The 56,674-nt window shown below is 71.3% G+C and carries 47 protein-coding genes and 2 pseudogenes (1 of these 49 cut by a window edge); 22 read left to right on the top strand and 27 right to left on the bottom strand.

All coding sequences use genetic code 11. From position 1 onward, the window contains the following. On the bottom strand, positions 1–441 hold the 5' portion of the coding sequence (locus AC5P1B_RS30740; RefSeq protein ID WP_493891259.1) for a TetR/AcrR family transcriptional regulator. The gene continues 228 nt to the left of window position 1, outside the view; 441 of the gene's 669 nt are visible here — the first part of the coding sequence; its start codon is at positions 439–441; its stop codon lies beyond the left edge, outside the window. 57 nt (positions 442–498) lie between these two features. On the opposite strand from AC5P1B_RS30740, the gene AC5P1B_RS30735 reads away from it, so the two are divergent. Then, the gene (locus AC5P1B_RS30735; RefSeq protein WP_493891258.1) at positions 499–1,191 is read left to right on the top strand and encodes an SGNH/GDSL hydrolase family protein; all 693 of its coding nucleotides are present in this window, start codon (positions 499–501) and stop codon (positions 1,189–1,191) included. A gap of 108 nt (positions 1,192–1,299) precedes the next feature. Here AC5P1B_RS30735 and AC5P1B_RS30730 read toward each other — a convergent pair whose 3' ends face one another. From AC5P1B_RS30730 to AC5P1B_RS30720, 3 genes are all read right to left on the bottom strand, one after another. Beyond that, entirely contained in the window at positions 1,300–1,731 is a 432-nt protein-coding gene (locus AC5P1B_RS30730; protein ID WP_493891257.1) for a DNA-binding response regulator, read from the bottom strand. 198 nt (positions 1,732–1,929) lie between these two features. Continuing rightward, positions 1,930–3,546 (bottom strand): methionine--tRNA ligase, encoded by a 1,617-nt coding sequence (gene metG / locus AC5P1B_RS30725; RefSeq protein WP_493891256.1) that lies wholly within the window; start codon positions 3,544–3,546, stop codon positions 1,930–1,932. Between the two features lie 147 nt (positions 3,547–3,693). Further along, positions 3,694–4,968 carry a vWA domain-containing protein gene (locus AC5P1B_RS30720; protein ID WP_493891255.1) on the bottom strand — a complete coding sequence of 425 codons (1,275 nt, stop codon included), beginning with the start codon at positions 4,966–4,968 and terminating at the stop codon, positions 3,694–3,696. Between the two features lie 324 nt (positions 4,969–5,292). On the opposite strand from AC5P1B_RS30720, the gene AC5P1B_RS30715 reads away from it, so the two are divergent. Beyond that, positions 5,293–7,383 carry a PhoX family protein gene (locus AC5P1B_RS30715; RefSeq protein WP_493891254.1) on the top strand — a complete coding sequence of 697 codons (2,091 nt, stop codon included), beginning with the start codon at positions 5,293–5,295 and terminating at the stop codon, positions 7,381–7,383. 75 nt (positions 7,384–7,458) lie between these two features. On the opposite strand, the gene AC5P1B_RS30710 is transcribed toward AC5P1B_RS30715, so the two are convergent. Continuing rightward, positions 7,459–7,965, bottom strand: coding sequence for an MmpS family transport accessory protein (locus tag AC5P1B_RS30710; RefSeq protein WP_493891253.1), 507 nt, complete (start codon positions 7,963–7,965; stop codon positions 7,459–7,461). 354 nt (positions 7,966–8,319) lie between these two features. Here AC5P1B_RS30710 and AC5P1B_RS30705 point away from each other — a divergent pair, with 354 nt between their 5' ends. After that, positions 8,320–9,357, top strand: coding sequence for a LysR family transcriptional regulator (locus AC5P1B_RS30705; RefSeq protein ID WP_493891280.1), 1,038 nt, complete (start codon positions 8,320–8,322; stop codon positions 9,355–9,357). 76 nt (positions 9,358–9,433) lie between these two features. Here AC5P1B_RS30705 and ligD read toward each other — a convergent pair whose 3' ends face one another. Continuing rightward, positions 9,434–10,378: a non-homologous end-joining DNA ligase gene (gene ligD, locus AC5P1B_RS30700; protein ID WP_493891279.1), complete on the bottom strand. Its 945-nt coding sequence runs from the start codon at positions 10,376–10,378 to the stop codon at positions 9,434–9,436. A 375-nt stretch (positions 10,379–10,753) separates the two neighbouring features. Between ligD and AC5P1B_RS30695 the strand changes: the two genes are divergently transcribed. After that, a complete protein-coding gene (locus tag AC5P1B_RS30695; protein ID WP_493891252.1) occupies positions 10,754–11,638 on the top strand; it encodes a MerR family transcriptional regulator in 885 nt (294 codons plus the stop codon). A gap of 48 nt (positions 11,639–11,686) precedes the next feature. Here the strand turns inward: AC5P1B_RS30695 and AC5P1B_RS30690 are convergent, their stop codons facing one another. Then, a complete protein-coding gene (locus AC5P1B_RS30690; RefSeq protein ID WP_493891278.1) occupies positions 11,687–12,673 on the bottom strand; it encodes an endonuclease/exonuclease/phosphatase family protein in 987 nt (328 codons plus the stop codon). 372 nt (positions 12,674–13,045) lie between these two features. Then, on the bottom strand, positions 13,046–13,930 hold the full coding sequence (locus AC5P1B_RS30685; RefSeq protein WP_493891251.1) for a CAP domain-containing protein: 885 nt from the start codon (positions 13,928–13,930) through the stop codon (positions 13,046–13,048). Between the two features lie 532 nt (positions 13,931–14,462). Here AC5P1B_RS30685 and AC5P1B_RS30680 point away from each other — a divergent pair. Next, entirely contained in the window at positions 14,463–15,251 is a 789-nt protein-coding gene (locus AC5P1B_RS30680; protein WP_493891250.1) for a VOC family protein, read from the top strand. Between the two features lie 38 nt (positions 15,252–15,289). Here the strand turns inward: AC5P1B_RS30680 and AC5P1B_RS30675 are convergent, their stop codons facing one another. Next, on the bottom strand, positions 15,290–15,955 hold the full coding sequence (locus AC5P1B_RS30675; protein WP_493891249.1) for a class I SAM-dependent methyltransferase: 666 nt from the start codon (positions 15,953–15,955) through the stop codon (positions 15,290–15,292). Positions 15,956–16,272: 317 nt separating this feature from the next. Next, complete coding sequence (locus tag AC5P1B_RS30670) at positions 16,273–18,534, bottom strand: heavy metal translocating P-type ATPase (RefSeq protein ID WP_493891248.1); 2,262 nt, start codon at positions 18,532–18,534, stop codon at positions 16,273–16,275. Positions 18,535–18,777: 243 nt separating this feature from the next. On the opposite strand from AC5P1B_RS30670, the gene AC5P1B_RS30665 reads away from it, so the two are divergent. Further along, positions 18,778–19,326: a DUF8832 domain-containing protein gene (locus tag AC5P1B_RS30665; RefSeq protein ID WP_493891247.1), complete on the top strand. Its 549-nt coding sequence runs from the start codon at positions 18,778–18,780 to the stop codon at positions 19,324–19,326. A 182-nt stretch (positions 19,327–19,508) separates the two neighbouring features. Here the strand turns inward: AC5P1B_RS30665 and AC5P1B_RS30660 are convergent, their stop codons facing one another. Further along, on the bottom strand, positions 19,509–20,342 hold the full coding sequence (locus tag AC5P1B_RS30660) for a helix-turn-helix domain-containing protein (protein WP_493891246.1): 834 nt from the start codon (positions 20,340–20,342) through the stop codon (positions 19,509–19,511). Between the two features lie 185 nt (positions 20,343–20,527). Here AC5P1B_RS30660 and AC5P1B_RS30655 point away from each other — a divergent pair, with 185 nt between their 5' ends. Beyond that, positions 20,528–21,775: an MFS transporter gene (locus AC5P1B_RS30655; protein ID WP_493891245.1), complete on the top strand. Its 1,248-nt coding sequence runs from the start codon at positions 20,528–20,530 to the stop codon at positions 21,773–21,775. A 189-nt stretch (positions 21,776–21,964) separates the two neighbouring features. Here the strand turns inward: AC5P1B_RS30655 and AC5P1B_RS30650 are convergent. Next, positions 21,965–22,774, bottom strand: a pseudogene (locus tag AC5P1B_RS30650) (class I SAM-dependent methyltransferase); the annotation flags it as partial. A 706-nt stretch (positions 22,775–23,480) separates the two neighbouring features. Here AC5P1B_RS30650 and AC5P1B_RS30645 point away from each other — a divergent pair. The 4 genes from AC5P1B_RS30645 (at position 23,481) to AC5P1B_RS30630 (ending at position 26,871) form a co-directional block, all read left to right on the top strand. After that, complete coding sequence (locus AC5P1B_RS30645) at positions 23,481–23,828, top strand: helix-turn-helix domain-containing protein (RefSeq protein WP_493891244.1); 348 nt, start codon at positions 23,481–23,483, stop codon at positions 23,826–23,828. 360 nt (positions 23,829–24,188) lie between these two features. Then, positions 24,189–24,392, top strand: a complete 204-nt coding sequence (locus AC5P1B_RS30640) for a cold-shock protein (RefSeq protein ID WP_069572018.1) — start codon at positions 24,189–24,191, stop codon at positions 24,390–24,392. Between the two features lie 346 nt (positions 24,393–24,738). Further along, positions 24,739–26,232 (top strand): DEAD/DEAH box helicase, encoded by a 1,494-nt coding sequence (locus AC5P1B_RS30635; RefSeq protein WP_493891243.1) that lies wholly within the window; start codon positions 24,739–24,741, stop codon positions 26,230–26,232. A 321-nt stretch (positions 26,233–26,553) separates the two neighbouring features. Next, positions 26,554–26,871, top strand: a complete 318-nt coding sequence (locus AC5P1B_RS30630) for an SCO5918 family protein (protein WP_493891242.1) — start codon at positions 26,554–26,556, stop codon at positions 26,869–26,871. A gap of 247 nt (positions 26,872–27,118) precedes the next feature. Here AC5P1B_RS30630 and AC5P1B_RS30625 read toward each other — a convergent pair whose 3' ends face one another. The 11 genes from AC5P1B_RS30625 to AC5P1B_RS30575 form a co-directional block, all read right to left on the bottom strand. Beyond that, positions 27,119–27,691: a hypothetical protein gene (locus tag AC5P1B_RS30625; RefSeq protein WP_493891241.1), complete on the bottom strand. Its 573-nt coding sequence runs from the start codon at positions 27,689–27,691 to the stop codon at positions 27,119–27,121. Between the two features lie 216 nt (positions 27,692–27,907). Further along, positions 27,908–29,314 carry a condensation domain-containing protein gene (locus AC5P1B_RS30620; RefSeq protein ID WP_493891240.1) on the bottom strand — a complete coding sequence of 469 codons (1,407 nt, stop codon included), beginning with the start codon at positions 29,312–29,314 and terminating at the stop codon, positions 27,908–27,910. Between the two features lie 3 nt (positions 29,315–29,317). Beyond that, complete coding sequence (locus AC5P1B_RS30615; protein ID WP_493891277.1) at positions 29,318–30,769, bottom strand: condensation domain-containing protein; 1,452 nt, start codon at positions 30,767–30,769, stop codon at positions 29,318–29,320. Then, positions 30,769–32,301: a condensation domain-containing protein gene (locus AC5P1B_RS30610; RefSeq protein WP_493891239.1), complete on the bottom strand. Its 1,533-nt coding sequence runs from the start codon at positions 32,299–32,301 to the stop codon at positions 30,769–30,771. Before AC5P1B_RS30610 ends, AC5P1B_RS30615 begins: the two co-directional genes overlap by 1 nt. A gap of 948 nt (positions 32,302–33,249) precedes the next feature. Continuing rightward, the gene (locus AC5P1B_RS30605) at positions 33,250–35,124 is read right to left on the bottom strand and encodes an ABC transporter ATP-binding protein (RefSeq protein ID WP_493891276.1); all 1,875 of its coding nucleotides are present in this window, start codon (positions 35,122–35,124) and stop codon (positions 33,250–33,252) included. Positions 35,125–35,264: 140 nt separating this feature from the next. Beyond that, positions 35,265–35,699, bottom strand: a complete 435-nt coding sequence (locus AC5P1B_RS30600) for a lasso peptide biosynthesis B2 protein (RefSeq protein ID WP_493891238.1) — start codon at positions 35,697–35,699, stop codon at positions 35,265–35,267. Next, positions 35,696–35,950, bottom strand: coding sequence for a lasso peptide biosynthesis PqqD family chaperone (locus tag AC5P1B_RS30595; protein WP_493891237.1), 255 nt, complete (start codon positions 35,948–35,950; stop codon positions 35,696–35,698). The genes AC5P1B_RS30600 and AC5P1B_RS30595 overlap by 4 nt, the downstream gene beginning before the upstream one ends. Positions 35,951–36,085: 135 nt before the next feature. Continuing rightward, positions 36,086–37,942: a lasso peptide isopeptide bond-forming cyclase gene (locus AC5P1B_RS30590; protein WP_493891236.1), complete on the bottom strand. Its 1,857-nt coding sequence runs from the start codon at positions 37,940–37,942 to the stop codon at positions 36,086–36,088. A gap of 24 nt (positions 37,943–37,966) precedes the next feature. After that, complete coding sequence (locus tag AC5P1B_RS30585) at positions 37,967–38,077, bottom strand: keywimysin-related RiPP (RefSeq protein ID WP_493891235.1); 111 nt, start codon at positions 38,075–38,077, stop codon at positions 37,967–37,969. Between the two features lie 523 nt (positions 38,078–38,600). Continuing rightward, entirely contained in the window at positions 38,601–39,347 is a 747-nt protein-coding gene (locus AC5P1B_RS30580; RefSeq protein WP_493891234.1) for a S1 family peptidase, read from the bottom strand. Between the two features lie 427 nt (positions 39,348–39,774). Continuing rightward, on the bottom strand, positions 39,775–40,656 hold the full coding sequence (locus tag AC5P1B_RS30575) for an alpha/beta fold hydrolase (RefSeq protein ID WP_493891233.1): 882 nt from the start codon (positions 40,654–40,656) through the stop codon (positions 39,775–39,777). Positions 40,657–40,962: 306 nt separating this feature from the next. Between AC5P1B_RS30575 and AC5P1B_RS30570 the strand changes: the two genes are divergently transcribed. From AC5P1B_RS30570 to AC5P1B_RS30550, 5 genes are all read left to right on the top strand, one after another. Beyond that, the gene (locus AC5P1B_RS30570) at positions 40,963–42,966 is read left to right on the top strand and encodes an AfsR/SARP family transcriptional regulator (RefSeq protein ID WP_493891232.1); all 2,004 of its coding nucleotides are present in this window, start codon (positions 40,963–40,965) and stop codon (positions 42,964–42,966) included. Positions 42,967–43,081: 115 nt separating this feature from the next. After that, positions 43,082–43,573 carry a cupin domain-containing protein gene (locus AC5P1B_RS30565; protein WP_493891231.1) on the top strand — a complete coding sequence of 164 codons (492 nt, stop codon included), beginning with the start codon at positions 43,082–43,084 and terminating at the stop codon, positions 43,571–43,573. A gap of 429 nt (positions 43,574–44,002) precedes the next feature. Then, a complete protein-coding gene (locus tag AC5P1B_RS30560) occupies positions 44,003–44,305 on the top strand; it encodes a hypothetical protein (protein ID WP_493891230.1) in 303 nt (100 codons plus the stop codon). Positions 44,306–44,408: 103 nt separating this feature from the next. Further along, positions 44,409–44,705, top strand: coding sequence for a hypothetical protein (locus AC5P1B_RS30555; protein ID WP_493891229.1), 297 nt, complete (start codon positions 44,409–44,411; stop codon positions 44,703–44,705). 44 nt (positions 44,706–44,749) lie between these two features. Then, positions 44,750–45,010: a hypothetical protein gene (locus tag AC5P1B_RS30550; protein WP_493891228.1), complete on the top strand. Its 261-nt coding sequence runs from the start codon at positions 44,750–44,752 to the stop codon at positions 45,008–45,010. Positions 45,011–45,176: 166 nt separating this feature from the next. Here AC5P1B_RS30550 and AC5P1B_RS30545 read toward each other — a convergent pair whose 3' ends face one another. The 4 genes from AC5P1B_RS30545 to AC5P1B_RS30530 are packed head-to-tail and all read right to left on the bottom strand — an operon-like array spanning position 45,177 to position 48,830. Further along, positions 45,177–46,409: an ABC transporter permease gene (locus AC5P1B_RS30545; protein ID WP_493891227.1), complete on the bottom strand. Its 1,233-nt coding sequence runs from the start codon at positions 46,407–46,409 to the stop codon at positions 45,177–45,179. Continuing rightward, positions 46,409–47,119 carry an ABC transporter ATP-binding protein gene (locus AC5P1B_RS30540; protein WP_493891226.1) on the bottom strand — a complete coding sequence of 237 codons (711 nt, stop codon included), beginning with the start codon at positions 47,117–47,119 and terminating at the stop codon, positions 46,409–46,411. The genes AC5P1B_RS30545 and AC5P1B_RS30540 overlap by 1 nt, the downstream gene beginning before the upstream one ends. Continuing rightward, positions 47,116–48,312 (bottom strand): peptidoglycan-binding protein, encoded by a 1,197-nt coding sequence (locus AC5P1B_RS30535; protein WP_493891225.1) that lies wholly within the window; start codon positions 48,310–48,312, stop codon positions 47,116–47,118. The genes AC5P1B_RS30540 and AC5P1B_RS30535 overlap by 4 nt, the downstream gene beginning before the upstream one ends. Beyond that, a complete protein-coding gene (locus tag AC5P1B_RS30530) occupies positions 48,309–48,830 on the bottom strand; it encodes a hypothetical protein (RefSeq protein WP_493891224.1) in 522 nt (173 codons plus the stop codon). Before AC5P1B_RS30530 ends, AC5P1B_RS30535 begins: the two co-directional genes overlap by 4 nt. A gap of 185 nt (positions 48,831–49,015) precedes the next feature. Between AC5P1B_RS30530 and AC5P1B_RS30525 the strand changes: the two genes are divergently transcribed. The 6 genes and pseudogenes from AC5P1B_RS30525 to AC5P1B_RS30500 form a co-directional block, all read left to right on the top strand. Next, a complete protein-coding gene (locus AC5P1B_RS30525) occupies positions 49,016–49,672 on the top strand; it encodes a response regulator transcription factor (protein ID WP_493891223.1) in 657 nt (218 codons plus the stop codon). Then, positions 49,669–50,943: a sensor histidine kinase gene (locus AC5P1B_RS30520; protein WP_493891222.1), complete on the top strand. Its 1,275-nt coding sequence runs from the start codon at positions 49,669–49,671 to the stop codon at positions 50,941–50,943. Before AC5P1B_RS30525 ends, AC5P1B_RS30520 begins: the two co-directional genes overlap by 4 nt. Before the next feature lie 332 nt (positions 50,944–51,275). Then, entirely contained in the window at positions 51,276–53,279 is a 2,004-nt protein-coding gene (locus AC5P1B_RS30515) for a TerD family protein (RefSeq protein ID WP_493891275.1), read from the top strand. Positions 53,280–54,344: 1,065 nt separating this feature from the next. Continuing rightward, positions 54,345–55,352 (top strand): methyltransferase, encoded by a 1,008-nt coding sequence (locus AC5P1B_RS30510; protein WP_493891221.1) that lies wholly within the window; start codon positions 54,345–54,347, stop codon positions 55,350–55,352. Next, complete coding sequence (locus AC5P1B_RS30505) at positions 55,349–56,194, top strand: menaquinone biosynthetic enzyme MqnA/MqnD family protein (protein ID WP_493891220.1); 846 nt, start codon at positions 55,349–55,351, stop codon at positions 56,192–56,194. Before AC5P1B_RS30510 ends, AC5P1B_RS30505 begins: the two co-directional genes overlap by 4 nt. Before the next feature lie 139 nt (positions 56,195–56,333). Further along, a pseudogene (locus AC5P1B_RS30500) lies at positions 56,334–56,674 on the top strand (aminofutalosine synthase MqnE); the annotation flags it as partial.

Below are 56,674 nucleotides of genomic sequence, written 5' to 3'. Positions count from 1 at the left end.
CGTGCCGGGGCGGCTGTCGAAGGCGGCGAGGTTCGCCACCCAGAAGCAGCCGCCGGGGAACAACGGTGCCTCGGCGTAGGCGATCCAGCCCTCGACCAGGGCGCGGAGCCGGGCGGTGCCGCGAGGGGCGGACGACGCGGGGGCGACGACCGCGTCGAGGAACGCCTCGCGCGCGGCGTTGGCGGCGGCGACCTGCAGGGTCTCCTTCGTCCCGAACAGCGTCTGGACACCGCCCTTGCTGAGCCCGAGGTCGGTGGCGAGGCGGCCGATGCTGAGCCCGCCCAGCCCCTCCAGCGAGGCCACGTCGGCGGCGTGGCGGGCGATCGTCTGCCTGGCCCGCGCGCCGCGCAGGAGGCGCCGGTCGGTGATCCCCGCGCCCGCGCCCGCGCCGGTGCCCAGCCGCCCCGCCCGCCCGCTCTCGTTTCCCTCCAGCTCGCTCACGTGGCCATCTTGCCACGCCCTTGCATTAAACGTACGACCGGTCGTATGTTTTGTCTCATGACAACTGCGGCACCCTCGCTCACCGAAGAGTCCGACCCCTTCTGCCTGTCAGCGGCGGCTGCCGCGAAGCTCCTTGCCGGCGCGCCCTGGCGCCGGTTCATGGTGATGGGCGACAGCCTCTCGGCGGGGACGGGAGACCCGAGCCCCGGCTACGGCCCGCTGGGCTGGGCCGATCGTGTCGCCGACGCGCTGTGCCGGGTGCGCCCCGAGCTGGCCTACCTGAACACCGGGGAGACCGGGGCGACGACCGCCAGGACACTGGCGACGCAGACGGACCGGATGCTCGCGTACGGCCCCGACCTGGTCCATGTGCCGTGCGGCGCGAACGACATGTTCCACCCGGAGCCCGACTTCGCGGCGATCGAACGGACGCTACGGCGCGTGTTCGCACTCGCGGCGGGTACCGGCGCCCAGCTGACGACCTTCACACTGGGCAGGGCCTTCGTGGTGCCGAAGTTCCCGGACTGGCCGGACAGGGTGCGCAGGCTCAACGCCATCACCCGCGCACTCGCCGCGGAACACCGTGCCGTGCTTGTCGACATGTGGGACCACCCGGTCAATTCCCGGCCGCACCTGCTGAGCGCCGACCGCGTCCACTTCTCCACCCAGGGCCAGGCCGTGATGGCCGCCGAGGTCGTGAAGGCACTCGCCGCCGTACTCCGAGGGACCGGCAGCGCACCGTCGGCGTGAACGGATTCGTGCGCGGATTCACGCGCGGAGTCGTGCGCTGTTCCTGCTCGGAGCGTGATCGGCGAGACGGAACGGTCGGGGAGGCGGCGTGGCCGGAGAGAGCAGGAACTAGTCCCGCCGGGGCCGTTCGCCGTGGGCGAGCAGCGTCCTGATCCGGTCGGGCGGCAGCACGCCGTCTCCGCGTGCCGTGCGGCGTATGGCACGCAGCAGCCGCTTCCGGGTGGCCTGGTGCCGCCAGAGCACGGCTCGTACACCGTACTCAAGGATCGTCATCAGGTCGTTCTCCGGCAGCTCGTCCGCTATCACGACGACCCGCCGCTGCCCGCCGCGCACCAGTCGGCGCAACTCCGCCCCGGCCAGGTCGTCGAACTGCCCGGCGAGCAGCACCGCCACCGCGACGCTGCCCGGCGGCCCCGCGGTCGCCGGGCGTGGGCGGTCGAGCAGTTCGACGCTGGGATGGTCCTTCAGGTGACGCACCACCCCGGCCCGTGAGAGGGGGTCGGTGCCATGCACCGTCACGGTCACTTGTTGGTCAGGCACTGCTTCCTCGTTTTCCCCGTGTTCCTACCTCTCACAGGGTGGGCGCATGGCCTAAACGATCGGTTGGCGAAAGGTCAACGCCGCCCGCCCGAGGGTGCCCCGCGCGGGGCGACGCGAAAGGCCCCGGTGGGGCGCCGCTGCTCGCGGCGCCCCACCGGGGCCTCGTACGCTTCGGCTCCTGAGAGCCTCCCAAGGGGATCAGCCCTGCTTGGGCTCCTCAAGGCGCGGGAAGAGGATGTCGCCCTTGGTGACGGTGACGCCCGCGGGCAGCGTGCCCCACGTCCCGGTGTCCTGGACGCGCTGGTCGGCGAGCGCCCCCAGGCGCGGCTCAGCGCCGAGCGACGCCCACAGCTTCTCGCAGGTGGCGGGCATCACCGAGTGGAGCAGCACCGCGGTCGCGCGCAGCGACTCCGCGGCGGTGTAGAGGATCGTCGCGAGCCGGGCCTGGCCCTCCGGGGAGGTGTCCTTGGCGACCTTCCAGGGCTCCTGCTCGGTCAGGTAGCCGTTGACCTGCTTGACGAACTCGAAGATGGCCGCGATGCCGCCGGAGAAGTCGAGCTCCTCGCCGATCTTCCGGTCGGCCTCGGCGACCGCCCTGGCGAGACCGTCGGCGACCGCTTGCTCGGCGGCACTGTGCGCGGTCGCCTCGGGCAGCGTGCCGCCGAAGTACTTGCCGACCATGGCGGCCACGCGCGAGGCGAGGTTGCCGAAGTCGTTGGCCAGCTCGCTGGTGTAGCGGGCGCTGAAGTCCTCCCACGAGAACGAGCCGTCCTGGCCGAAGGCGATGGCCCGCAGGAAGTACCAGCGGTAGGCGTCCACGCCGAAGTGCTTGGTGAGCTGCTGCGGGGAGATGCCCGTCAGGTTGGACTTGCTCATCTTCTCGCCGCCGACCATCAGCCAGCCGTTGGCCGCGATCTTGCCGGGCAGCGGCAGGCCGTTCGCCATCAGCATCGCGGGCCAGATCACCGCGTGGAAACGCAGGATGTCCTTGCCGACGAGGTGCACGCTCGCGGGCCAGGTCTCCTCGAACTTCGCCTGGTCGGAGCCGTAGCCCACGGCCGTCGCGTAGTTCAGGAGCGCGTCCACCCACACGTAGATGACGTGCTTCTTGTCCCACGGCACCGGCACGCCCCAGTCGAACGTCGACCGGGAGATGGACAGGTCCTGCAGGCCCTGCTTGACGAAGTTCACGACCTCGTTGCGGGCCGACTCGGGCTGGATGAAGTCCGGGTTCTGCTCGTAGTGCGCGAGAAGCCTGGGGCCGTATTCGGAGAGCTTGAAGAAGTAGTTCTCCTCCTTCAGCATCTCCACGGGCTTCTTGTGGACCGGGCAGAGCTTCTGTCCGGCGAAGTCACCCTCGCCGTCCAGCAGGTCACCGGGGGTCTTGTACTCCTCGCAGCCCACGCAGTACGGACCCTCGTACCCGCCCTGGTAGATCTCGCCCTTGTCGTACAGGTCCTGCACGAACTCCTGGACGCGGTCGGTGTGCCGCTTCTGCGTGGTGCGGATGAAGTCGTCGTTGGCGATCTCCAGGTGCTCCCAGAGAGGCTTCCACGCCTCCTCCACGAGCTTGTCGCACCACTCCTGCGGAGTGACCCCGTTCGCCTCGGCAGTGCGCATGATCTTCTGACCGTGCTCGTCCGTGCCGGTGAGGTACCACACCTTCTCGCCGCGCTGACGGTGCCAGCGGGTGAGCACGTCGCCTGCGACGGTCGTATAGGCGTGGCCCAGGTGCGGAGCGTCGTTGACGTAGTAGATGGGGGTCGAGACGTAGTACGCCTTCGCCCCGCGCTGCTCGTTTCCAGTGGCCGCCATGGTCGAAATCCTAACGGCCCGGGCGAGCCGCTCCCGACCCTTTTACCCACGGTGAGGGTCGGTGACGGGCGGCTCACGGCCGGGCCGGGAGGGTGGCGCGCCGTTCGGACAGCGTTCTCGTGACGGTCCGGACGGCGCGCCCGGACATCAGTCCAGCAGGCCCGCCTGACGCGCCTCGATCAGCCACTCGGGGAACTCGACCATCAGCTGCTCGTACAGCTCGGAGTCGGAGAGCAGCCGGGGCTCAAGACCGGCATGGAAGAAGCCCGCGTTGTCGACCTCGCGCTTCTCCGGGACGGCCAGGTCGTCCAGCTTGCGGAGGAAGTCGAATCCCTTGGACTCCGGGTCCCCGAAGCCCACGAACTGCCAGAAGATCGGCAGTCGCGCGGCCTCGCACAGCGCCCGCTCGGCGGCGGGCTTGCTCGTGGGCGCCCCGTCCGTCTGGAAGATCACGAACGCCGGGTCGGTGGAGCCGGAGCTCTTGTAGTGCTTGACGACCGCCTCGATGGCCCAGTGGTAGTTCGTACGCCCCATATGGCCGAGCGAGGCGTGCGCCTCCTCGATGCGGCCCGCGTATCCGGCGAGGTCGATCTCGGCGGTGCCGTCCACGTCGGTGGAGAAGAAGATGACGGGCACGACACCGTCGTCATCGAGGTTCGCCGACAGCCCGAGCGCCTGCTCGGCGAGGTGCTGGACGGTGCCGTCCTTGTAGTAGCGGCGCATCGACCCCGACCGGTCGAGTACGAGGTAGACGGCGGCACGCCGACCGCTCAGCCCCTGCTTCTCGACGGCGGCGGAAGCGGCCTTGTAGAGGCTGACCAGACCCGGGGCCTGGCTCTCCACCTTGTCGAGCGAGATGGCCGCGCCGGAGGCGACCGGCTTTGGCTCCGCCGCGACGGCGGGCGCGGTGTCGGCCACCGGCTCCGGCTCGGAAGCCGGTCCCGGAATGGTCACCGGCTCTGTCCCGGGCGCGGCCGTGGTCTCGGCGGCCGGTTCGGCGGCCCGTTCGACGTCCGGTTCGGCGACCGCGACCGCGACCGCGACCGCGGTTGCGGGCTCGGCGGCGGCCACCGGCTGCGGTTCGCGCGTCGGTTCGGCGGCGGCGGTCCGTACCGGCTCGGCCACGGGCTCAGCCGCGAACTCGGCGACCGGCTCACTGACCGGTTCCGGCGCGGTCTGCACGACCGGCTTGGAAGCAGGCTCGGTCACCGGCTCACGCACCGGCGCGTGCTCCGACTCCCATACGCCCTCCGCTGCTTCGGACGCCACTCCGGACCGCTCGGTGGCGGGCCCGGCGACGTGCTCGGCCGTGCGCTCGGCCGTGTGCTCGGGAGTGGTCGCGGGCGGCTGAGCCGTTGTGCTCTCCTCGGACGTCGTCCGTGAACGCCCGAAAACGTTGCGCAGCAGGTCCCGTATGCCCATGGAAGAAACCCCTCACCTTTCACGTGCGATGCATGTCCGTGGTACCGAAATCGCCGGAGTGTGCCGGAACGCGCATGCCGGGCCGGACACGTAAGGCTAGCGGGCCCTTCGCGCGCGCTGAACGGGGCGCGCGGAGGGTCGCACGAAGGGCGGAGTGCGGTCGGGCCATGACTTCACCGTAAGTAACGACGGACGTGCGTCGTTCACCGCCGATTCACCCGTACGTCGCCGCCGCGCGGCTCGGCGCCCATAGCTTCACGGCGGATGGATTCCGACATCGTGTCGGCGCGGGCCGCGCCGGTAGACCCAAGTGAAGGGGAAGACGTGCGCAAGCTCCTGCCACTGATCAGCTCGCACCCAGGCGGTCGTTCCGCGCTGACCTGCCGGTACCGCTGCGGTGACGCCTGCTTCCACGCGGTGCCCAACACCAGCGGCAACGCGTACGTCGGCGATGTGATCGCCGGCGCCCTCTCGCGCCGCAACGTGCTGCGCGCCGGCGCCGTCGTCTCCGTGGCCGCCGCTACGGGCGCGGTGGCCGGACTCGGCCAGGCGCCGCAGGCAGCCGCCGCGCCGGCCGTCGCCGCGCACGGTGGCAAGGGGCACAGCAAGGCGCACGGGACGGGCAAGGCGGCGCGCGGACTCCGGTTCGAGCCCGTCGCGCCCAACACCAAGGACACCGTCGTCATCCCCGACGGGTACGAGCAGAACATCGTGATCCGGTGGGGCGAGCCGATCCTCCGCGGCGCGCCCGACTTCGACGCGACCGGCCAGAACGCGAAGGCCCAGGCCAAGCAGTTCGGCTACAACTGCGACTACATGGCCGTACTCGACGTACCGCACGAGCGGCACCGGCAGCTGCTCGTGGTGAACCACGAGTACACCGACGAGGTGCTGATGTTCGCCGGGTACGACGCGGACAACCCGACCCGCGAGCAGGTCGAGATCGGCATCGCCGCGCACGGCCTCTCCGTCGTCGTGGCCGCCGAGGACCGCGGGTCCGGCAAGCTGACCGCGCTCCGGAGGCACCACCTCAACCGCCGTATCACCGGCTCGACGCCGTTCGACGTGACCGGCCCCGCCGCGGGCAGCGCCTTCCTGCGCACGTCCGCCGACCCCAGGGGCAAGCGCGTCCTCGGCACGCTCAACAACTGCGGCGGCGGCATCACCCCGTGGGGCACCGTGCTCTCCGGGGAGGAGAACTTCGACCAGTACTTCGCGAACGGCGACAAGGTCACCGACGCGAAGACCAAGGAGCGCTACGCCCGGTACGGCATCGACGGCGAGGCGTCCGAGCGCAAGTGGGAGCGTTTCGACAAGCGCTTCGACACGCTGGAGGAGCCCAACGAGCCCAACCGCTTCGGCTGGGTCGTCGAGATCGACCCGTACGACCCGGACTCCACCCCGCGCAAGCTGACCGCGCTCGGCCGGTTCAAGCACGAGGCGGCCGAGCCCCGGCTGACCGACGACGGCCGCCCGGTGCTGTACATGGGCGACGACGAACGGTTCGACTACTTCTACAAGTTCGTCTCCTCGAAGGCGATGAAGAAGGGCAGCAGCCGCGCCGCCCGCGAGCACAACCGGACGCTGCTGGACGAGGGCACCCTCTACGTCGCGAAGTTCACCGGGGACAGCCCGGCGAAGGAGATCGACGGCTCGGGGAAGCTGCCGGAGGACGGCGAGTTCGACGGCGGCGGCGAGTGGATTCCGCTGGCCACGGGGAAGACCTCGCACGTCGACGGCATGACCGCCGAGGAGGTGTACGTCTTCACGCGCATCGCCGCCGACAAGGTGGGCGCCACGAAGATGGACCGCCCCGAGGACGTCGAGCCGAGCCCGCGCACCGGGCGCGTCTACATCGCGCTCACCAACAACAAGGACCGGGGCGCCAAGGGCAAGGCGGCCGCCGACGAGGCGAACCCGCGCAACAACAACAAGCACGGCCAGATCCTTGAGCTGGCGGAGCACTGGGACGACCCGGCCGCCGACCGCTTCACCTGGCGGCTGTTCCTGGTGTGCGGCGACCCGGAGGACCCGAACACCTACTTCGGCGGCTTCCCCAAGGACCAGGTCAGCCCGATCTCCTGCCCGGACAACATCACGTTCGACCAGCACGGCAACCTGTGGATCTCCACCGACGGCAACGCCCTCGGCAACCACGACGGCCTGTTCGGCGTCGCGACGGCGGGCAAGCGGCGCGGCGAGGTCAAGCAGTTCCTGACCGTCCCGAACGGCGCGGAGACCTGCGGCCCGATCGTCCAGGAGCAGCGCGTGCTGGTCGCTGTGCAGCACCCGGGCGAGCTGGACGGCGCTTCGGTCGAAAAGCCCAAGTCGACCTGGCCGGACGGCCCCGGCAAGCTGGTGCGTCCCTCGGTCATCAGCGTGTGGCGCCGTGACGGCGGCGACATCGGCGCGTAGCGCACCCGCGGGGCGGGCGCTGGCCCCGCTCAGGCACCGCCTCCCCGGGCAGCGGCCCGGGGAGGCGGTGCCGTGTCACCTGACGAAGCCGGCGCACTGGGTGACGGCGGGCCCGCCCTTCTTGAGCTTGTGTTCCTCAACGACCTTGCCGTCGACGAGCATCCGGCAGCCCACGGCGTCGGTCGGCCCGATGGCGCCCACGATGACGTACAGGTAGGTGCCCGCGCTGCCGGTGAACCGCGTGGACCAGCCGGAGGAGACGCCCTTGAGGTCCCTCTTCTCGATGGCGCCGGGCTTGCCACCCGACGTCCCGCCGTTCTTCCCATCGGGTCTGCCACCGAGTTTTCCATCGGAGTTCGCGTCGGGTGTCGCGGAGGGGTCGCCCGCGTCCAGGGTGTAGCTGACGTCGATCTTCGCCTTCCCCGGCCCCGTACCGACCCCGGTCGCCTCGAACACCACCGTGTGCCGCGGCCGCTTCCCGCTGTCCGCGTCGCTGCCGCCCGCGTCGTCACCGGCACATCCCCCAAGGAGGGCCAGCGCCGATGCCACGGCGATCCGCGTGCCGGTGGTGAGTGCGCGCATGGAGTCTCCGTGTTCCTTCCGTTCGCCGCTCGCCCGGAACGGAGTTCGTGTGGCCGCACCTGGAGGGGACCGTACCGGCGAAACTACGGGCAGGGCAACGCACGCTGAAACCGCGTATTCCGGCCGTCCCCAAGCGCGTGCCGCAGCCGCCGATGACCATAAAAGGCGCCGTTTTCCCGACAATTGACCTTGTGATTCGCATGAGTGGGTCCGGCGTAAACTCATGGGTCCGCTAAAAAGGGCACAGTTGGAAGGCGAGAGGCATCCATGTCCGTACCCAGCCCGCTGGGACCGACGTCGCTGAACGGTCGAGGCAGACCGCTGCACAGCCCCTTACCGCTGCTGGACACCACGATGGACCAGCTGCGCACCCTGATCACGGTCAGGGAGACCGGCACGGCCCTCGGCGCCGCCCGGATGCTGGGCCGTGAGCAGTCGAGCGTGCAGAAGCAGCTGGACACGATGAACCGCAATTTCCGCGAACTGTGCGGTGAACCGCTCGTGCTCAAGCAGGGGCGCGGAAAAGATGTGCTGTTCACCCGCACGGGAGAGGCGCTGGTCGAATTGGCGCGCGCCACGCTGGATGAGTGGCTGGACGGAATCCACGATTCCAGGCGGCGGCTCGGTAAGTCACTGGAGGTGGGTACGACCCGTTTTACTCTTGGTTATCTGGCGGGTGCCGGGGAGCGGGTCGCCGAGGAGTTCCAGAGCCGGGGCATCGAGCTGAAGGTCGGCCACGTCAGGACCAGGGACGTGCTGCCCAAGTTGCGGGCCAAAGAGGTGGACCTGGTATGCGGCAGCGTCGTGACGAGGCCGGGCACCGATGACGCCCTCGCGGCCTTCGACGTCATGGAGTGGCGGCGCAGCGGGCTCTCCGTGCTCACCAATCTGCCGGCCAGCCGGCTGCCAGGCCCGACCGTCGTCGCCAGCGAACTGCGGCGGCTGCCCCTCGTGGTGTCCACCAGCGGGCTGATGTCCGGGGTGCTGCATGGGTGGTTCGGCGCCGACTACCGCAACCGCGTGAACGTCGCCGCTGAGATCGACACCGTCAACTACGGCTACGAGCTGCTGCGTTCGGGGCTGCTGGACGGCTGCATGCTGGTCACCACGGGCGTGGGCCAGGCCGCCCACGACCCCAGGACGGCGTACGCACGCGGCCTGCGGGTCGTGGAGCTCGTCAACGACGCCGGGCCACCGGTCGAGGTGCTGCTGGGAGCGTTCACGCGGCGGGGCGAGCGGGACTCGTACGACCACGGGCATCCGCTCAACATCCTCTGGGACGCGCTGACGGCGGAGAGCGACCGCTGGCGCCGCGAGCAGAGCTGGCCGACCACCGGCATGGAGCCCGACCCCTTCGCGCGGCTCAGCGCCTACCACCCCAGCGAAAGCTGAGCCGGGGTGTGTCGCGCATGCCGGGCGCGGCGCGGGCCGGTCGGGCAGGACGGCGGGCGGCGGGGGTCAGGGGGGTTCAGGAGCCGCCGGTCAGCTTGGCCAGACGGCGGGTCGCCGTCCGCAGTGACCGGCCGCGCATCACCGAGCCCGGCCAGGGATTGGGCCCGGAGAGCCGGTCACCGATGGTGGTGAGGGTCCAGCGGTCCGCGCGCAGCTCCGGATCGTCCAGTTCACCGGCCGTGATGGGCGTGGCCACGGGAGCGCCGGGCTTGGCGCGCACCGCGTACGGGGCGACGGCCGTCTGCGCGTACCCGTTCCGCAGCGTGTCCAGATAGACCCGCCCCCGGCGGTCGGCCTTGCGCTGCTCGGTGGTCAGCCGGTCGGGGTGGCGGTCGGCCAGGAGGTCGGAGGCCGAGCGGGCGAAGGCCCGTACGCTGTCGAAGCCGGCCTGCCGGTCGAGCGGGACGATGACGTGCAGGCCGCGCGATCCCGTGGTCATCAGCTGTGCGGGCAGCCCGAGTTCGTCCAGCAGCTCGCAGAGCCGGTGCGCCGTCCACCGTACGTCCTCGAAATCCGCGCCCGCGCGCTCCTCGCCGCCCGTGCCACCGTCATCGGGTGCGCCTTCGGCCGGGTCGAGATCGAAGATGAGCCGGTCGGGATGGTCGGGCTTGTCGGCGCGGGACAGCCAGCGGTGCGGAGTGACGCACGCCTGATCGGCGAGATAGACGAGCGTGGCGGCGTCGTCGCACACCACGTGCGTCACCTCGCCGCCCTCCTTGGCCATCACGGCCCGGGGTATCCAGTCGGGGAAGTAGTCCGGCGCGTTCTTCTGCATGAGCGGGCGGCCGCCGATGCCGTCCGGGTGCCGTTCCATCATCACGGGCCGCCCACGCAGCTCCGGCAGCGCCCGCCGGGCCACCGCGCGGTAGTGCTCCACCAGGTCGGACTTGGTCAGTCCGGCGTCGGGGAACAGCACCTTCTCGGGGCGGCTGATGTCGAGGGAGCGCTTCCCTACGCGGATGACACGCCCCTGGTCACGGCGCGTACGCCCACCACCGCGCGCCCGGCGCGTGGAGTCCCGGCCACTGCTGCGCGCACTGTCCCGGTCACGGCCCTGGTCGCTGCCCTGGTCACCGCGGCCCCGCCGGGCCTGGGCTTGTGCCGCCTGGCGCGTATCCGACCGCTTGGTCTGTCGCGTGGTCTGTCGCGTGTCGCTCACGCCGATGACGGGTAACCGACCCGGCCGCCCGCAAACCCCCGTGGCGACCGGCCGCCCCGGCTCCCGGCGGCCCGGTGCGGCGCCCCGGGGCGCCGCCACGCCCCGCGCGGGCACGGGCTCACTCCGGGGGCACGTCTTGACCATGACACCGTGTGAGGCACCGCACTGGGAGACGTCATGCTGAACATCGGAGACTTCGCCAAATACGGCCGCGTGTCGGTCCGGATGCTGCGCCACTACGACGCCATCGGACTGCTGCGGCCTGCCTACGTCGACCCGGCCAGCGGCTACCGGTCGTACGAGGCGGGCCAGCTCGCCCGGCTCAACCGCGTCATCGCCCTGAAGGATCTCGGCTTCACACTCCAGCAGGTGCGGGCCGTACTGGACGAGGAGGTGAGCACCGGGGAACTGCGCGGCATGCTGCGGCTGCGCCGCGCGGAACTGGAAGAGGCGATGGCGGCCGACGCCGCCCGGCTCGCCGGGGTCGAGGTGAGGCTCCAGACGATCGAGAGTGAGGGCCGGATGCCCACGGAAGAAGTGGTGCTCAAGAGCGTGCCGACGGTCCGGCTGGCCGAGCTGACGGGGACCGCCGCGAGCTTCGGGCCCGAACACATCGGCCCGGTGATCCAGCCGCTGTACGAGGAGCTGTTCCGGCGGCTGCGCGAGGCGGGCGTGACCCCGGCCGGGCCCGGTGTCGCGTACTACGAGGACGCCCCGGCCGACGGGGTCGGCGCGGTCACCGAGGGTTCGGTCGCCGAGGGTGCCGCCGTCACTGAGGGTGCGGTCATCGTGCACGCCGGGGTGACGGTGTCGGTGGAACCCGGCGACGGCCAGCGGTTCGCGATCGTGGACCTGCCCGGCATCGAGACCGCCGCGACCATCGTGCACCGGGGCTCCATGGACAAGATCATGCCGACGGTGCAGGCACTGGCCCGCTGGATCGAGGCAGGTGGCTACCGCTCGACCGGCTACTCACGTGAGCTGTACCTGGACTGCTGCGGTCCCGTGGATCAGTGGGTGACAGAGCTCCAGGAGCCGGTCGCGGCCGTGGCCGTCCGGTAGCGGTAGGGGTAGTAGGGGTAGCGGTGGCACGAGCACCGGGCGGGCCCGCTAGCGGGCGGCTGGGCGTGTCGCGTACAGATCGAGTTCGACGAGCAGGGCCCGGTGGTCGGTGTCCGCGAGATCGAGGAAGCGCGCCGCGCGGGGCCACAGGGCGTCGCTGATCAGCACATGGTCGATCTGGGTGCCGAGCATCGGCGTGGTCATCGACGGCCACGACGGTGTACGGGAGACCCCGGCCAGCCGGGCGCTGTCCCGCATGCCCGTGTCGAGGAGGTTCCGGAACGCCGCGTGGTCCTGGGAGGCGTTGAAGTCCCCGGCGATCAGGGTGGGCTCGTCGCCCCGGCTTGCGGCGTACGCGCGGAGCCGTCCGAGTTCCGTGCGCCACACGTCCAGCTCGCCGGGCAACGGCGGCATAGGGTGCGCGACTTGGACGCGTACCCACTGCCCGGCGATCCGCGCCCGCGAGCCGGGCATCGAGAGGGAGCCGGGCACTCCCTTCTCGTCGCGCAGCGGGAACACGCTCAAGATGGCCGAGCCCTCCGCCGGGCTTCCGGTGACGATGTTCCGGTACGGGTAAGCGGCGCGTACCGCCTTGGAGTTGAGGGCCTTCGCGCAGCGGTCGTCGCACTCCTGGACGGAGACCAGGTCGGGCCGCTCGCTGCGCAGCGCGGCGAGCAGCCCGTCGGTCGCCCCGCCGAACTCCAGGTTGGCGGAGAGGACCCGCAGTCGCGCCACCGCCGGGCCGCGCGGCTCGCCGGTCGCCCCGGCCCCGTCGTACGGCTGGAGGTACCACCCGGTCACGGCCAGGACGACCAGGGCCCACACACAGCCCGCCGCCCAGCGGGCCATGACCATGAGCAGCAGCCCGAAGGCCGCAGGCAGCAGCAGCCAGGGCAGGAAGGCGAGCAGCTGCGGGACCGGGGTGAACCCGTCGGAGTCGGCGGCCCGGCAGCCGGTCACCACGGTCACGAGCACGAGCGGCAGCGCCGCGCAGCACGCGGCCAAGCGGCGCGCGCGGCCCTGCGGGAACCGCAGCGAGGACCGGACGAGTCGGGTGGCGGCGCCGCGAGCCTCAGCGAGCCGTACGCCCCGGGCGGGCGGTTCGCTTCCGCCCGCCCGCTCCTCTCGCTCAGCGGGCTGCTGCCTCGCGACGTCGTCCACGCTCTCCACGTTGCGGCCTTTCGGTGACGGGTGCGCTGGCGCACCGTCCGCGCCGCCCTTGGTCCTTGATCCTCCTACATCCCGCACACCAGGGGATACGGCCGGTGGTCGCGGAAGGTTTCCGTGCCGCTGAGCCGGCGACTGCGCGGGCCGTCAGCGACTGTCCGAGCTGGCGGTGGCGGCACGCGCGCGGGCGGGGTGTGGCGGCACGCGCGGGCGGGGGTGGCGCGGGGGCCCGCGGGTGGTTCAGCGGCCGGTCGCGAAGACCTGGGTCCACCAGGGGCCGCCGGACCCGTTGTTGACGCCGAGGCCCATCTCGCGGAAGTCGCAGTTGAGTATGTTCGCCCGGTGGCCGGGGCTGTTCATCCAGGAGCTCATGACCGCTTGGGGGCTCGCCTGCCCCCGGGCTATGTTCTCGCCCACCGTGGACCAGGTGTATCCGGCGCGGGTGACCCGGTCGCCGACGGAGGAGCCGTCGGGGCCGGTGTGGGAGAGCTCCCGCTGGTCGGCCATGACACCGGAGTAGGTGGAGGCGACCTGGTTGAGCGTGCTGCTCGCCTTGAGTGCCTGGCACCCGGCGGACGCACGTTCCTTGTTGACCAGCCGCAGGACGTCCCCGGCCGGTCCTTCGGCGGTGGGCTGCGGCTTCTGCGGCCTGTCGTTGCCGCCGCTGTCACCGTTCCCGCTGCCGTTGCTGCCGTTCCCCTGGCCGGACCCCGGAGCGGTACCCGTCTTCGCGGGTTCCCTGGTGCTGGAGCGGGACGGTCCTGAGATCTTGTCGGCGCGCTTGGTCGGCTTGTCCTTGGCCGAACTCCGGGCCGGACGCGGCTTCTTCGACTTGCTGGGGGACGCCTTCGGGCTCTTGGACGCGTCGGGCTTCGGGCTGCTCGACGGGTCTTGCGTGGCTATGTCCTCGGCGGCCTTCGCGCGGCTGGCCTGCGCGGCGGTGTTCTCTCCCGTACGGGAGTCGCCCGCGAAACCGTCGGTGCCGACGAAGGCGGTGACGCCGCCGACGGCGACCACAGCGGCGATCGTCACCGGCACCCAGAGGGGTTTCTTCTTCGCCCGGGCCCGTCGGCCCTGCCCTGCTCTGCGGCCGCTGGGCGGGGTCGCGCTGTCGTGTCGGCTCATCTTCCGGTCCTCCGTGGGGGGTCGCGAGCCGCAGGCCCGGGCCGCTTCTCCACAGCGGTGGCAGACGCCTCCGCACCGGAGGCGCGGGGCCGGGGCGGCGATTCGTGTCGGCCTGGCCTCGGCGAGCAAAGATGTCATAAGTCGCGCCAACAGTCACCCGTACGAGTGATGAGTCCGGCCCTCACGCGTCCCTCACGTATCGCACGCAGCCGTACACACCCGTCTCCCCTCACACACCTCCCTGCGTTCTTTCCGCACGTCCGGGGCCGTGCGCCGGTCGCGCGCCGACCGCACTGCGGCTGGGTACGGCGACACGGAGGCTCTGGGAGAGGTGCCAGCACGCCAGTACGGCACGTGGGCATCGTCACGAGGCCCGTACGGCGTACCGGTGGGCCTGGGCGCGGCTTCCGGCCGCGCCGCACGGCCAGTGTCAGAGGTCACTGCCATGCTGAGAAAACCAGAGAGTGCGGCTCACCCACGCTCCCCCTGGGTGTGGGCCTCGCTACCAGCAGACGTTGGAGGGACCAAGGTCATGCTCACGACTCACTACGTTCCAGGCTCCCCGATCTGGCTCGATCTCGGGGTGCGCGACACCGGAGCGGCCGTGAAGTTCTACGGGGCGGTGTTCGGCTGGGAGTTCCAGTCGGCGGGCCCGGACGCCCAGGGCTACGGGATGCTCCAGCTGGACGGTAAGACGGTGGCCGCCGTGGGTCCGCTCGCCGGCGATGACGCCAAGCCCTCCTGGACGCTGTACTTCAAGTCCGACGACGCTGACGCCACGGTGCGGGAGGCCGAGCGCGCGGGCGGCACGGTCCGCGTCGCCCCTGCCGACGTCTTCACGGCGGGCCGCATGGCGCAGCTGACGGACCCGACGGGCGCCGAATTCGCGATCTGGCAGCCCCGCGACATGAAGGGGCTCGACGCTGTGAACATCCCCAACACGCTCTGCTGGGCCGAACTGCACACGACGGACGCGCGGGCGGCGACCGAGTTCTACCGCTCCGTCTTCGCCTGGGAGACCGAGAAGGCGCCCCTGGAGAACATCGACTACACGGTCGTGTCCCCCGCGGGAGTCAGCGGTCACGACGCGTCACACGGCGGCATCATGCGGTTCATGCTGGAGGAGCAGGAGGCGGCGCCCGAGCCGAACTGGCACCCGTACTTCGAGGCTGAGGACTGCGACGCCACTGTCGCCACGGCTGTCGAGCACGGTGCCACCGCGCTGATGCAGCCCGAGGACGCGCCGGGCATCGGCCGGATGTCGATGCTTCTCGACCCGTTCGGAGCGCAGTTCGCGATGATCACCAGCTCGGACAGCTGACCCCGGCGGTCCACGGGGGACCTGGGCTTATCCGACGCTCATTCGACGGTCGCCGCGAAGAGGGCGGTGCAGCCGCGGACGTGGAGCCGGTAGTCGGAGAAGCGGCGGCCCAGTTCCTCGCGCAGGTCGTCCAGGCTGTCCTCGGCGTTGTTGAACTCCTTGCGGGCGTTGAGCCGGTCCATGGCGGCCTGGGCCGGGCGGCTGACCGGCACCCCCTTGGAGAGCACCGTGCTGCCGAACAGCTTGCCGCCGGGGCGGACGCAGGCCGCGGCATGGTCGAAGGCGACCGCCTTGTAGGGGATGTCGCCGGGAACGCAGTGGAGCATGAGGTTGAGAGCGGCGGAGCCGTAGGACTTCTCCGGCAGCGGGAAGGGCTCCAGCACGTTGCCCTGGGCCGTGGCCACGTCGTAGCGGGACAGTCGGCGGGCGACATGAGCCAGGCAGTTCGGGTTCATGTCGAGCAGGGTGATGTGCTGGGTGGGGCCTGGTTTGACGCAGCGGTCGAGGAGATATCCCGTGCCGACGCCGATGTCCAGGTGCCTCTCGGAGATATTGCCGCTGTACATCCGCACCAGTTGGCGCGGCGGGCACTTCCACAGCAGCGGACAGTTCACGCCATACACGGCGAGGTCGTAGAACCTCAGATTGAGGGGCTTGTAAGCGGCGTGTCCCGCCTCGACATCAGCGGCAGTGGGAGCGGTCATGCCGTCCTCCAGGAGAATTCTCTTTACGGTGATGAGCGACAGGGAAAACAGCGGACCGTCGGCCCCTGGCCAGCAGGGGCGCAGGCAAAAGCGTAAAACAGTAAGCTCATATGTCTATTGCGGAGCTGGTGGAAAGCGGGCGCGTCCGCAGATATCCGTGGCCTCATTCGAGTGTGGCCGGTCGGGATTCGGTTTGGCAAGCACGCTGAGCGTTTTGAACAAGCCACGGAGCAGCGAAATAAGCCATGCCATGCATGGCATACGGAAGGGGGTGGACCGGGAATCCCGGTCCACCCCCTTCCGGCTCATGGGCGGAATCAGTTCGCGGCGCGGAAGCTCCGCAGCCGGAGGCTGTTGCCCACGACGAAGACGGAGGAGAAGGCCATCGCCGCCCCCGCGATCATCGGGTTGAGCAGTCCGGCGGCGGCCAGCGGCAGGGCCGCCACGTTGTAGGCGAAGGCCCAGAAGAGGTTGGACTTGATGGTGCGCAGGGTGCGCCGGGAGAGCCGGATGGCGTCGGCGGCGGACCGCAGGTCCCCTCGTACGAGTGTCAGGTCGCCCGCCTCGATCGCGGCGTCGGTGCCGGTGCCCATGGCCAGCCCCAGGTCGGCCTGGGCGAGCGCGGCCGCGTCGTTGACGCCGTCGCCGACCATGGCCACCGAACGGCCCTCGGACTGAAGCCGCTTGACGACATCGACCTTGTCCTTCGGCATGACCTCGGCGAACACCTCGTCGATGCCGACCTCGCGGGCCACGGCCTCGGCGACAGCGGTGTTGTCGCCGGTCAGCAGGATCGGGGTGAGGCCCAGTGCGCGCAGCTGCCGGATCGCTTCGGCACTGGTCTCCTTCACCGCGTCGGCGACTTCGAGGACCGCCCGCGCCTCGCCGTCCCAGGCCACCGCGATGGCCGTCCGGCCCGCCGCCTCGGCTTCCGCCTTGGCCCGCGCCAGATCGGCGGGCAGTTCCATGGCCCACTCCCGCAGGAGGGCGTCCCGTCCGACGAGGACGGCGTGGCCGTTCACGATGCCCTGGACACCGAGGCCGGGGATGTTGGCGAAGTCCTCGGGGACCGGCAGCTCGCCGACGCGCTCGACGGCCCCGGCGGCGACGGCCTGCGCGATGGGGTGCTCGGAGGCGTGCTCAAGGGCACCGGCCAGCCGCAGGACGTCGGTCTCGTCCGTGCCCTCGGCGCTGTGCACGGCGAGCAGGGTCATCTTGCCGGTGGTGACGGTGCCGGTCTTGTCCAGGACGATGGTGTCGACCGCACGCGTGGTCTCCAGCACCTCCGGGCCCTTGATCAGGATGCCGAGCTGGGCGCCGCGCCCGGTGCCGACCATGAGCGCGGTCGGAGTGGCCAGGCCCAGGGCGCAGGGGCAGGCGATGATCAGTACGGCGACGGCCGCGGTGAAGGCGGCGGTCAGCCCCGCCCCGTTGCCGAGCCAGAAGCCGAGCGTGCCGAGGGCGAGCGCGATGACGACGGGGACGAACACCGCGGAGATCTTGTCGGCGAGGCGCTGGGCGGCGGCCTTGCCGTTCTGGGCGTCCTCCACCAGCTTGGCCATCCGGGCCAGCTGGGTGTCGGCGCCGATCCGGGTGGCTTCCACGACGAGCCGCCCACCCGCGTTGAGCGTGGCACCGGTCACCGCGTCGCCGGTGGCCACCTCCACCGGCACTGACTCGCCGGTGAGCATCGAGGCGTCCACGGCCGAGCTGCCCTCGACGATCACGCCGTCGGTCGCGATCTTCTCGCCGGGGCGCACCACGAACCGGTCGCCGACCGCGAGGTCCTCGGTGCGTATCCGCTCCTCGCGGCCCTCCCGCAGCACGGTGACCTCCTTGGCGCCCAGTTCGAGCAGCGCCTTCAGGGCGGCTCCCGCCTTGCGCTTGGAGCGCGCCTCGAAGTAGCGCCCGGCGAGGAGGAAGGCGGTGACTCCGGCGGCGGCCTCCAGGTAGATGTTGCCCGCGCCGTCGGTGCGGGCGATGGTCAGCTCGAAGCCGTGGGTCATACCGGGGGTGCCCGCGGTGCCGAAGAAGAGCGCCCACAGCGACCAGATGAAGGCGGCGCTGGTTCCGACCGAGATCAGGGTGTCCATGGTGGCCGCGCCGTGCCGGGCGTTCGTGAAGGCCGCGCGGTGGAAGGGCCAGGCCGCGTACGTCACGACGGGCGCGGCGAGGGTCAGGGACAGCCACTGCCAGTACTCGAACTGCCAGGCCGGCACCATGGCCATCGCGATCACCGGGACGGCGAGGACGACGGCGGTGATCAGCCGCTGGCGCAGCGGCAGCAGCTCGTCCGGCCCTGGGGGCGGGGCCCCCGTGCCGTCCTCGCCGGTCGTGCCGGTCCGGGCCGGGGCGGGCACGGCCGCGGTGTAGCCGGTGGCCTCCACCGTGCCGATCAGATCGCTCACGCTGACATCGGCCGCGTAGCTGACCTTGGCCTTCTCGGTGGAGTAGTTGACGGTGGCTTCCACGCCGTCCATCCGGTTGAGCTTCTTCTCGATACGGGCGGCGCACGAGGCGCAGGTCATGCCGCCGATGGCGAGTTCGACCTCAGCCGTCTCGGTAACCGTGGTGGTCATCGCTGCTCCTCGCGTGGATGGGGCGGTGGTGGGTTCCGGGGCCCTGCGGGGACGACCCCGAACCCCTCAGGCCCCCGAAGGGACCTTTCATACCCCTAGGGGGTATTGCTTACGAGTCCATGTATACCCCCGGGCTGTATCCGGCGCAACCTCTGGCCACCGCTTGACTTTATACCCCCGGGGGGTAAGTTCGGAGGGGTCGGCCACCCGCCCACCGGGCGGCCACCACGAAGGGGACTCCTCATGAACACAGGACTGAAGACAGCCGCGTTCACCGCCGCCCTCGCCGCGGCCTTCGGGGGCGCGTACGGCGTGGGCGCGGCAGTGGAACCCCTCTCCGACCCCGAACCGGCCGCCCACGCCGGTGACCACGAGCGGACGCCCGGTAAGCCCGATCCCTCATCCGGCGGCGGCGCGCACGCGGGCCACGGGCTCCGGATAGCGGACGGCGGGTACGCCCTCGATGTGCGGACCCCACGTGTCACGGCCGGGGACCGCGCCGCACTCCGCTTCACCCTCCGCGACCGCACCGGCCACCAGGTCACCGTGCGCGAGAAGGAGCGCGGCGCGGAACTGCGGCTTGTGGTGGCGGGGCGCGACTCCGACACCTACCGGCGCCTGCATCCCACCCGTGCCGCAGACGGCACCTGGCACGCCCCCGTGATGCTTCCCAAGCCAGGCGAGTACCGCGTTTTTCTCGACTTCACGCATGACGGCAAGGCGCGCGCCGCGGCCTTCACGGTGCACGCCGACGCGGCGGCGACGGGAAGCGGCGGCGCCGCTCACGGCTAGGGGGGTCCGGCGGCGGGCCGCGTAGGGGTGTGCCCCGGTCAGGGGCGCGGGGAACCGCGTGACCAGCCACGACGCACCCGCGGCCCACGACGCACGGACAAGGGCTCACCCTTCCCGGCACGCCCCGCGAACACCGCGTAGGACAGCGGTAGCGACCAAGGCGAGGAGCCGAGTACCGGTGCTCAGGCCGCCGTGAGCCTGCGCACGGCGGCCTCCGCCGCGGGCCCGTCGGGCAGATACGCGAAGAACCGGTGGCCCGGCTCGTCCACGGCGGCCAGCTTCACGTACCGCAAGCGCAGGTCGCCGACCTGTGGGTGGTGGAAGCGGCGTACGGAAGGCTGGAAGCCCGCGATCTCGTGCTCGTCGTTCCATCGGGCCGCGTCCCCGTCGGCGGTGATCGCTTCGGTGATCTCCGCGTACCGCCGGTCGTCGGGGTGGCGTGCCGCGTACGCCCGGAACTGGCCGAGGAGGCGACGGGCGTCGGTTTCCCACTCCACCAGCAACGAGCGGGCCGGTGGCCAGCAGAAGACCAGCCACAGCAGATTGCGGTGCTTCGACGGGAGCCGCGCCGGGTCGGTGAGCAGCGCCGCGTAGCCGTCGTTCCAGGCCAGCAGGTCCCAGTGCGGGTCGAGGACCACGGCCGGGTTCGGCGTCAGCGCCTCGACCAGGGACAGCAGATTCCTGGAGACCCAGCCAGGCGACTGCTGGGGCCCGCGTGGCGCGTCGTCGGCGAGGGACAGCACATGCGCGGTCTCCACGTCGTCCAGTCGCAGTGCTCCCGCCACCGCCCGGAGTACCTGCTCCGACGTGCGGACTCGCCCCTGTTCCAGCCACGCGTACCAAGAGGTGCTGATGCCCGCCAGCTCGGCCACCTCCTCCCGGCGCAGCCCTGGCGTACGCCTGCGCGGTGACTGCGGCAGCCCCGCCTGGCCGGGGGTGAGGCGTTCGCGGCGGGAGCGCAGGAAGGCGCCGAGCTCGCCGCGCGGCGAGCGATGCGCGCGGGGCGGCTCGGCCACGCCCATCTCGCCCCTCCCGCTCCCCCCGGGCCCTGTCCCACGCTGTGGCCCGCGCCCCTGGGCCCCAGTACGGTCCCCAGGCTGTGAGCGATGGTAATCGGCTGAGGGGCGGCGGCCGGCTGTGGAGCTGATGGGCTGGTTGAGGCGCGGGGAAACCTCCCGGGCCTGTGAGGAGAACAGCCTTCATGACCACGCCTCGAATGCCCTCCAGGACTTCTTCGACCCCGGATCTGCCGTCCCCTGAGCCGACACCTCTTGAGCCGCAGGCTTCCGGTCTGTCGTCCCGCTCGCTGCGGCTGCTGCGCGCTGCGGGCTTCGTCAGCAACTTCGACCGCTTCTGCATCGCCCCGATGCTGGTCCTCATCGGGACACAGCTCCACGTTCCGCTGTCGACAGCTGTCCTCGCCGCCAGTGCCTACTACCTCTGCTACGGGCTGTCGCAGCCCGTGTGGGGGCTGGCCAGTGACCGGTTCGGGCGCGTCGTTGTGATGCGGGTGTCCCTCGCCGGGGCCGCCGTCGCCGCGCTGTGCTCGGCGCTCGCGCCGAACGCCACGGTGCTGATCGCGGCCCGCGCCGTGGCGGGCGGGTTCTTCGCCGCCTCCATCGCCGCCTCCTTGACGTACCTCGGCGACACGGTCCCCGCCGAGCGGCGGCAGGGTCCGCTGAGTGATCTGATGTCGGCCTTCGCGGTGGGCACAGCGCTGGCGAGCGTGGTGGCGGGGGTGCTCGCGCACTACGCGAGCTGGCGGCTGGTGTTCGCCCTGCCCGGCATGCTCGCCGCCTACCTCGCGGTAGCGCTGCGGCGGCTGCCCGAGCCGCCCCGGCAGCCCCCGGCCTCGCTCTTCGCGCCGCTGCGGACGGTGATCCGGTCACGGTGGCAGTGGTACGTGATGGCCGTCGCCCTGCTGGAGGGCGCGGTGCTCCTCGGGTTCCTGACGTATCTGACGCCCGCGCTGGAGGACCGCGGCGTACCGGCGGCGCTCGCCGGAGGGGTCGCCGCGCTGTACGGGATCGGGTCCATGACGGCGGCGCGACTGGTCAAACGCCTGGTCGGCCGGTGGGCACCGGCGGTCATCATCGCGGCGGGCGGCGGACAGACCGCCCTCGCCTACGGGATCGCCGCCGTCAGCCAGTCGCTGCCCGCCCTCATCGTCACCGCGCTTCTCCTCGGCGGCGGCTGGTCGTTCACGCACTCCACCCTCCAGTCCTGGGCGACGGGACTGGCGCCGACCGCGCGGGCCACCGGCGTCGCGCTGTTCGGTGTCGCCCTGTACGTGGGAAGCGCGCTGGCCGGCAGCCTCGCGGCGGGCGCGGCGGAACGCCACGCGTACCGCCCGCTCTTCCTGGTCGCCGCCGTCCTCGCGGTGCCGCTGACGCTGGCGGCGAGCTTCGGCCGTGCCCGCTACGCGAGGTTGATGACGGCCGACGCGTGACCCGGCCGCTCACCGCGGCCCCCGCTGTCCTGGGGCTCCCGTCGCGGCGCTGCGGTTCCCGTCGCGGTGCGCGGGGGGAGTCCCTGCCTGTGCGTCGCGGAGTGCGGGTGTGCTGTGGCTGGTCGCGCGGTTCCTCGCGCCCCTGGTGGCGGCGCACTCCTGCGCCGGATACCCGTGGTCGGCGCCCGGGGCCACCGCGCGGATCGCGAACATCAGCGGGATCTTCGGCTCGTGCGCGGGCAGCCGCCACCAGCCCCGGTGCGCCGCGGGCTCCATCGCGTCGAACCGCCGCCACGGCAGCAGGTCCGTCTCACGGAGCACATCGACGGTCAGGCCCGCGCCGATCACGGCACTGACGATCTCCCCGATCCCGTGCCGCCACTCGTAACAGGTCGTGGCCGCGGTCAGCGGCGGACCGTCGGTGTACGTGTGCGGGGTGTGCCTGCGCAGCGGGCCACGTCCGCCCAAGTAGTCCTGGTGCAGCAGCAGGTGCTGCTCATCGGGGGCCGGGACGTCCCCCAGCGCGTTGAGCAGCGGGTGGAACTCCATCACGTACAGCGTGCCGCCCGGCCGGAGCAGTGCGCTGACCACCCGCGCCCACCGCGTCAGATCCGGCAGGTAGCACAGCGCCCCCTTGCCGGTGTAGACGACATCGAACCGTCGTCCGCCCAGCGCCGCGACAGCGTCGTGAACGTCGGCCTCGACGTACTCGATGTCCTGCCCGGCGGCCGCCGCCAGCCGTCGGGCCTGCGCCAGCGCGGCCGGGGAGAAGTCGAGGCCGACGGTGCGGGCCGCACCGCGTTCGGCGAAGGCGGCTGTCTCCGTGCCGAGATGGCACTGGAGGTGGAGGACGTCCTGGCCGTGGAGATCCCCCAGGTCCTCCCATTCGAAGGGGACGAACCAGTCGGCGCTGGTCCGCGAGCCGTCCAGCCCGTAGAAGTCGCTGCTGACATGCACGGGCGTACGGGCTTCCCAGTTCTCCTGGTTCGCCCGCAGCATCTCGTCGGTCGTGAGCTCATGAGCCTCAGGAGTGGTCACGCACCCGTTCTACGCCCTGCCTTCCGGCCGCCACCAGACCTCCTCTCCCGGTGGCCCGGCCGTCCGCCGGGGCGGCCCCAGCCGGGGAGACGGAGGTCACGCCGGCTCCCCGGACACCGGTGGGGCCGGTCGCGGACGCCCGGCGGCAGTTCGTTCGCACGTCAATAACTTCTCTCATTGACACGGCAAAACCTGTCATGGCGGCGGTAGACATCGGGCGGCGGTGCGGTTAGGGTTTTTCTTGTAGCCAACGAAGTCGTGAACGGCGTGGCAGAGACGAACTGCCACGAGCGGTAGCGCGGCACGGCAGTGGAGACGTGGGGCCGGGAAGTGCGAGAAGGTCCCTCGGCTGACTGCCGGGCCGGGCGGCCCCCAGGGCCGCCGGACCGCACCGCGACACAAGAGCAGTACCCGTCCCTTCGCAGTGAGAGAGAGGAGCAGACGCCATCAGGATCGCCCGGGCGAGGACGAGATCCGCTCGGGTACCGCAGACCCTGGATTGGAAGGTGGTCCTCGGTTACGCATTCACGATCCCCGCACCCCTGCCCTCCCAGGCGGCCGTGCGGAAACAGAACGGCGCACAGCGCCGGTAGATGGTGTTGAACCCCTCGGGGCCCCGGTGCCGTACAGCACCGGGGCCCCTCGATGCGTACCAGAAGAGGTGCAAATGACCGCAGAGAACAAACAGCAGGCCGCCGACAGGTTCGACGATGACGACTACCCGGCGTACACGATGGGCCGCGCCGCCGAGATGATCGGCACGACTCCCGCCTTCCTCCGAGCCGTCGGCGAGGCACGGCTCATCACCCCGTTGCGGTCCGAGGGCGGCCACCGCCGCTACTCCCGCTACCAGCTGCGCGTCGCCGCCCGCGCCCGTGAGCTGGTGGACGCCGGAACGCCGATCGACGCGGCCTGCCGGATCGTGATCCTCGAAGACCAGCTGGAAGAAGCGCTCCAGCTGAACGAACAACTGCGTCGGCCGGCCACAGGCCACGGCGCGAGCAACAGCTCCTGAGGTCCAGACCAGGGCGGCCCCGGCGAGCGGGCGGCGAGCCCCCCACGCGGGCGGCCCTGTACCCGGCGGACATAAATATCTATTGCCGCAGTGGGAGAAATTACCGCAATGTGCGAGGAGGCTTTATGTCTCGGCGGGCGGAGTAGGCAAACTTTCCGTGCCGCTCGGCTTGCTCCGTGCTACTGTCGATCTCAGTTGCAGTTGTGGTTCCCAAAGACTTCAAGTGCTCTTGCCAGTTGTTACGACTGGTAGGCGCACTTTTGTATTTCCGGGATTTATTTCCCGGACGGGGCAATCATCGCGGCGACGCGGAGTCCGCACAGTGCGGGCTTCGGGCTCTGCCCCGAAGGAGAAATTGATATGGCTACTGGCACCGTGAAGTGGTTCAACGCGGAAAAGGGTTTCGGCTTCATCGAGCAGGACGGCGGCGGCGCTGACGTCTTCGCCCACTACTCGAACATCGCCGCCCAGGGCTTCCGTGAGCTTCAGGAAGGCCAGAAGGTGAACTTCGACGTCACGCAGGGCCAGAAGGGCCCGCAGGCCGAGAACATCACTCCCGCCTGACGCTAAAGCGTACGACGCAGCTGGGGCCCGCACTTGGGTGCGGGCCCCGGCTCGTTGCCTTTTATCGCGCTCCGCGCACCGTGAAGGTGCCCGTGAGCAGGCGAGCAGCAGCACTGGCTGCTGTCGAACCACCCAGGCTCCGGCTGGACCACGGTCCGCCCAGCCCCATGATCTGGCATATCGGCCGCCATTGCATGAGCCGATGCCGACGCCCTTTCGACGCAGTGGGCCGCCGTATGGCGCCCGGCTTCGTTTGCGTCTTTTTCCGGCCCGTTCTTGCGATTCTTCATGCGGCTTCTGCTGCCGAGAATTCCTCGATACGCGCCGCATCGAGGAAAGGTTCCGCATGAACCGCTCACCCCGCTCGAATGACCGCTACTCCCGCACCCGCTCGGGCGGCTCCTCCGGCTCCGGCCGGGGTGGCAGCCGCTTCGGCTCCCAGGGCTCGGGCCGCTCCGGCGGCTCCGGCCGTTCGGGTGGTTATGGGCGCCGTCCCGCCCAGGTGCAGGGAGAGTTCGCTCTCCCCGTCACCATCACCCCGGCGCTCGACCCCGTCGAGTCCTTCGCCGGTATGGACATGCCCGCCCCGCTGCTGAGCACGCTCACCAGCCTCGGCATGGTCGAGCCGTTCCCGATCCAGGCGGCCACGCTCCCGAACGCGCTGGTCGGCCGGGACGTCCTGGGCCGCGGGCGCACCGGATCGGGCAAGACCCTCGCCTTCGGCCTGGCGATGCTCGCCCGCACCGCCGGGCAGCGCGCCGAGCCCCGGCAGCCGCTGGCTCTCGTCCTGGTTCCCACCAGGGAGCTCGCCCAGCAGGTCACCGATGCCCTCACCCCGTACGCCCGGTCGCTGCAGCTGCGGATGGCCACCGTCGTCGGCGGAATGTCCCTCGGTCGGCAGGCCGGTGCGCTGCGCGCCGGAGCCGAGGTCGTCGTGGCGACTCCCGGTCGCCTCAAGGACCTCATCGACCGCGGCGACTGCCGTCTGAACCAGGTCGGCATCACCGTGCTGGACGAGGCCGACCAGATGGCCGACATGGGCTTCATGCCCCAGGTGACCCACCTGCTCGACCAGGTGCGCCCCGAGGGCCAGCGGATGCTGTTCTCCGCCACCCTCGACCGCAACGTGGACCTGCTGGTCCGTCGCTACCTGAACGACCCGGTGGTCCACTCGGTCGATCCCTCAGCGGGCGCGGTCACCACGATGGAGCACCACATCCTCCACGTGCACGGCGCCGACAAGCACGCCACCACGACCGAGATCGCCGCCCGCGACGGCCGGGTGATCATGTTCCTGGACACCAAGCACGCGGTGGACAAGCTCACGAAGCACCTGCTGAACAGCGGAGTCCGCGCCTCGGCCCTGCACGGCGGCAAGTCCCAGCCGCAGCGCACCCGTACGCTGGCCCAGTTCAAGACGGGGCACGTCACGGTGCTGGTGGCCACCAACGTCGCCGCTCGCGGCATCCACGTCGACAACCTCGACCTGGTCGTCAACGTCGATCCGCCCAGCGACCACAAGGACTACCTGCACCGTGGCGGACGCACCGCCCGCGCGGGCGAGTCCGGCAGTGTCGTCACGCTGGTGCTGCCCGAGCAGCGCCGTGACATGACCCGCCTGATGGCCAACGCGGGCATCGTCCCGCAGGTCACCCCGGTGCGCTCCGGCGAAGCCGAGCTGAGCCGCATCACCGGTGCCCAGGCACCGGCCGGTGTCCCCGTCACCATCACCGCACCGGCGGCGGAGCGCGCCCAGCGCGGCGCGTCGTCCTCGTCCCGCAGCCGGGGCAGCCGCTCCGGTCAGGGCCGTCGCCGCTCCACCTACCGCAGCGCCGCATAACCGCAGGTCAGATGGTCACCCGGTGGGCTCCGTACTTCACTGGAGTGAAGTGGGAGCCCCAGGTGACCATCCAACATGGCGGCTCTTGGTATTGCGAGCAGACCCGACTGTGGGGCATCGTTCAGGGTAAGAGGCCTTTTCCCTCCTCCGCGACCTCTCCGAGTGACGCGGACAGCGCCCTGCGAGTACGGGCGCTGCCAGGCCCTCCACGATCGACGAGTACGGGTTTAACCCTCTCGGGGCGTCCCCGCCCTCGCACGACGACCCACACCGGGTCAGGCAATGCTTTTCCGGCTTTCTCCTCGACCCTGCTGAGGCACTATGCGCTGCGTCATCGCCCGCTTCCCCTTCGACCTTCTCAAGAGCGAGGTGCAGGAGTCGATGAAGCGCATCAAGCCCGAGCCGATCACCGACGCGTCTGTGATCATCGGTCGCCGGTCCTTCCCCGTGAAGCAGGTGGGTGAAGTGATCACCCGGCAGGACCGCCGCGACTTCACCACCAGTGAGGTCGTCAGGGCGCTGACCCGGCTCGGCTTCACGTGCCGCACCCCCGCCGACGACGCCCCCGCGCCCGCCCCCGTCCTCACCCCGATGGAGACGGCGTCGGCGCTGCTCGGCTCCCACCAGACGGACGCGTGACCAGCACCGCGTACAGCGGCGCCGCCTCACCCTGCTCGTACGAGCCGTAGAAGGCCGCCGTACGGGCCCCGCGCCGCATCAGCCGGCGCGACCACCCGCACCACTCGCTGAACCACCGCTGAGCCATCGCGCTCGGCCGGCCGCGGCCGACTGCCTTCCACGGCAGTCGGCCGCGGTGCGTTTCCACCCCCGCCAGGCGGCCGGGCGGTGGCGCGGCGCATCGTCAGACGAACACGAAGGCGCGTCGTCAGACGAACAGGAACACACCCGTGGTCGCCGCGCCGAGCGCCGCCCCGGCCACGGTCTGCGCCACGGAGTGGTAGCGCAGCGCGACCCGGGACCAGCACACCGCGAGGGTCAGCGGGTAGCCGAGCAGCCACCACGGGGAGTGCACCACGGCGAGCAGCGCCACGACGGCCGAGGCGACCGCCGAGTCCACCGAGATCTTCCAGGTGGTGTTGATGACCAGGAGCAGCACGGTCATGGCCCACAGGCCGAGCATCGTGGCGAGGATGCCGACGGGGGCGTTGCCCAGGACCATCACGGCGGAGCCGACGCCGAGGGAGCCGAGGATGACGAAGAAGATCGGCGCCCGCTTGGTGCGGTCGATGACATGCCGGTCGCCCCACGTCCCGCGCTTGCGCTCCCATTCGATGTAACCGGCGGGGATGAGCCCGGCGCACACGGCGCCGAGCAGGCCCCACGGCAGGCCGGACCAGTCTCCGGCGGCGGCCAGGCCGATGCCGAGCATGCCCACCAGCAGGACGTTGCGGGGCTGAAGGGCATCGGTGACGGCGCGTGCCGTCGAGGTGGTGCGCACGCTGTGTACTCCAGGGGCCCGGGGGTGCGCCGGGCCCGGTCGTGGTGGATCGGGGGCGGTGGGGCGACGGCCGGACGCTGCTTGGCGACGGCCGGTGCCGCATGGCGGTGGCCGCCGCTCCGTCGCGACGGCCACCGGCCAGTGACCACCGGCCAGTGACCACCGGCCAGTGACCACCGGCCAGTGACCATCGTGCCCTGTCCCGGCGGCGGGGCGTCAGCCGGTCAGGAAGGGTGCGCGATCACCCGCCCGCGCCTCTGCCAGCACGTCCGCCAGTTCTCCCGCGAAGCCGAGCACCACGCCCTGCGCCCGGTCGGTGGCGGGGAAGCGGGAGCGCAGGAAGAGACCTTCGTGGGTGCGGGACAGCCAGAACTGCGCGTCGTCGGCCGTCGTCACGCTGCTGACGTGGACGGCGTTGTGCGCCGCGTGCCGCTCGGCGCCCGGGAGCCGTCGGTAGTCGATGTACGACACCATGAACACGTCGTCGCGGCAGCGCCGGAAGTCGTCGCCGAGTGCGGGAAGCACCTGGGCGACCGGGAGTTCGGCCAGGTCCCGCGCCTCGGCGAAGGCGGTACGCGTACGGGCGGAGCCCTCCACCGCGTCGGCCAGTCCTCGTACGTCGACGGTGAGCGGGGCGACGGTGGTGAACCAGCCGATGGCCCGCGCCCACCGGTCGTCGTGCCTGGTGTGCAGCGGCGTGCACAGCCGCAGCACCTCGCTCGCCCCGAGCCGGTGTGCGGCCAGCGCGAAGGCGGTGAGCGCGCCGGTGAACGCCGAGCCGCCCGCCGCCTTGCACCGGTGCTCGAAGGCGTCGGCGGCGTCCCCGTCGAGCAGCCGCCGCACGTCCGTGGCCTGCGGTGCCCGCTCGCCCGGTGCGAGGCCGAGATCGAGCGGGAACGACGGGGTGGTGCCCGAGCACGCGGTGAAGAAGTCGTTCCAGCGCCGCAGCAGCGGGTCACCACGGCCGGGCGGCGGGCCCGCGAGAGCGGCCTGTTCGCGGTCGCAGTAGTCCACGAAGCTGCCCACGTCAGGCAGCCCCCGCGGGGCGGCGCCCGCGGCGTACGCCTCGTAGATCAACGGCAGTTCGTATACGGCGATGGCCAGCGAGTAGCCATCCATGTTGCCGTGGTCGAAACCGCAGAAAACGGTGCCCGAGCCGGGGCGCACCACGGCCGCGAGGAGATACGGCGGGCGGCCGAGCGGGTGGCAGCGGTCGGCGAGCCGTTCCTCCAGCCGCCCGCGCAGGGCCCGGGAGGAACCGAACTCCCCCCGGTCCACCGCCACGATCTCGTACTTCTCCGCCGGTACGAGCAGCCGCCAGATCTCCTCCGGGCCCGCCGTGAAGCTGCTGCGCAGCGCCTCGTGGCGGCGGACCCAGTACTCGAACGCCGAGGTCAGCGCCTCCACATCGACGGTTCCCGCGATGTCGAAGGAACAGCCGAGCCAGTGCCGCGGGCCGCCGGGGTCGCGGTCGGCCGTGGCGAGGTGGAAGCGCTGGTTGAACGACGGCGGCACGCGCGAGCGGTCCTCGCTCGCCGGTCGCGCCATCGTGGCCGCTGAGGGCGCGAACTCCACGAGCCTGCCCGGCTGGGGGAGGTAGCGCTCCATGGTGGTGACCCGCACGGCTTACCCCTGGACTGCCGGGGCCGGTGACCTGCGGGCGGAGAGCGCGGCCTCGTACGGGTACTCGCCGGTGCGCGCGATCTTCTTCATCACCTCGCGCAGCCGCCCCAGGAACAGCGGGACGTTGGCGCGGGCGGCCGGGGTGTCCGGGTAGCGGGTCTTGAGATACGTGCGGTCCCACAGGCGGTTCACCCAGATCGGGACCTCGTTGCTGCGGCCGGGGCCGACCAGAGCGTTGCAGTTCGCCGACGCCCAGTCGCGCGACCCGGGAGCGTGCCGCAAATCCAGATACGAGGTCATGGGCACGACGGAGGCGACGTCCGGTTGCAGGCTGGCGCCGGGGACCAGCTCGGCGATGCGCAGCGGGGAGACCGCCGCCAGCGTTCTCGCCTCGTCGAAGGCGCGCTGCGCGCCGGTGACGACCTTGCCGAAGCCGGTGGCCTCGCCCGAGACGGGGAACTGCACGGGCACCAGGTTGATGAACCAGCCCTGGGTGAACTGCCAGCGCCGCTCGTCGCGGGTGTGGACGACGGTCAGCCCCCGGTACGCGTCGTGCCCGCCCAGCTCGTGGCCGACCATGCCCAGCGCGCTGAGCAGGCCCGCCGAGAACCCGGCCCCGTGCGCCTTGCACGCCTGGGCGAACGCGTGGGCCTCCGCGGTGTCCAGCAGGTCCAGGTCCACGGACACACTCGGATACGTCTGCCCCGGCTCGGTGCCCAGATCCAGCGGGAAGCCGGGCGGCGGCCCCGCGAGGAAGAAGTCCATCCAGCGCCGCACCTCGGGCGATGACGCGTTGACGCGCGCGGCGCGCTCCCGGTCGAGGGTGCAGGCGTCCACGTAACTGCCGGTCTCTGGCAGCGGCGCCGGTACGCCGGTGATCTCGGCTTCGTAGAGGGCGCGCAGCTCGCTGAAGACGAGCAGCACGGAGAAGCCGTCGGTGTGGCTGTGGTCGACGGCGAAGTACACGGTCGACGAGGCGCCGTCCGCGTGGAGTACCGCTCCGGCGGTGAACGGCGGCCACCGCATCGGGTCGGTGTCCGTGCCGAAGCGTTCCTTCAGGTGTTCGTGGATCGGTGCGGACTCGTGGTGTCCGCGCGAGACCGGCTCGACGGACAGCAGCTCCTCGGGGACCGCGTGCCGTTGCAGCGCCGTGCCGTTCGCGTCGGCGGAGAACCAGGTCAGCAGGGTGCCGTGGCGGCGCACCCACTTCTCCAGGGCCGCCGCCATCGCGGCGGTGTCGATGCGCCCGGGGAGGTCGAAGACGATGCCCAGCCACGGTGACTGCTCACGGCCCGCGGCCTGGTTCGCCAGCCGCCGCAGGATGTGGTTCTCCTGCACGTACGAGGGGGGCGCGGGGTGGGCCGGGGCGTGTGCCGCCTGCTCCACCGCGGCGTCGGGGATGCGGAATTCGACGAGTTCGCCCGGTTCGGGAACGTACTCAAGAAGCGGTGTCATCAGCACGGTGCGGGTTCCTTTCCACGGCTGTCTCGTTGGCCTTGCTGCTCCGGTAGCCGCTCCTGCTGCTCCGGCGTGTGCTGTGGTTTCTGCTGTTCCTGCGTCTCCTGCTGTTCCTGCGCTTCCTGCTTGTCCCGCTCGCTCTGTGGGCCGTGCCTGGCGATGCGCTCCACCAGCCGTCGGGTGTGGGCGAGGTAGTTCGGCACGATCGCCCTGGCCAGCGGGGTGTCGGGGTGCCGGTAGCTGAGATAGACGCCGTCGTGCGAGCGCATGATCCACAGGTAGACCTCGTGCGGATGCTTACGGCGGCTGCGCAGCGCCGCGGCCTTCCACGCGTTCCACTCCCGGGCGCCGGGCGTGTGGCGGATGTCCATGTACGAGACCATGAACCGCGGTTCGAGCGGCAGGCCGAGCAGTTCGGTGACCCGGGGGAAGGGCACGCTCGCCATGGGCCGGGCCTGGCTCAGCGCGTCGGACGCGGCGCTCATGACGTCCGTGAACGAGTCGATGCCCCGGATCGGGAAGCGCACCGGTCCGAGCCCCACGTACCAGCCGACCGACTGCTGCCACTGTGTCTGGCTGCGGGTGTGGAAGGGCGTGAGCGCGCTGAACCCGTCGAGCCCGGCAAGCTCGTAGCCGGTGCGGGCGAGGCAGGCGAGCATCCCGGCGAAGGCGTTGCCGCCCAGGTCCTTGCACCGCTGGTGGAACTCCTGGGCGCGGTCGGCGTCCAGCAGCCATTCGCAGGCACCGACTTGGGGCACGTCGTCGGCCTCGCCGTCGCTGACCGGGGTGGGGAACCCGGGTAGCTGACCGCCGTTCTCCGTGACGAAGTCGCGCCAGCGGGCCACGGTCTCGTGGTCGCTCCGTACGAGGGCGGTGGCCTCGCGTTCGGTACCGGCGTAGTCGAGATAGCTGCCGACCTCGGCGAGTTCGGCGCGGCTGCCGAGCAGTGCGGCCGAGTACAGCGTGCGGATCTCGTGCGCGATCAGGAAGATCGAGTAGCCGTCGACGTTGGAGTGGTCGAAGCCCAGGAACACCGTCGTGGCGTCCGGGTGGCTGACCGTGGCGAAGACGAAGGAAGGCCAGGCCAGCGGGTCGGTCTCCCGGTCGAGCAACTCCTCGATCCGGCCCCTGAGCTCAGGCGTGTCATCGAAGACGCCGAGTTCGGTGCCGCGCAGGGTCACCGTGCCGGGCGGCAGGGTGACGCGTGTCATCCGGCCTCCCGACTGGGGGGTGCCCGGTATGAGGCGGCTGCGCAGCGCCTCATGCCGGTCGATCCAGCCGAGCAGGGCGGCGTTCAGGGCGCCGGGATGCAGCGGGCCAGGCAGTTCGAAGACGGTGGCGAGCCATGAAGGGCCGCGCAGCCCGGTGGCCGCGGAGGTTTGCGCGGCGGCCAGGTGCGCTTCCTGGAGGGAGGAGGCGGGGCGTGCGTCGGGGCGCCAGCGCGCCGGGCTCGGGGTGTCAGTGGTGGGCCGCCATACGGTGAGAAGTCCGGGGCGGGCGTCGAGGTCACACAAGTCGATGAACTTCATGCGCGTGCCTTGCTGACGTCATGCGGGGTGGGGTGCGGAGCGCGTTCACGTCAGGCTCGGTGAACGCTTCCGGGCGGCGTAGCCGACTTCCTTGTCGCTGGCCGGTGGGGCAGTGGGAGCTGCCGTGGGGCAGTCGTTTCCGCCGACGGAGCAGTCGTTTCCGCGGCCGCGCGACGGCCGGTGACCGGCGTCGGGCGGCTGGCGTGACCAGGCGGGCGGGCAGGGGTCCGCGGAAGGGAGCGGTTCCGCCGTCGCCGGGTGTGCGGAGGTACGGCTGTACGGGGGTGCGGCTGTGCGGGATGCCGAAAGGGCGGGAGGGCGGGGCGAGGGTGATCGCTCGTTCACCACGTTGAGGCTCGGACAGTCAGGGGTGTCGAGGGTCCGAGGCCGGAGGGGGCGCGCTGCGCGCTGGCGGGTGTGCGGGGGCGCTGCCGGTGACGCTTGGGGTGCTCAGTCGGCTAAGGGACTGGTCCAGTCGGCCGGCCCGTGGCCGATGAGCCGACACCGCGTCGACCACCGCCCGCCCGGCGTACAGCTGGTCACCCGTCGCAGCAGGAGAGGGCGCCGATGGCCGCGGACGCGTGCCATCGGGCAGGCATGACCGGTGCTTGATACGAGCATCGGCGTTCCTCCCAAGTGAAGTCGGCCGTGCGGGTGCGCGATTGCCTCGCGCACCGAGCCGTACCGAGAAAGGCTGCGATCAGCCGTGCCCCACCAGACCTGGCGCGGACGGCTGGTCTTTCCGCGACTCGATCTGAACAGGTGCACGTTTCACATGGTGCTACCCCAAAGTAACAACTACGTGCACGCTGCATGAAGGTGCGAGGCGAATGACCCTTGTCACCAGCTGGGCATCTTGCGCCGCTGGCCGGGGGCGGAACCTGGGTGGAGGCGGTCGCCTGGCGGGGGCGGCTGCGCGGTGGGGGCTGTGAGGCGGGCGCCGATCTCTCAGGGGCGCCCGGGCTTTTCCCACGAGCCCGGCAGAGGCCAGGCCGCGGCGGAAGGCGAGGCGCCGGTCGGGCGGAGCATCTGGCCCTTGGCCAGGGCGCGGTAGGTGGAACTGGTCGCCAGCAGCTCCTCGTGGTCGCCCGAGGCGGCGGTGCGGCCGTCCTCCAGGACGACGATCCGGTCTGCGTGGCGCACCGTGGACAGCCGGTGGGCGATCACCAGCAGGGCGCACTCCTGGGCGGCCTCCTTCATCACCGTGGTCAGCGCGGTCTCGTTGATGGCGTCCAGGTGGGAGGTCGGCTCGTCCAGCAGAAGGAGCCGTGGCCGGGCGAGCAGGGCGCGGGCCAGGGCGACCCGTTGCCGTTCGCCCGCCGAGAGGGTGCTGCCGCGCTCGCCGAGTACGCCGGACAAGCCACCGGGCAGCCGTCTGACCACCCCGTCCAGCTGGGCGAGCTCGACCACGCGCCGGATCTCCGTGTCGTCGGCGGCCGGCCGGGCGTAGGCGATGTTGTCCCGTAGCGAACCGTGGACGACATGGGTGTTCTGGTCGACGACGGCGATGCCGGCCCGGCACTCCGCGCGGCTCAGCCCGGTCGCGGGACGGCCGTCGAACAGCAGGGCCCCCGAGTCCGGTTCGTAGAACCTGGCCACCAGCGCGAAGATCGTGCTCTTGCCCGCTCCCGACCGGCCGACGAGGGCGACCTGCTGGCGGTGCGGGACGGTGAACGAGACGCCGCGCAGCACGGGCCGCTCGGCGTCGTAACCGAAGCGGACGTCACACAGGGCGAGAGCCGGTGCCTCCTCACACCCGGGCTCCCGCGACTGCGACTGTGACTGCGGCTGTGACTGCGACCGCCGATGTGGACGCGGCCCGGGCTCCGGCGGTCCGGCCCGCTCCGCCCGGCGGGCCGTACGCGCGTCGTCGGTCGGCGCCTCAGGCGGCGAGGGCTCAGCGGGCAGGGCCAGCGCCTGCTCGATCCGCTGGTAGGCGCCCATGCCGCGCTGGATGAGGCCGACGGCCCGGAAGACCGACGACAACGGCAGCACCAGGTAGGACGCGTACAGCAGGAAGGCGACCAGGTCGCCGAGCGAGTTGGCGTCGCCGTTGACCCGCAGGCCGCCGATGACCAGGACGAGGAGGAACGAGCCCTGGACGGCCAGTTCCACCGCTGGGCTCATCACCGAAGCCAGCTTCGCCGTCCGCACGCCCGCGCTGTACGCCGATTCGACGCGCTCACCGATGCGCGCCGCCTCCCGGTCCTCGGCGCGGTGCACGCGGACCATCGGCAGGGCCCCGAGCGCGCGCTCCAGGTCGGCGGCGATCGCGCCGACGGAGCTCTGCATGCGTTCCGAGGCCGCGCGGATGCTCTTCAGCAGCGAGGCCACGATGACGGCGGCGGCCGCCACGGTCAGCGCGACCAGAAGCAGCAGCAGCGGGTCGAGCCACACCATCAGGGCGATCGCCCCCGCCGCGACGAGCGCCCCGGTCACCAGATCGACCAGTGCCTGCGACACCACCTCCCTGAGCAGCGTGGCGTCGGCTGTCACCCGGGATATCAGGTCGCCGGTGCGGTGCCGGTCGTACTCCCGCATCTCCAGCCGGAGCAGCCGCGCTACCAGGCCGTGGCGCAGGCCCCGTACGACGCCTTCGCCCATGCGCTCCAGGACGTAGCGTCCCACCGCGCCCGTCGCCGCCTCGGCGACGAACAGCACGGCCAGCAGCGCCAGCAGCGGCCAGAAAACCTCGCCGTCGCCGCTCGCGTCCACGATCTCCTTGGCGACGAGCGGCTGGGCGAGCCCGAGGGCGGAACCGGCCAGCGTGAGCGCGGTGGCGACGATGACGGACGCGCGGTGGGCAGTGGTGAGCCGGTACACGGTGGCGACCGCGCCCCACGTGGAGCGGCTGTGCGCCTGCTCCTCGCCACTCTTCGGCGAGGGGTCGTGCGTGTCCTTCGCGTTCTCTTCCGTGCCCGCCTCCTCCGTACGCTCCGTCGCGCGCCCCGCCGCGCGCCCGGTCACCGGGACGTCCGGCTCACCGGGGCGACCACCATCAGCCGGGTGAAGTAGTCGTCCGGCAGCCCTTCCGCCACGGGGCGGCCGTCGGCCTCGATCCAGGCGTGCGCGGTGAAGGGGGGCACGACGCGCACGCCGGTGCACCACGTCGGCCAGCGGCCGCCCAGCCGGCACAGCAGCGCGGCGCCCAGCGAGCGGGGCAGGCAGCCGCGCGGACCGGCGCAGCGCAGGCTCACCGCGCACATGGCGTCGCGGGCGTTCGCGGCCTGGGACGCGCTGGCGGGCGCGGCTCCACGGCGTACGAGGGCGAGCACCGCGCGGATGCGGCGCGGTGGCAGCACGGACAGCGCCAGCGCGGGAACGAGGACGGCACGGGCGGCCAGCCGCCGGGTGAAGGGGACGCCGGTGGGCCGCTCCAGGGCGCTCGGTGTCGTCATGAGGCAAGACCCGACGCCCGCAGCTCCGCCACCAGCGTCGCGACGTCCCGCTCCGCCCGCTCCCGGTCGATGCCGAACTCGGCGACGAGCGCGTCGGCCGCCGCCCCCTCGTCACCACCCGCGAGCAGCGCCTTGACGATCAGCGTGCCCGTGGGATTCAACTCCCAGTACTCCCCGCTGCGTTCGTCCAGGAGGACCGTGCCGTAGCCGGTCTCCGCCGTGGAGACATCGGCGCCGAACCGCAAGGCCATGGTGTGACTACCTTTCTGCCGTACGCCGCCAGCGGGCTCGTGCCCGTCGGCGCGGGTACCGGTTGGGGGCCGGTTGGGGACACATACCGGTCGGTGCGGGAGCGGTCGCGGAGGTGGGACGCGGACGTCCGAGCGCTAAGGGGCGGGGCGGGCCTCGGTCTCCGTGGTACGGGAGAGGCCCCGCAGCCACACTTCGCACGCGATGGTCGAGTAGAGGACCGCGTCCCGCAGTTCGGGCGTGGAGGGCCGCCGGGCGAGTCGGCGCAGGGCCCGCCCGTCCACCATCCCGAGCTGTTCCAGCCGCGAGTCCTCCCAGAGGGCCAGCAGGTCACCACGGTGCTCGCGCAACCCGTCGGAGGCGTCCATGGACGCCTCGGCCTTGTTGGTCCGCCGCAGACACGCCTGCGGCACCACGTCCCGCATCGCGGTGGTGAGCACGGGCTTGTACTGCCAGGGCGTCACCCGCTCGCTGGGGCGGACCGCGAGGCACGCCTCGATCACCCGGTCGTCCAGGAACGGCGATGCCATCGGCAGGCCGGCCCGTGCCGCCATCCGGTCCCACTGCCGGATGATCCGCGTACAGGACAGGATCTGCTCCAGGTCGGTGTGCAGACCACGGTCCGGGTGCAGCGGCACCGCGGTCGCGGCCGCCTCCCGCAGCACCTGCCCGGCCATCCGCTCGGCTCTGGGGGTCACCCAGTCGAACAGCCGCGGTGCCATGCCCCAGCCGAGACCGCTGATGACGGACGGGGGCATGGGGTCACGCAGGCGCCGGCTGGCGTCCGCGAGCCATGTCCCGTACGGCCGGGTGTCGGCCAGCGCCCTGACCGTCCCGGCCAGCGGCCACTGCCACAGGGCCCGGAATCCGCGGAGCTGCTGCCAGGCGAAGAGGGGACGGGTGCGCAGCAGCCGGTGGTAGTACGCCTCGGAGCACCAGGCGACGTTGTCCCCGCCGATGCCGGTCAGATGCAGCCGGCTGCCCCGCTCCGCCAGTCCTGGCAGGTGGTGCAGGACGCGGGAGCGGTCCATGACGCCGATCGTCGGTTCGTCCAGCAGGTCGTCGATGTCGAGCAGCCCTGTGTACACCAGGGGCGAGTCGTCGGCGTCCCAGATCACATGGTCGACCTCGGGCAGGGACCGCGCGGCCTGCTCGGCCCAGTGCAGGTCGGTGTCGGCGGGGTCGCGCCCGGGCCAGGTGCTGGCGACCACCTTCGCGGGTGACCGCGCGGCCAGGAAGCAGACGGATGTGGAGTCCAGGCCGCCGGACAGGTCGCAGCTGACCACGCCGCCCTGCCGGGTACGCGCGTCGACGGCCTCGGTGAGCGCGCTCTGGACGAGGGGCGCGCCGTCGGAGAGCGACTGGGTCGGCTCCGGCGGTGTCCACCAGCGTGACTGGCGTACGGTCCGGCCGTCCGCCGCGATGATCAGCGCGTTGTGGGGAGGGACGGCCATGACGCCGCGCCAGAGGGACGTCTCGGCCAGCGGGTGGGGCACCGGCCACAGCAGCCGGACCGCGAGTTGTTCCTCGTCCGGCTCGCTGCCGAGCGCGGCAGCGAGCACATCGGCGCTGGTGGCGGCCACCTGGACGTCGTCGATGGCCGCGTGGAAGACCAACCGGAGCCCGGAGGCGCTGCCCTGCACCCTGAGCCGTCCGTCGAGTGCGCCCACGAGATGGAAGCTGCCGGGCAGCGAGCGGGCCAGCGCGTCGAGTTCCGCGAGGTCGCGCAACCGGCCGGTCCTGCGGACGAGTTCGGCCGATTCGACGGGGCAGCAACCGATCACCGCGACCGCCGCCTGGCCGGCGCGCGCGGTCACGATCTCCGTTTCGTGCCACTGGCCGATCAGCCACGGCCGCCCCGAGGGGTGGCGCAGCGCGCGCATGCGTGGACGGGCGAAGGAGCGGGCCACGGCGGCCGCGTTCGCACGGTCGGGAAAGACCGCGAAATGCGCGTCGCCGGGGCCCGAACCCGCACTTGCGTGCATGTCAGACATGGCTTCGAAGCAAGCCGCCGACCGTCAGTTCTTGCTCAGGACTACGCGGTCATTCCCGGACCTGGCGAGAAGCCCTGTCTTCTTCCGGAACGAACCGAGTCGGACGAGCGTCGGAGCCTCGTAGGACTTCTTCATGGCGCCTCCTCGATGAGAAACCCGCCACCGTCTCCCCAGTGGTCCGCTCGCCAGTAAACCGGTCGGCGGCCACCTGGCCCAGGCTCATCGGGAACCGTGGACAAGAGGCGGGGCGTGTGAAGAGGCTAGCTACACGGTAGGGCCGCGCCGCAACAGAACGGGCATTAGTAGTTTTATATGGATTAGCTGGTCGGGGGTGCGCGGGCGGCTTGGAATGTTCGCTCAGTTGAAAAGGGGACTTCCGTGTGGGTGACGGGTCCGGCCAAGGCGAAACGTTTCCTTCTGCGTTCCTTGAGGCAGGCAAGACCAGGCGCGCGGGAGCGCGCGAAGGTCCTTGCAGTCGTGCGCCGGGTGGCGCTCAGCGTCTTGGTCCGTGCTCTCTTTGCTCTGGTTCTCCGTCCGAGGTGGGGGCACTCCGCACAGACAGCCCCCACCCCGGACCCTTCTTGTCCCGTCCTTCAGCCCGCGATCGCATGACCTGATCGGCCCGGACCGGAGCGGGTCAGACCGGACCTGGGAGGGATCAGACGCCCGCGATGGACTGAATCCAGGAGCGGTACGCCGTCACGTTCGTGTACGCCGTGGTGGTCTGCCGGTCACTGGTGGAGGCGACGCCGACCTGCACGCCGTTCGCCATCATCGGGCCACCCGAGTCGCCGCCCGCGGTGATGCCGTCACCGCGACGCGCGCAGATCGCCGAGCCGTTGTAGGCATCGCGGCAACCACCGGTCACCGTCACGTTCGCGACCTTCAGGTACCGGGACTGGCAGTTGATCTCCTGGCCGCACTGGGACGTCGCGCCCCAGCCGTAGACCTGTACGTTCTGCCCCACCGACACCGAGCCCGGCTGACCGAGCCGCGAGAAGGTCGCCGAAACGGAGCGGTCGAGGCGGACCAGCGACAGGTCCGACGACGCGTGGTTGTAGGTCTGGGCGCCGTTGGCCACGGTGCCACCCGTGGTCTGGTCGAGGCTGCCGATGCGGAACGAGAGTCCGCCGCCGCTCACGCAGTGCTTGGCGGTGAGAATCCACGTGGGCGCGATCACCGTCGCGGTGCACGTCTGTCTGCCGTTCGAGAACAGCCGTGCCGCCCAGGGCGCGTTCTGCGCGTAGCTGCCGCCGATGATCGGCTGGGGCGACCGGTCCGTGGCGGTGGTCGTGGGGGCGGGCTCGCCGCGGGGCGAACGGTCCTCGGCCGTGGCGGGGGAGGTGAGGGCGAGCACGGAGAGGAAAGCGGCGATGAGTGTGGGGATGATCCTGGTTATTCGCAAGGTTCCTCGTTTCCGAAGCACGCGATTTCTCGCGCGTGGTGTCCAGGGAGTACCAGGATTTCCAAAGCCAGTTGAATCCGGAAATAACAATGCGCCATAACATGTCGTTATAGCCCGGTGGGCTTGGCCGACGTGCCCGAGATGGGACACTTACGCGGGCCGAGATCCCCGGCTTTGCGGCGAATGTCCAGGCGGCGGGGCATGGCTGCCCGGCAGAAAAGCCGGGGAGTCGGGAAACGTCGATAATTCCTCTTCCGGCCGTAATCTGCGGGAAGTGCGGAGCTCCCCGTATCTTTCCGGTTTCAGCTGAACGCACCTTTGCTTTTCCGGGACGGAAAGACCGGCGGCTTGGGGCCTCCCCACCGGGGCCCGGCCGATCCGGCGGTCCCGCGGCCGCCGCCCGGGCGCGGGACCGCCGGCTCCGGCTTCACCGCGTGATGAGCTCGCGTAGCGCCCTGCTGACGTCGGCCGGGGCTTCCTCGGCCATGAAGTGACCGCTGGTGACGGTGGTATGCCGCAGGTCGGGCGCCCAGGCGCGCCACAGCGCCGCGGCGTCGAAGCCGAGGGCCGCGCCCCAGTCCTGCTGGAGGACGGTCACGGGCATGCGCAGCTGGTTCCCCAGGGCCCTGTCCGCGCGGTCGTGTTCGACATCGACCCCGGCGGACGCCCGGTAGTCGGCGACGATCGACGGCACGGCGTTGCGGCACGCCGTGAGGTAGGCGGCGCGCACGTGAGCGGGGATCGCGTCGGGGTCGCGGGTCCAGATGTCGAGGAAGTGGCCGAAGAACGCGTCGGGGCTGGCGCCGATCAGCTGCTCGGGCAGGCCGGGCGGCTGGGCCATCAGATAGAGGTGGAAGCCGGCGGCCGCCGTGGTGCCGTGCAGAACGTCCCACATGTCGAGCGTGGGCAGTACGTCGAGTGCGGCGAGGTGGGTGATCACACCGGGGTGGTCGAGCCCGGCCCGGATGGCTACCAGCGCGCCGCGGTCATGACCGGCCAGCGCGAAGCGTTCGTGGCCCAGCGCCCGGGCCAGGGCGACGACGTCGGCGGCCATGGTGCGCTTGGCGTACGTGGTGCCGTCGGCGTCGGCGGGTTTGTCGCTGTCTCCGTAACCGCGCAGGTCAGGGCAGATGACCAGGTGGTCGGTGGCGAGATCGGTGGCGACCTGCCGCCACATCAGGTGGGTCTGCGGAAAGCCGTGCAGCAGGACGACGGGCGGACCGCCGGAGCCGCCGACCGCCACGTGGAGAGCCGTGTCGTCGGTGACGGGAACGCGCTGGTAGGCGAAGCCGGGGATCGTCGGTGTCATGGGGCGGCCTTTCGGGTGGGTGTCGTCCTGCGCGTTCGAGCCTGCCGGGCATGAATCAGCACCTGGTCAGCACGCGTCGGCACGCGGCCAGGGACACCCGCTGCGGACCCGGTCGGGGCCCGCTCGGCGCCCCGGTCGGGGACCCGCCACGCTGGAGACCGGGCGTACCGTGGCGGCGCGGAGAGCCACGTGAACACGCGCGGCCATGCGCGGTCGTGCCCAGATACGCGCAGGCATGCGCGGACACGCGGGCGTTCGTCCGCAGGCGCGGGGACGCCCGCGCACAGGCCGGGCATGGAGGCGGGCATGGAGCGGATCACGTTCGGGGTGCTCGGTCCTGTGGTGGCCGAGGGCGGCGGTGGCGCGCTCGCGTTGAAGGGACCGCGGCACCGGGCCGTGCTGGCCCGGCTCATCGTCGCCCGCCGCCGGGTCGTCCCCGTCTCCCGCCTGGTCGCGGACCTGTGGGAGGAGCCTCCCGCAGGCGCCGTCGGCGCGGTGCAGACCTTCGTCGGTGCCCTGCGCCGCGTCCTGGAGCCGGACCGCCCGCCCAGGGCTCCCGCACGTCTGCTCGTCACCGAGGGCCCCGGCTACGCTCTGCGCGCCGAGCCGGACGCCGTGGACGCCTGGCGGTTCGAGGCGTACGTCACCGCCGCGGCGAAGCTGCCGCCCGAGGAGGCGCTGCCACGGCTGGAGCAGGCCCTGGGCATGTGGCGCGGGCCCGCCTACGCCGACTTCGACCAGGAGGAATGGGCCCGCGGCGAGCGCTCCCGGCTCGCCGAGTTGCGGCTCCAGGCGGTGGAGCGGCGGGCCGCCGCGCAGCTGGCGCTCGGCCTGTCCGCTGAGGCGGTGGCCGAACTGGACGCCCACCTCGCCGACCACCCCTGGCGTGAGGACGCCTGGCGGCTGCTGGCGCTCGCCCTGTACCGGCAGGGGCGCCAAGGGGACGCGCTGGGCGTGCTGCGCCGGGCCCGGATGACCCTCGCCGACCAGCTGGGTGTGGACCCGGGCCCCGCCCTGCGGCGGCTGGAGGCGGACATCCTCGCGCAGGAGCCCCGCCTCGACCCTCCGGCCGAGCCCGCGGCGACGGCGGCCCGGCTGTGGTCCCGGGCGGCCGCGGCGTACGACCGTACGGTCGCCGCCGGGGCCCGAGCGCGGCTGGAGTCGACGGTGGCCCTGATCCGGAACCTCGCGGTGACCGGAGGCGGCGGTCTGGAGGCGGCCCGGCAGCACCGTATGGCGGCCATCAGCGCGGCGGAGGAGACCGGCGACGCGGAACTGACCGCCCGGGTGATCGGCGCGTACGACGTCCCCGCGATCTGGACCCGCAGCGACGACCCGGAGCTGGCGGGGCAGATCGTCACCGCGGCCGAACGCGCCCTGACCGGGCTGCCGGGCGGCACACAGGACGCCGCACGCTGCCGCCTGCTCGCCACGATCGCCCTGGAGTCCCGTGGCACCCGGTCGGAGCGCGGCCCGCGAGCCGCGCGCCAGGCGGAGGAGATCGCCCGCCGCCTCGACGACCCCGCGCTGCTGGCCTTCGCCCTCAACGGCGTGTTCATGCAGTCCTTCACCCGGGCGGGGCTCGCCCCGCGACGGGACGAGACCGGCGGCGAGCTGATCACACTCGCCGCCCGCCACGGCCTGGTGACCTACGAGGTACTCGGTCACCTCATCCGGCTCCAGGCGCGCGGCGCGCTCGCCGACTGGCCCACGGCCGACGCGCACGCGGCCGCCGCCGACCGGCTCGCCGAGCGACATGAACTGCCCTTGGTGGGCGTCTTCACCCAGTGGTACGCGGCACTCCGGCTCGCCACGACCAGCCCTCTGCCCGAGGCCGAAGCCGTCTTCCGGGCCGCTGCCGCACGGCTGGACGGCGCCGGTATGCCGGGGCTGGAACGCGGCCTGCTGCCCCTCGCGTCGCTGTGCCTGCGCCTGTCACACGGGGCGCCCCCGGACGTGGATCTCCGGGAGGAGTGGGGGCCCTACCGCCCGTGGGCGGAGCCCTTCGCCCTGCTGCGGGCGGGGCGACGAGAGGCCGCCCAGGCGGCTTTGGGCGCTCTCCCGGAGCCACCCGCTGACCTGCTGTACGAGGCGCTGTGCTGCCTGGAGGCCGCAGCAGCCCTGGAGACCGGTCATCGGGCCGCGCTCGAACGCGCCCACAGCCGCCTCGCCCCGGCCGCCGGTGAACTCGCGGGAGCTGGAAGCGGCCTGCTCACCCTCGGCCCCGTCGCCCGCTACCTCACCGCGATCACCGACGCACTGAACACGCCGGGGCCGCGCGCTCCCCACCTGGGACGTCACGAGAATTGACCCATACGACAGCCACTGAAATGCACCCCCTCGCAGGTCTCTTCACTCCGTAGAGTCGTCCTTACGAAGCCACGGCAGCAGCCCGGGGCGGCAACCCAGAACAGGGAGTACGACCATGGACGCCACGCCCCTCAAGCCGGTACTGACCCGCGCCGCCGACGCCGAGACCACCAGCGACCCGAGCAGCGTCATGACCCTGCTCGCCGACTGCGGCACCGACGGCAGCTCGCTCACCAGCTACCGCTCCACCTTCGCGAAGGGCGCGGTGGGCGCCCCCGCCCACTTCCACACTCGGGCTTCGGAGCTGTTCTTCGTCATCGGCGGCTCCCTCCAGGTGCTCGTCGACGACGACGTGAAGACCCTGGGCGAGGGCGACTTCCTGCTCGTGCCGCCGCACACCCCGCACGCCTTCGCGGCCGCGCCCGGCGCAGAGGCCGATGTGCTGTTCGTCTTCACGCCCGGCATGCCGCGCTTCGACTACCTGCGCCTTCTCGGCCGGGTGATGCGCGGCGAGGCGAGCCCGCAGGAGATCAAGGACTCGTCGGAGCACTACGACAACCACTACGTGGACAGCCCGGTGTGGCGCGCCGCCCTCGAAGCGGCGTAGTGACCCGGCGGGTCCTGTCCCACCCCCGTCGTGCCGGACGCGGCGTCGCACCCCGCGGGGCGAGTGGGCCGTTCGGGCCATTGCCGCGTACATCATCATGGCGCCCGATCCCCCCACAACGCGGACGTACAAGCGTACGCGGGGGCGGTGCCCCTTGGCTCGAAAGGCGCGACGGGGTGAATCGCAGCAGCGGCTCGGACTGACGAGGTGACCATCGCTCTGTGTACCGAGTGCCTGTTGGATGTGCGATACAGGTGTCTTCTGGGGATTTGACCAGCCGTTCATCGGCCCGATAGTTCTTGTCCGGCCACGGCTGATCTTCCTGCTCTGTGCGCCCGGTGCCGGGAAAGCCGGTTCGTGGACCTGTGCCCGGACTCGTGTGCCGACAAGCGAGTCCAGCCTCTTTTCCTCGCGTCGAAAGGCACCCGGATGCGTTTGCCAGTCGATCAGTCCACCGCCCTCCCCGTGACCGGGATGAGGGCCGCGCTGGTGGCGTGCGCGGCAGTCGCACTCGCGGGTTCGGCGTCGGCGCCGGCCGTTGCCGACACCAACTCCAGTACGGAGAAGTCGTCGCAGATGTTGTGCAACGTCGTGCTCTTCTCGCCCGGCGCCCAGGTCGAGGGCTGCCGCAGCGTCCAGGTCGCCGGTCAGGAGCTGGCCAAGAAGAACACCGCCAACACCGGTCTCATCGACTACCTGCGCACCGACACGCTGACAGGGCTCGTCTCCTGACGGCCACGCGCGAGATCACCGGTCGTTCGGTGCCACCTCACCCCACTCCACCTCACCCCACTCCACCCCACCCCCACTCCACCTCAACCCTCCACGGAGTCTCATGAGCGGGAACACCTGTGCTCGTGCCGTCGCCATCGTCGTGTCGATCGCCGGACTGACCGCCGGTGCGACAACCACGGCTACGGCGGACACGAACAAGAGTGAGCAGTCTTCGTCACAGAGCGATTCAAAGGTTTCGTTGCTGTCGCTCGTCGGCGAACAGGGCAGCGCCGGCAACCGTAACGGCCAGGTCGGCCGCCAGAACATGGACAAGGCCCACTCCGCCAACAACTCCCTCATCGACTACGTCGGCGGCGGCGACATCGAGTCGTACAACGTCAACACCGCGACTGACTGAAGCCCTGTCACGACCAACCGAACCTCTATAGCGAGGAGGACTCGATGAACGCGCTTACGCGGAGTGCCGTCATCACCCTGGCGGCCGCCGGAATGGCTCTGTGTGCCGAGACGACCGCCATGGCGGACACGAACAAGAGCGAGCAGAATGCCGCGATCAGCGGTAGCAAGGCCAGCATCCTGTCGACTGGCCGCCAAGGCGGCAATTTCCAGGTCAGCGAGCAGAGCATGATCAAGAGGCACACGGTGAACAACTCGCTCATCGACTACATCGAACTGCCCAGCGCCAAGTCCACCGTTCTCTGAGGCCCTTCAGCGGGAGTTTCGGCGCCTACGTCAGGGGTGTGCCCGCCACCCAGGTGGCGGGCACACCCCTGACCCGGCACCGCCGACCGGCCGAGCCACCGGGCCGGGCAGGCCAGGGCAGGGGCAGCCGCTTCGGCTTGGCGTTCCCGCCCCTCCCCTACGGTTCCTAGGGCGCGGCCAGGGCCTCCGTCGGGGAGAGGCGGGAGGCGCGGATGGCCGGGTAGAGGCCCGCGAGAGCGCCGATGGCGAGGGTGGCGGCGACGCCGCCGAGCACCACCCAGGGCGGAACGACGGTGGGCCACCCCTGGTAGAGCGCGTAACCGGTGGTCGCCGCCGCGCCCAGGACAGCTCCACCGGCCCCGCCGAGGGAGGAGAGCAGCAGGGACTCGGCGAGGAACTGGGTGCGGATCTGACCGCGGGTGGCGCCGAGCGACCGGCGGAGGCCGATCTCGGGGCGGCGCTCCAGGACCGAGATGACCATGGTGTTGGCCACTCCGACACCACCGACGAGCAGCGCCACGGCGCCCAGGCCGAGCAGCAGCCCGGTGAACGCCTCACCCGCGGCCTGCTTGGCGGCGAGCGCGTCGGAGGGGCGGGAGACCTCCACCTCGCTGGGCGAGCGGGGGTTGGCCGTCGCGCCGAGCACCGACTGGACCGAGGTCACGTCGGCGTCGCCGGTACGGGCGTAGATCGTGGTCGGGTGCCCGTCGAAGCCCAGCTCGGCGGTGGCGGCCGACCAGCCGATCAGCGCCGCGGCGTCCAGCTCGGGCGCGAGCGGGGCGGGTTGGAGGATGCCGACGACCGTGAACCACCGGCCGCCGATGGACACCTGCGTGCCGGGCCCGGCGTGACCGATGCCGAGGCGTTCCGCGGCGGTCGCGCCCAGCACGGTGGCCGGGTAGGCGCTGGTGGCGGCGTTGAGCCAGGTTCCGGTGCGGAGTTCGGCTCCGACGGTGGCGCGCAGGTCCGTGCGCGTGGCGAACGCCGTGAGTCCGCCGCTGTCCGTCTCGGGGATCTTGTCGTTGCGGTAGACGTTCGCGCCCTCGATGCTGCCGATGGCGGAGACCGAGGTCACCGGGCCGATCCTGGCGACCATCTTCTCAGCCGTGGCGGAGAGCCGGGCGTCCTTCCCGGTCAGCGTCTGGCCGGGCGAGACGGTGAGCAGGTTGGTGCCCAGCGTGGCGAGGGTGCGGTCGAGGTCGGCGCGGGAGGACGAGGAGACGCCGACCACGGCGACCATCGCGGCGATGCCGATGGCGATGCCCAGTGAGGACAGGAAGGCCCGCATGGGGCGGGTGCGCAGGCCCACCGCGCCGACCCTGAGCACGTCGCGCGGCCGCATCCGGGCGGGCCTGAGCACGCGGCCGGTCGTCGGCGGCCGCAGGGTGCCTGTGGGCATCAGCGCACCCCCGGCACGGTGGCGTCCGGCCGCGTCGAGCCCGCCGGGTCCTGCGAGTCCTCGGCCAGGCGGCCGTCGCGCATCCGCACCTGGCGGGGCAGGCTGTCCGCGATCTCCCGTTCGTGCGTGATGACGACGACGGTGGTGCCGGCGGCGTGCAGTTCGCGCAGCAGCCGCATCACCCCGGCTCCGGCGACGGAGTCCAGTGCCCCGGTCGGCTCGTCGGCGAGCAGCAGCGCCGGTTCCCCGGCCACGGCGCGGGCGATGGCGACGCGCTGGCGCTCGCCCCCGGACAGCTCGTGCGGTTCGTGGTGCGTGCGGTGGCCGAGGCCGACCCGCTCAAGGACGGCGGCGGCGCGACGGCGGCGTTCGCCGGGGCGCAGTCCGCGGTAGAGGAGCCCGTCGGCCACGTTGTCCAGTGCCGGGGTGCCCGCGGCGAGGTGGAACTGCTGGAAGACGAACCCGATACGGCTCGCCCGCAGCGCCGAGAGCCGGGCGTCGGAGAGGGCGCCGACGTCGTGGCCGTCGATGTGCACGGTGCCCGACGTGGGCTTGTCCAGAGTGCCGAGCATGTTGAGCATCGTGGACTTCCCCGAGCCGGACGGGCCGACGATGCCGACGAGTTCACCTCGGCCGATGCGCAGCGAGACGTTGTCGAGCGCGGTCACACCGCCGGGGTAGCTCTTGGTCACATCGGTCAGGGAGATCACTTCGGCATGCCCACCTTCGTGCCCTCGGCGATCCCGGGCCCGGAGATCTCCACCCGGCCGTTCGCGAAGAGGCCGGTCGTGACGGGCACGTACGCCGTCTTCCCGCCCTTGACGGTCTCCACGCCGAAGCCGCCCTCGGCCAGCGCGAGCAGCGCGGCGACGGGGACGGTGAGGACGTTCTCACGGGTGTCCGCGGTGAAGTCCACGTGCACCGCGGCCTGCGCGTACCCTCCGGCGGCCCGCTGGGCCTTCGCGCCGTTGAGCCTCACGACCACGTGGGTCTTCGTCTCCGCCGCTTCCTGGCCGGTGGCCGGCCGGATCACCGTGAAGACATCGGTGACCGTGCCCTTGACCGTGCTGTCGTCCGGGAGCCGGACGCCGACCTCCGTGCCCTTCCTGGCCAACTCCCGGTCGGCGGTGTCGAGTTCCATGGTCACGGCCTTGTCGGTGCCGGTGTACGCGAGCACCTTGCCGCCGGGCGCCGCCACGTCGCCCTTGCCCGCCTCAAGGCTGTTCACGCGTACCGCGCCGGGCGCGAACACCACGCGACCCAGCTCCACGGTCCCGGTCTCGGGCAGGCCCTGGTCCTCCTGCCACGCCTTGACCGCCTTCGTGGTCAGCGCGGTGAACTCCTCGTCCACGGTGAAGCCGGTGTAGCCGAGTGCGGCGAGGTTCGTTTCCAGCTGCCTGACATCCGCGCCGTCGGCGCCCGCCTTGAGCGCGCGGTAGGCGGGCTTCGAGCCGTACATGAGCGTCACAGGCTTGTCGTCCACCTTGTACAGCGCCTCACCGCGGCTGATCCGGGTGCCTTCCGCGGGCAGGGCGGTGAAGGTGCCGGGCAGGCGGGTGGACGCCTCGGTCGTCGGGCCGTAGCCGAGCTTCCCGTCCTCGCTCCGGGCGTCCTTGAGCGTCTGCCGTGTCACGGCGGTGGCGTTCGGCGGCAGGTCACCCGCCTCGGTGCCGTCCGCGCTCTCCTGCCGCATGCCGAGCGCTGCGGCGGTGGCGGCACCGCCCGCGGCCAGGGCGAGGACGACGGCGGCGATCTTCACGCCGCGCCGCCCGCGCCGTCGCGCACCCACCCGTGCGGGCCGCTCCCATGCCGCGGTGTCCTCGGCGGTGTCCTCGATCGCGCTCTCGGCGGCGTTCTCACCGCCGTCCTCACCGACATCCTCGGTGGTGTCCTCGCGCGTCACTGGGAGCTCCGCTTCATACCGGCGCCCGCCATGCACTTCTTCTGGGCCCGCTTGAAGTCCGGGTCCTCGGCGATGTCCTGGCCGATGTCGATTCCCGCACCCGGCTTGGGATCGGCGAACTTCTCCACCCCGTTCTTCCGCATGCACCGCGCCATCTTCAGCATGTCCTGCCGGGCCTTGGCCTCCTCCTTCTCGGAGGGCGGGTTCTCCTTGGAGCAAGCCTCCACGGCCTTGTCGTTCTTGGCCTTGTCGGCCGGCTCGCCGCGCATCTCGACGCCCTTGCCCGGCTTCGGGTCCGCCACGTCCATGCCGTGCCGACGCAGGCACTGCGCGAACTTCACGGCCGCCTCGTCCCGGCTCAGGCTGGGGGTGCTGCTCGGGGAACCGTCCTTCTCGCCGTCACCGGCCGAGGCGACCCCGCCGCCGTCGTCGTCGTCCGAGCCGCAGCCGGTCAGAGCCAGGCCAAGTGCCAGCGCCAACGGCAGGGCGGCCAGGGCACTTCGGGTACGTCCACGCATCGCGTCGCTCCTCCATCGTGGCCGGAGGTGTTCCGGCCGTCGCGGAACAGGCAACGCGGCGGCGCGTTTCGCTGGCGTTTTCGTCGCCGCTAACGGCAAGGAAACACCCCCATCGGCGACCATGGCGCGGGGGCGGCCCGGCCCACCGGCGCGGACCGGCCCCGCCATGGGAGGGAAGGCGAGAGATGCGGGTGCTTGTGGTGGAGGACGAGCCGCTGCTGGCCGACGCGATCGCGGAGTGGCTGCGCGAGGAGCCCCACGCGGTGGACGTCGCGTACGACGGCGCGGCCGCACTGGAGCGCGTCACCGTCAACGACTACGACGTGGTCGTCCTGGACCGCGACCTGCCCGCCGTGCACGGCGACGACGTCTGCCGCCGGCTGGTCGCCTCGGGGGCGGCGACGCGGGTCCTGATGCTCACCGCCGCCGCGGAGATCAACGACCGTGTCACCGGGCTCGGCCTCGGCGCCGACGACTACCTCACCAAACCCTTCGCCTTCCCCGAACTCGCCGCCCGCGTCCACGCGCTGGGACGGCGCTCACGCCCGGCTGCCCCACCCGTGCTGCACCGGGCCGGGATCACCCTGGACCCGGCGAGCCGCCAGGCGTTCAGGGACGGCCGCTACGTCCCCCTGTCGAAGAAGGAGTTCGCCGTACTGGCCGAACTGCTCCGCGCCGACGGCGCCGCGATCTCCGCCGAGCACCTGCTGGAAAAGGCGTGGGACGAGCACGCCGACCCGTTCACCGGCGCTGTCCGCCTGACCATCCTCAAGCTCCGCAGAAAGCTCGGCGACCCGCAAGTCGTCGAGACGGTCACGGGGACGGGATACCGCATTCCATGAACCGCAAGAAGCCGCTGCCGCGCCGCGTCACCCTGCGGGCCCGGCTGACCCTGATCCACGGGGGCCTGTTCCTCGTCGCGGGCATGCTGCTCCTCGGGGTGACCTACGTCCTGTTCAGCCAGCAGCTCACCCGCGACAGCGGAATACCCGGCTCCCAGGACACCAGCTCCAACGACACAGGCCCGCCCGGGAACTCCACCGGCAGCCACCCGTCCCCGAAACAGGACCAGGGCATGACGAGCGACGGCACCGTGCTCACCGGCCCCAGGGCCGGGACGTGGATGAAGGCCGAGCAGGACCGGCTGCACGACGCGGCCACCACCTCCCTGATCGCCCAGGGAGGGATCGCTCTCCTGGTGGTCGGCGGCGCCGCCACCGGCTTCGGCTGGCTGACCGCGGGCCGTGTGCTGGCTCCCCTGCACCGGGTCACCGACACCGCCCGGCGCATCGCCGGGGCCCCAGCGGCCGACCGCGGTCTGCACGAACGCATCGCCCTCTCCGGACCAGACGACGAGGTCAAGGACCTGGCCGACACCTTCGACACGATGGTCGAGCGGCTGGACCGCTCCTTCGACGGCCAGCGCCGCTTCGTCGCCAACGCCTCCCATGAGCTGCGCACCCCGCTCACCCTGGGCCGCGCCCTGGTCGAGGTGGCCATGCACCGCAAGACCGCCTCCAGCGACGTCAAGCAACTGGGCGAGAACCTGCTGGACATCAACACCCGGCACGAGCGCCTGATCAGCGGTCTGCTCATGCTGGCCTCGTCCGAGAACGAACTCACCGAGCGCCGCCCGGTCGACCTCTCCGATGTCGTGAGCCATGTCGTCGGGCAGACCGGACCAGAGGCAGAACGGGCCGGGATCACCGTGCACGAGGACGCCCGCGAGGCCCTCACCACCGGTGACGCACTCCTGCTGGAACGGCTGGTGCACAACCTCGTCGAGAACGGCATCCGGCACAACACCGGCCCCGGCGGCGAGGTCCACGTATCCAGCCGCACCACCGGCAACGGCGGCGCCACGATCGAAGTGAGCAACACCGGCCTTGCGATCCCCGTCTACGAGATCCCGACCCTCTTCGAACCCTTCCGCCGCCTCGGCACCGACCGCCTGGTCACCGCCAAGGGCGCGGGCCTCGGCCTGTCCATCGTCCGCTCCGTCGCCCGGGCCCACGGCGGTGACGTCACCGCCCACCCCCGCGACGGCGGCGGCCTGGTGGTCACCGCCACCCTCCCGGCCCACCCCGGGGGATCTACGACGCCACTGGCGTGACCTTCGGAGGCTGGGGTGCGGCCGGAAGGGCCGAGCGGAGGCCGACGGAGGCAAGCAGGGGGCGGTCCCGGGCACTGCCCCTGCGGCATTGCCAGGACGTCCCCCGCTCGTACGCCTGGTACTCGCTCGTACGCCTGGTACTTCTCGCACTTCTTGTACGTCATGTACTTCTCGTGCTTCATGTACTTCTCATACTTCCCGGCGAATCACGCACTTCGGCCGCTAAGGTTCCCCTCATACGACGAAGGTGTGACGCACCACACAATGTCATGTGATGGGCTGCCGGTGTGCGTCCCGATGCGGCCGTGCATCTGGGGGGCCGCGTGCACAAGATGGTCAAAGGCGCGAACATCGGCTTGGCGGCGGTCAGCGAGGATGTTCGCTCCGTGATGGTGAGCCTGGGCTGGAGCAGCGCGACGGGGGAGGGCGACGCGGATGTTTCCGTGCTCCTGCTGGGCAGCGACGGCAAGGTGCGCAGCGACGCGGACTTCTACTTCTACAACAACCCGGTCGCGGGCGACGGAAGCGTGCAACTCCTCGGCAAGACGCCCACCGCGGACGGCGACGAGGATCGCATCAGCTTCGACCTGGACGCCATACCGCCGGACATCGAGCAGATCGTCGTAGCGGCGAGCCGGTACGACGGAGCCCGCTTCGGGGACCTGAACGGCCTTCGCATGACCCTCGCCGACGGCTCGGGCCAGAGCCTGCTCCAGTTCTCCATCGAGGACGCCGGTGCGGTGAGCGGGTTCATCTTCGGTGAGCTCTACCGCCGGGCCGGGGAATGGAAGTTCCGGGCCGTCGGGCAGGGATACGAGTCCGGGCTGGCGGGTCTGGCGGCCGACTTCGGCGTCGACGTCGAGGACGACGCGGCAGCGGAGGAACCCGAGCCCCAGCAGGCGGTCGCAGCCCCCCAGGTGCCGGCGGCGGCCCCCGTGCTGGAGGCGGTGCCCCGGCCGAGGACTGCGGAGCCCGCGGCGCAGACTCCGGCGGTGGAGCCGAAGCGGGCCCCTCGGCCGCGTACGGCCAAGAAGAAGGTCACGCTGCCCAGGACCACGAAGAAGTCTCTCGCCGAGAACGACTCCTGGACAACGGCCAGGCTTTTCCCCGTCTCGGCCCTCAAGAGCGATCGGGACCGCGAAACGCGCGCCACCTCGATCCTGTTGTCGGTGATGGCTCAGGTGCCGGAGTTCGGCCGCCGTCTCACCGCCGCGTTCGGAGCGCCCAGCGGGCGCATGGAGACGTTCACGGAGGTCTCCCTGCCGCAGGGCGACTCCCCGAGGCGCCCGGACGGTGTCATCCGCGTCGAGCGAGCCGGCAAGCTGTGGACCGCGCTGATCGAGACCAAGACGAACGGCAACCCGCTCAAGCCCGACCAGGTGCAGGCCTATGCGGACATCGCGGCCCGGCGTGGCTACGAGGCCGTGCTCACGTTGTCCAACGACGTCGCCCTGGAGGGCAGCCCGTTGGTCGACATCAAGATGGACGGCCGCCGTAAGCACAAGGTCGCGCTCTGGCACCTGTCCTGGGCCGAAGTGACCCACCAGGCACAGCTGCTGATCCGACACGAGGGCGTAGGCAACGCCGCCCACGCATGGCTGCTCCAGGAACTGCTGCACTACCTCCAGCACGAGAACTCCGGTTGCCACGGCTTCCAGAACATGGGCGCGGCCTGGGTGCCGGTGCGCAACGGAATCGACGACGAGACGCTGTGCCAGGGCGACCAGCGGGCGATCGACGTCATCGAGAGCTGGGAACGTCTGATCCGGCAGGTCTGCCTGCGGCTGGGCGGTGAACTCGGCCAGAAGGTGCTGCCCGTCCAACGCGCCAAACGCGGCACCGATCCGCACACGCGCCGCGCCGCCCTGGCCGACCAGCTCTGCGCGGAAGGACGGCTGAACGCCGAACTGCGGATCGACGGCACACCCGGGATTCTCGCCATCGCCGCGGATCTGCGCACCGGGAAGCTCCGCACCTCCATCGAGGTAGCGTCGCCCGAGCAGGGCTACCCCCTCACCAGGGCCAAGCGCCTGATCCGCCAGCTCGCCGCGGCTCCAGCGGATCTGCATATCGAAACCCTCGTCGAGGGTCAGGGGGCCGGTCCGCGCGGCACGCTGGAGCGGCTGCGCCCCGAACCGGCCGACATCCTTCCGAAGGACAGCGCGCAGGTCATCACCGGTTTCCGCCTCTCCCTCCTCAAGAGCATGGGCAGTGGCCGTGGAAACGCCGAGACCGGCTTCATCCGCAGCGTCGACGAGGCCGTGGAGCGTTTCCACACCGATGTCGTGGCCCACCTGGACGGCCGGGTGGCGCGTCGCGCCCAACCGGTGCCGTGACGGCAGGTGCTCAGTCGGTGGGGTGATCCGGCAGCGACGGCCTGGACGGCCGTGCCATCTGCCGGTCGCGCGCCGGAATACGCGCCAGGGCGCCCTGCGCGGGGCAGGTCCATGCCCTGGGAGACGCGACTGCCGGTGGTGGTGTTCGCCGCTTTCCCGCATGAGGAACGCGGCCGACTCCCTGCCGGGAGATGGCCAGTCTGTGCCGCGTGGTCCTGCTTTCGTGAGGCCCCCACAGACCAGGCGGTCACCACGGAATTGCCCATACGTTTCCACGCGTCCGATGCTCTCCAGTTTCAGCCACCCCAGATTCGGCTGAGCAAGGAGTGTTTTCGCGGTTCGCAGCCACACGAGACATGCAGACCAGCACTTCTGATCAGCAGATCCAACTCCCGCGAGGTCTGCAAAGGTGGCTGATTCTTTTCGTATGCGCCACGGCCTGGGCGTTAACAGATGGTGAGGGCGCTGCGTACCATCGTCTGCCGTACGGGCCGGTCGGCGGTTCTCCCGGCGCGTCGCGTGCGGAGCGCGGCGGAAGGCGGCCAGACAGCTCGAACCGGAACCGGAACCGGAACCGGATCACGCGAGCCCAGCCGTACCGGGCAGAGTGCCGGGACGGCGGTGGGCCGCAGGTCGGAGCCCCTGTCCCGTGATAATTGAGTAATCAATCAATAGGGGTGGGAGTCGAATCCCGAACCCTTTCGGCGGTGCGGCGGGGAAAGGGTTCGGGAAGGCGCTCGGGGGCACCGCCGACCGCCGAGCAAAGCGTCAGGAACGGCGTTAATTCCCGTAATTCCCCTATCGATGGCCACTGCACCTGGTGGGCCGCGAGCCTCCAGGGCTGCCGTGCGGCGACGTCCGTGAGGTCGGACCGAAATATTCAATCAATTCGGGAATGCGAGACGGCGCACGCAAAAACTCTTGGCCCACCCGAATCCGCTGGTGTTAACGTGACGCCATAACCCTGTGGGGCATACATGCAGGTCGCGAATGGGGGATGTGGGAATGGGCTTGTCTGGCATGCGCACAGAGGAGGGTCAGGGCGCCACCGCGAGGTTGGCGAGATTGGCCCACGGGCATATGGCCGCGCAGGTGGTGCGCGTCGCGGCCCAGCTCTCCGTGGCCGATCTGCTGCGGGACACGACGCGTACGTCGGCCGACCTGGCGCATGAATGCGAGACCGATCCGCAGGCCATGCACCGGCTTCTGCGCGCGATGGCGGGGCTGGGGCTTCTCTCGGAGGACGAGGGTGGGCGGTTCTCGCTGACGGAGGCCGGATCGCTGCTGCGCACGGACCACCCGGAGTCCCTGCACGCACTGGTCAGTCTGCTCACCGACCCCACCACCGTCGGTGCCTGGACGGGTCTGGAAGAGAGCGTCCGCACCGGGAGCCCGCACTTCTCCAAGGCGTTCGGGCAGGATTACTTCACCTACCTCGGGGGCGCCCCGGAGCTCTCCGATCAGTTCAACGCGGCGATGAGCCAGGGCACCCGCATGGTGGGCGACCTGGTCGCGACCCACTACGACTTCGGGCGCTTCACCACGGTGGTCGACATAGGGGGCGGCCACGGCACCCTTCTGGCCGCCATCCTGCGCGCCCACCCCTCCCTCAAGGGAGTCGTCTTCGACGCCCCCGCGGGGTTGGAGGGCGCCGAGCGGAACCTGGCGGACCTCGGCGTCGGCGACCGCTGCACCCGCGAACCGGGGGACTTCTTCACGGCCGTCACGGCGGACGGCGATGTGCACGTCCTCAAGAGCGTCCTGCACGACTGGAACGACGAGCAGTGCGCCACCATCCTCCGCCACTGCCGCGAGGCCCTGCCCGAGAACGGCCGTCTGCTGCTCGTCGAGCGGGTGCTGCCCGACACCGCCGCGGCGGGCGCGGACGAGCTGATGTATCTGAGCGACCTCAACATGCTGGTGAAGGTGGGCGGCCGGGAGCGCACCCGCGCCGACTGGGACGCGCTGCTGCGCGCGTCGGGGTTCCGGCTCTCCGCCATCACTCCGCTGCCCCGCCCCCAGTCCTTCTCGCTGATAGAGGGGACACCGGTCGCCCCGAGGCACGGCCGGTGAGCGCGTCGGCCTCCACGAGGCACCGTCCGCGCGTCGGCCACATCGGATTCCTCAACTGCCTGCCCCTCTACTGGGGGCTCGTGCGCACCGGCGTGCTCCTCGACATGGAGCTCACCAAGGACACCCCGGAGCGACTGAGCGATCGCCTGGTCGCCGACGATCTCGACATCGGCCCGGTCTCACTCGTGGAGTTCCTCCGGCACGCCGACGACCTCGCCGTGCTCCCGGGCATCGCGGTCGGCTGCGACGGGGACGTCATGTCCTGCGAGATCGTCTCCCGGAAGCCGCTGGCCGACCTCGGCGGGGCGCGCGTCGCGCTGGGCTCCACCTCGCGCACTTCCGTACGCCTGGCGAAGCTCGTCCTCGCCGAGCGCCACCACGCCCGCCCCGACTACCACAGCTGCCCTCCCGACCTCGGGCGCATGCTCGCCGACGCCGACGCCGCCGTGGTCATCGGCGACGTCGGGCTGCAGGCCCATGCGCGCCGGCTGCCCGAGGAAGGGCTGGAGGTCCACGATCTGGGCCGGCTCTGGCACGACTGGACCGGGCTGCCGTTCGTTTTCGCCGTCTGGGCGGTCCGGCGCGACTTCCTGGCCAGGGAGCCCGAGACGGTGCACGAGGTGCACCGGTCGCTCCTCGCCGCGCGGGACCTCTCGCTGGAGCACCTCGACGAGATCGCGGCCCGTGCCGCACGGTGGGCGCCCTTCGACCCGGCGCTCCTGGAGACGTACTTCAGCACGCTGGACTTCGGCCTCGGCCCGCGCCACCTCGACGGGATGACCGATTTCGCCCGGCGTATCGGCGCCACCACCGACTACCACTGGCTGGCGCCCGTCTCCTGACATCGCCCATCCCGGAACCACGCCCGGGAAACGGGGATCAGGAGGCGGCAGCGCACTGGCCGACGCGTGGCTCACATGACGCTCACATGACTTCACCACCGTGCCGGACAGGCACATGAATGACGAGGGGATGACGGCAATGGACTCTGGCCTCAAGCGGGAGTTGGAGCAGAAGGTTGTCGCGGGGGAGCGGCTCACCCGTGAGGACGGGATCGCCCTGTACGAGTCGGACGACCTGGCGTGGCTGGGCGGTCTGGCGCATGAGGTGCGTACGCGGAGGAACGGCGACGTCGTCCACTTCAACGTCAACCGCCACCTCAACATGACCAATGTGTGTACGGCGTCGTGTGCGTACTGCTCCTTCCAGCGCAAGCCGGGGGAGAAGGACGCGTACACGATGCGGATAGAGGAGGCCGTCCGTCTCGCGAAGGCGATGGAGGGCGAGAACCTGACCGAGTTGCACATCGTCAATGGTCTGCA

The sequence above is a fragment of the Streptomyces sp. A01 genome, assembly GCF_059026195.1.
This window is presented reverse-complemented; position numbering and strand designations above follow the sequence as displayed.

What these genes read in the sequence shown, in the direction of transcription:
- AC5P1B_RS30735 (WP_493891258.1), top strand. Translation starts at nt 499, where the DNA reads ATGACAACTGCGGCACCCTCGCTCACCGAAGAGTCCGACCCCTTCTGC.
- metG (WP_493891256.1), bottom strand. Translation starts at nt 3,546, where the DNA reads ATGGCGGCCACTGGAAACGAGCAGCGCGGGGCGAAGGCGTACTACGTC.
- AC5P1B_RS30720 (WP_493891255.1), bottom strand. Translation starts at nt 4,968, where the DNA reads ATGGGCATACGGGACCTGCTGCGCAACGTTTTCGGGCGTTCACGGACG.
- AC5P1B_RS30710 (WP_493891253.1), bottom strand. Translation starts at nt 7,965, where the DNA reads ATGCGCGCACTCACCACCGGCACGCGGATCGCCGTGGCATCGGCGCTG.
- AC5P1B_RS30705 (WP_493891280.1), top strand. Translation starts at nt 8,320, where the DNA reads ATGGACCAGCTGCGCACCCTGATCACGGTCAGGGAGACCGGCACGGCC.
- AC5P1B_RS30695 (WP_493891252.1), top strand. Translation starts at nt 10,754, where the DNA reads ATGCTGAACATCGGAGACTTCGCCAAATACGGCCGCGTGTCGGTCCGG.
- AC5P1B_RS30685 (WP_493891251.1), bottom strand. Translation starts at nt 13,930, where the DNA reads ATGAGCCGACACGACAGCGCGACCCCGCCCAGCGGCCGCAGAGCAGGG.
- AC5P1B_RS30680 (WP_493891250.1), top strand. Translation starts at nt 14,463, where the DNA reads ATGCTCACGACTCACTACGTTCCAGGCTCCCCGATCTGGCTCGATCTC.
- AC5P1B_RS30675 (WP_493891249.1), bottom strand. Translation starts at nt 15,955, where the DNA reads ATGACCGCTCCCACTGCCGCTGATGTCGAGGCGGGACACGCCGCTTAC.
- AC5P1B_RS30670 (WP_493891248.1), bottom strand. Translation starts at nt 18,534, where the DNA reads ATGACCACCACGGTTACCGAGACGGCTGAGGTCGAACTCGCCATCGGC.
- AC5P1B_RS30665 (WP_493891247.1), top strand. Translation starts at nt 18,778, where the DNA reads ATGAACACAGGACTGAAGACAGCCGCGTTCACCGCCGCCCTCGCCGCG.
- AC5P1B_RS30655 (WP_493891245.1), top strand. Translation starts at nt 20,528, where the DNA reads ATGACCACGCCTCGAATGCCCTCCAGGACTTCTTCGACCCCGGATCTG.
- AC5P1B_RS30645 (WP_493891244.1), top strand. Translation starts at nt 23,481, where the DNA reads ATGACCGCAGAGAACAAACAGCAGGCCGCCGACAGGTTCGACGATGAC.
- AC5P1B_RS30640 (WP_069572018.1), top strand. Translation starts at nt 24,189, where the DNA reads ATGGCTACTGGCACCGTGAAGTGGTTCAACGCGGAAAAGGGTTTCGGC.
- AC5P1B_RS30635 (WP_493891243.1), top strand. Translation starts at nt 24,739, where the DNA reads ATGAACCGCTCACCCCGCTCGAATGACCGCTACTCCCGCACCCGCTCG.
- AC5P1B_RS30630 (WP_493891242.1), top strand. Translation starts at nt 26,554, where the DNA reads ATGCGCTGCGTCATCGCCCGCTTCCCCTTCGACCTTCTCAAGAGCGAG.
- AC5P1B_RS30615 (WP_493891277.1), bottom strand. Translation starts at nt 30,769, where the DNA reads ATGACACCGCTTCTTGAGTACGTTCCCGAACCGGGCGAACTCGTCGAA.
- AC5P1B_RS30610 (WP_493891239.1), bottom strand. Translation starts at nt 32,301, where the DNA reads ATGAAGTTCATCGACTTGTGTGACCTCGACGCCCGCCCCGGACTTCTC.
- AC5P1B_RS30600 (WP_493891238.1), bottom strand. Translation starts at nt 35,699, where the DNA reads ATGACGACACCGAGCGCCCTGGAGCGGCCCACCGGCGTCCCCTTCACC.
- AC5P1B_RS30595 (WP_493891237.1), bottom strand. Translation starts at nt 35,950, where the DNA reads ATGGCCTTGCGGTTCGGCGCCGATGTCTCCACGGCGGAGACCGGCTAC.
- AC5P1B_RS30590 (WP_493891236.1), bottom strand. Translation starts at nt 37,942, where the DNA reads ATGTCTGACATGCACGCAAGTGCGGGTTCGGGCCCCGGCGACGCGCAT.
- AC5P1B_RS30585 (WP_493891235.1), bottom strand. Translation starts at nt 38,077, where the DNA reads ATGAAGAAGTCCTACGAGGCTCCGACGCTCGTCCGACTCGGTTCGTTC.
- AC5P1B_RS30575 (WP_493891233.1), bottom strand. Translation starts at nt 40,656, where the DNA reads ATGACACCGACGATCCCCGGCTTCGCCTACCAGCGCGTTCCCGTCACC.
- AC5P1B_RS30570 (WP_493891232.1), top strand. Translation starts at nt 40,963, where the DNA reads ATGGAGCGGATCACGTTCGGGGTGCTCGGTCCTGTGGTGGCCGAGGGC.
- AC5P1B_RS30565 (WP_493891231.1), top strand. Translation starts at nt 43,082, where the DNA reads ATGGACGCCACGCCCCTCAAGCCGGTACTGACCCGCGCCGCCGACGCC.
- AC5P1B_RS30560 (WP_493891230.1), top strand. Translation starts at nt 44,003, where the DNA reads ATGCGTTTGCCAGTCGATCAGTCCACCGCCCTCCCCGTGACCGGGATG.
- AC5P1B_RS30555 (WP_493891229.1), top strand. Translation starts at nt 44,409, where the DNA reads ATGAGCGGGAACACCTGTGCTCGTGCCGTCGCCATCGTCGTGTCGATC.
- AC5P1B_RS30550 (WP_493891228.1), top strand. Translation starts at nt 44,750, where the DNA reads ATGAACGCGCTTACGCGGAGTGCCGTCATCACCCTGGCGGCCGCCGGA.
- AC5P1B_RS30545 (WP_493891227.1), bottom strand. Translation starts at nt 46,409, where the DNA reads ATGCCCACAGGCACCCTGCGGCCGCCGACGACCGGCCGCGTGCTCAGG.
- AC5P1B_RS30530 (WP_493891224.1), bottom strand. Translation starts at nt 48,830, where the DNA reads ATGCGTGGACGTACCCGAAGTGCCCTGGCCGCCCTGCCGTTGGCGCTG.
- AC5P1B_RS30525 (WP_493891223.1), top strand. Translation starts at nt 49,016, where the DNA reads ATGCGGGTGCTTGTGGTGGAGGACGAGCCGCTGCTGGCCGACGCGATC.
- AC5P1B_RS30520 (WP_493891222.1), top strand. Translation starts at nt 49,669, where the DNA reads ATGAACCGCAAGAAGCCGCTGCCGCGCCGCGTCACCCTGCGGGCCCGG.
- AC5P1B_RS30515 (WP_493891275.1), top strand. Translation starts at nt 51,276, where the DNA reads ATGGTCAAAGGCGCGAACATCGGCTTGGCGGCGGTCAGCGAGGATGTT.